General features: G+C 71.1%; 58 protein-coding genes and 1 tRNA gene (2 of these 59 running past the window's edge). 34 read left to right on the forward strand and 25 right to left on the reverse strand.

Annotated features, from left to right (window positions below; genetic code table 11):
* Positions 1 to 154, reverse strand: the beginning of a protein-coding gene (locus tag ACM26Y_RS06165; protein WP_289379360.1) for a DUF4126 domain-containing protein. Its footprint begins 419 nt before the window's first position; the window shows 154 of its 573 coding nt (coding positions 1-154); it begins with the start codon at positions 152 to 154; its stop codon lies off the left edge, out of view.
* Positions 155 to 297: 143 nt separating this feature from the next.
* Between ACM26Y_RS06165 and ACM26Y_RS06170 the strand changes: the two genes are divergently transcribed.
* Together ACM26Y_RS06170 and ACM26Y_RS06175 are read left to right on the forward strand one after the other, a co-directional pair.
* Positions 298 to 1,683: a sigma 54-interacting transcriptional regulator gene (locus ACM26Y_RS06170; protein WP_371382828.1), complete on the forward strand. Its 1,386-nt coding sequence runs from the start codon at positions 298 to 300 to the stop codon at positions 1,681 to 1,683.
* Complete coding sequence (locus tag ACM26Y_RS06175) at positions 1,683 to 3,620, forward strand: vWA domain-containing protein (RefSeq protein WP_416062926.1); 1,938 nt, start codon at positions 1,683 to 1,685, stop codon at positions 3,618 to 3,620. Before ACM26Y_RS06170 ends, ACM26Y_RS06175 begins: the two co-directional genes overlap by 1 nt.
* Before the next feature lie 55 nt (positions 3,621 to 3,675).
* Here the strand turns inward: ACM26Y_RS06175 and ACM26Y_RS06180 are convergent, their stop codons facing one another.
* The 3 genes from ACM26Y_RS06180 to ACM26Y_RS06190 are packed head-to-tail and all read right to left on the reverse strand — an operon-like array spanning position 3,676 to position 6,188.
* On the reverse strand, positions 3,676 to 4,842 hold the full coding sequence (locus tag ACM26Y_RS06180; RefSeq protein ID WP_003937768.1) for an MFS transporter: 1,167 nt from the start codon (positions 4,840 to 4,842) through the stop codon (positions 3,676 to 3,678).
* 3 nt (positions 4,843 to 4,845) lie between these two features.
* On the reverse strand, positions 4,846 to 5,238 hold the full coding sequence (locus ACM26Y_RS06185) for a hypothetical protein (protein WP_003937769.1): 393 nt from the start codon (positions 5,236 to 5,238) through the stop codon (positions 4,846 to 4,848).
* Positions 5,239 to 5,261: 23 nt separating this feature from the next.
* Complete coding sequence (locus ACM26Y_RS06190; protein WP_416062927.1) at positions 5,262 to 6,188, reverse strand: AEC family transporter; 927 nt, start codon at positions 6,186 to 6,188, stop codon at positions 5,262 to 5,264.
* Positions 6,189 to 6,369: 181 nt separating this feature from the next.
* On the opposite strand from ACM26Y_RS06190, the gene ACM26Y_RS06195 reads away from it, so the two are divergent.
* A complete protein-coding gene (locus tag ACM26Y_RS06195; RefSeq protein WP_289379364.1) occupies positions 6,370 to 6,528 on the forward strand; it encodes a hypothetical protein in 159 nt (52 codons plus the stop codon).
* A 21-nt stretch (positions 6,529 to 6,549) separates the two neighbouring features.
* Here the strand turns inward: ACM26Y_RS06195 and ACM26Y_RS06200 are convergent, their stop codons facing one another.
* Positions 6,550 to 7,266: a GntR family transcriptional regulator gene (locus ACM26Y_RS06200; protein WP_003937771.1), complete on the reverse strand. Its 717-nt coding sequence runs from the start codon at positions 7,264 to 7,266 to the stop codon at positions 6,550 to 6,552.
* Positions 7,267 to 7,362: 96 nt separating this feature from the next.
* Here ACM26Y_RS06200 and ACM26Y_RS06205 point away from each other — a divergent pair, with 96 nt between their 5' ends.
* Genes ACM26Y_RS06205 through ACM26Y_RS06230 form a run of 6 tightly spaced genes read left to right on the forward strand, consistent with a single transcriptional unit; the run spans position 7,363 to position 13,585 of the window.
* Positions 7,363 to 8,493 (forward strand): TIGR03364 family FAD-dependent oxidoreductase, encoded by a 1,131-nt coding sequence (locus tag ACM26Y_RS06205; RefSeq protein WP_371382822.1) that lies wholly within the window; start codon positions 7,363 to 7,365, stop codon positions 8,491 to 8,493.
* 32 nt (positions 8,494 to 8,525) lie between these two features.
* Entirely contained in the window at positions 8,526 to 9,203 is a 678-nt protein-coding gene (locus tag ACM26Y_RS06210) for a phosphonatase-like hydrolase (RefSeq protein ID WP_289379366.1), read from the forward strand.
* Positions 9,204 to 9,224: 21 nt separating this feature from the next.
* Positions 9,225 to 10,193 carry a phosphate/phosphite/phosphonate ABC transporter substrate-binding protein gene (locus ACM26Y_RS06215; protein ID WP_371382821.1) on the forward strand — a complete coding sequence of 323 codons (969 nt, stop codon included), beginning with the start codon at positions 9,225 to 9,227 and terminating at the stop codon, positions 10,191 to 10,193.
* A 1-nt stretch (position 10,194) separates the two neighbouring features.
* On the forward strand, positions 10,195 to 11,004 hold the full coding sequence (gene phnC, locus ACM26Y_RS06220) for a phosphonate ABC transporter ATP-binding protein (RefSeq protein ID WP_003937775.1): 810 nt from the start codon (positions 10,195 to 10,197) through the stop codon (positions 11,002 to 11,004).
* Entirely contained in the window at positions 11,001 to 12,596 is a 1,596-nt protein-coding gene (phnE, locus tag ACM26Y_RS06225) for a phosphonate ABC transporter, permease protein PhnE (RefSeq protein WP_416062928.1), read from the forward strand. Before phnC ends, phnE begins: the two co-directional genes overlap by 4 nt.
* Positions 12,572 to 13,585 (forward strand): zinc-binding dehydrogenase, encoded by a 1,014-nt coding sequence (locus ACM26Y_RS06230; protein WP_416062929.1) that lies wholly within the window; start codon positions 12,572 to 12,574, stop codon positions 13,583 to 13,585. The genes phnE and ACM26Y_RS06230 overlap by 25 nt, the downstream gene beginning before the upstream one ends.
* A gap of 58 nt (positions 13,586 to 13,643) precedes the next feature.
* On the opposite strand, the gene ACM26Y_RS06235 is transcribed toward ACM26Y_RS06230, so the two are convergent.
* From ACM26Y_RS06235 to rpmB, 5 genes are all read right to left on the reverse strand, one after another.
* Positions 13,644 to 14,510: a DUF559 domain-containing protein gene (locus tag ACM26Y_RS06235; protein ID WP_416062930.1), complete on the reverse strand. Its 867-nt coding sequence runs from the start codon at positions 14,508 to 14,510 to the stop codon at positions 13,644 to 13,646.
* Positions 14,511 to 14,704: 194 nt separating this feature from the next.
* The gene (gene rpsR, locus ACM26Y_RS06240; protein ID WP_003937779.1) at positions 14,705 to 14,965 is read right to left on the reverse strand and encodes a 30S ribosomal protein S18; all 261 of its coding nucleotides are present in this window, start codon (positions 14,963 to 14,965) and stop codon (positions 14,705 to 14,707) included.
* Positions 14,966 to 14,975: 10 nt separating this feature from the next.
* Entirely contained in the window at positions 14,976 to 15,281 is a 306-nt protein-coding gene (gene rpsN / locus ACM26Y_RS06245) for a 30S ribosomal protein S14 (protein WP_003937780.1), read from the reverse strand.
* Between the two features lie 3 nt (positions 15,282 to 15,284).
* Positions 15,285 to 15,449, reverse strand: a complete 165-nt coding sequence (gene rpmG, locus ACM26Y_RS06250; RefSeq protein ID WP_003937781.1) for a 50S ribosomal protein L33 — start codon at positions 15,447 to 15,449, stop codon at positions 15,285 to 15,287.
* Complete coding sequence (rpmB, locus tag ACM26Y_RS06255; protein WP_003937782.1) at positions 15,449 to 15,685, reverse strand: 50S ribosomal protein L28; 237 nt, start codon at positions 15,683 to 15,685, stop codon at positions 15,449 to 15,451. Before rpmB ends, rpmG begins: the two co-directional genes overlap by 1 nt.
* 117 nt (positions 15,686 to 15,802) lie before the next feature.
* On the opposite strand from rpmB, the gene mrf reads away from it, so the two are divergent.
* The 9 genes from mrf (at position 15,803) to ACM26Y_RS06300 (ending at position 23,928) form a co-directional block, all read left to right on the forward strand.
* Positions 15,803 to 17,017: a ribosome hibernation factor-recruiting GTPase MRF gene (gene mrf / locus ACM26Y_RS06260; RefSeq protein ID WP_416062931.1), complete on the forward strand. Its 1,215-nt coding sequence runs from the start codon at positions 15,803 to 15,805 to the stop codon at positions 17,015 to 17,017.
* A complete protein-coding gene (locus ACM26Y_RS06265; RefSeq protein WP_003937784.1) occupies positions 17,014 to 17,268 on the forward strand; it encodes a type B 50S ribosomal protein L31 in 255 nt (84 codons plus the stop codon). The genes mrf and ACM26Y_RS06265 overlap by 4 nt, the downstream gene beginning before the upstream one ends.
* A gap of 23 nt (positions 17,269 to 17,291) precedes the next feature.
* The gene (rpmF, locus tag ACM26Y_RS06270) at positions 17,292 to 17,465 is read left to right on the forward strand and encodes a 50S ribosomal protein L32 (RefSeq protein WP_416062932.1); all 174 of its coding nucleotides are present in this window, start codon (positions 17,292 to 17,294) and stop codon (positions 17,463 to 17,465) included.
* 97 nt (positions 17,466 to 17,562) lie between these two features.
* Positions 17,563 to 18,249, forward strand: coding sequence for a response regulator transcription factor (locus ACM26Y_RS06275; RefSeq protein ID WP_003937786.1), 687 nt, complete (start codon positions 17,563 to 17,565; stop codon positions 18,247 to 18,249).
* A 38-nt stretch (positions 18,250 to 18,287) separates the two neighbouring features.
* Positions 18,288 to 19,676, forward strand: coding sequence for a sensor histidine kinase (locus ACM26Y_RS06280; RefSeq protein WP_235157445.1), 1,389 nt, complete (start codon positions 18,288 to 18,290; stop codon positions 19,674 to 19,676).
* Positions 19,677 to 19,770: 94 nt separating this feature from the next.
* Complete coding sequence (locus ACM26Y_RS06285; RefSeq protein WP_416062933.1) at positions 19,771 to 21,018, forward strand: trypsin-like peptidase domain-containing protein; 1,248 nt, start codon at positions 19,771 to 19,773, stop codon at positions 21,016 to 21,018.
* A gap of 74 nt (positions 21,019 to 21,092) precedes the next feature.
* The gene (locus ACM26Y_RS06290) at positions 21,093 to 21,590 is read left to right on the forward strand and encodes a molybdenum cofactor biosynthesis protein B (protein ID WP_026137469.1); all 498 of its coding nucleotides are present in this window, start codon (positions 21,093 to 21,095) and stop codon (positions 21,588 to 21,590) included.
* Between the two features lie 786 nt (positions 21,591 to 22,376).
* Entirely contained in the window at positions 22,377 to 23,234 is an 858-nt protein-coding gene (locus ACM26Y_RS06295; protein WP_289379374.1) for an MspA family porin, read from the forward strand.
* Between the two features lie 52 nt (positions 23,235 to 23,286).
* On the forward strand, positions 23,287 to 23,928 hold the full coding sequence (locus ACM26Y_RS06300; protein ID WP_416062934.1) for an MspA family porin: 642 nt from the start codon (positions 23,287 to 23,289) through the stop codon (positions 23,926 to 23,928).
* A 92-nt stretch (positions 23,929 to 24,020) separates the two neighbouring features.
* Here ACM26Y_RS06300 and mscL read toward each other — a convergent pair whose 3' ends face one another.
* From mscL to ACM26Y_RS06320, 4 genes are all read right to left on the reverse strand, one after another.
* The gene (gene mscL / locus ACM26Y_RS06305) at positions 24,021 to 24,452 is read right to left on the reverse strand and encodes a large conductance mechanosensitive channel protein MscL (RefSeq protein WP_003937793.1); all 432 of its coding nucleotides are present in this window, start codon (positions 24,450 to 24,452) and stop codon (positions 24,021 to 24,023) included.
* A 98-nt stretch (positions 24,453 to 24,550) separates the two neighbouring features.
* The gene (locus ACM26Y_RS06310) at positions 24,551 to 25,240 is read right to left on the reverse strand and encodes an RcpC/CpaB family pilus assembly protein (RefSeq protein ID WP_416062935.1); all 690 of its coding nucleotides are present in this window, start codon (positions 25,238 to 25,240) and stop codon (positions 24,551 to 24,553) included.
* 97 nt (positions 25,241 to 25,337) lie between these two features.
* Positions 25,338 to 25,646, reverse strand: a complete 309-nt coding sequence (locus ACM26Y_RS06315) for an FmdB family zinc ribbon protein (RefSeq protein WP_416062936.1) — start codon at positions 25,644 to 25,646, stop codon at positions 25,338 to 25,340.
* 69 nt (positions 25,647 to 25,715) lie between these two features.
* Entirely contained in the window at positions 25,716 to 26,321 is a 606-nt protein-coding gene (locus ACM26Y_RS06320; protein ID WP_416062937.1) for a 5-formyltetrahydrofolate cyclo-ligase, read from the reverse strand.
* Positions 26,322 to 26,382: 61 nt separating this feature from the next.
* Here ACM26Y_RS06320 and ACM26Y_RS06325 point away from each other — a divergent pair, with 61 nt between their 5' ends.
* The 4 genes from ACM26Y_RS06325 (at position 26,383) to glpR (ending at position 30,295) form a co-directional block, all read left to right on the forward strand.
* A complete protein-coding gene (locus ACM26Y_RS06325; RefSeq protein ID WP_003937797.1) occupies positions 26,383 to 27,294 on the forward strand; it encodes a UTP--glucose-1-phosphate uridylyltransferase in 912 nt (303 codons plus the stop codon).
* A gap of 32 nt (positions 27,295 to 27,326) precedes the next feature.
* On the forward strand, positions 27,327 to 28,586 hold the full coding sequence (glp, locus tag ACM26Y_RS06330) for a gephyrin-like molybdotransferase Glp (protein ID WP_003937798.1): 1,260 nt from the start codon (positions 27,327 to 27,329) through the stop codon (positions 28,584 to 28,586).
* Positions 28,586 to 29,221 carry a GNAT family N-acetyltransferase gene (locus ACM26Y_RS06335; RefSeq protein ID WP_003937799.1) on the forward strand — a complete coding sequence of 212 codons (636 nt, stop codon included), beginning with the start codon at positions 28,586 to 28,588 and terminating at the stop codon, positions 29,219 to 29,221. Before glp ends, ACM26Y_RS06335 begins: the two co-directional genes overlap by 1 nt.
* A gap of 225 nt (positions 29,222 to 29,446) precedes the next feature.
* The gene (gene glpR, locus ACM26Y_RS06340) at positions 29,447 to 30,295 is read left to right on the forward strand and encodes a gephyrin-like molybdotransferase receptor GlpR (RefSeq protein WP_003937800.1); all 849 of its coding nucleotides are present in this window, start codon (positions 29,447 to 29,449) and stop codon (positions 30,293 to 30,295) included.
* Positions 30,296 to 30,325: 30 nt separating this feature from the next.
* On the opposite strand, the gene ACM26Y_RS06345 is transcribed toward glpR, so the two are convergent.
* Together ACM26Y_RS06345 and ACM26Y_RS06350 are read right to left on the reverse strand one after the other, a co-directional pair.
* Positions 30,326 to 31,117, reverse strand: coding sequence for a class I SAM-dependent methyltransferase (locus tag ACM26Y_RS06345; RefSeq protein ID WP_416062938.1), 792 nt, complete (start codon positions 31,115 to 31,117; stop codon positions 30,326 to 30,328).
* Positions 31,114 to 32,763 carry a LuxR C-terminal-related transcriptional regulator gene (locus tag ACM26Y_RS06350; RefSeq protein WP_416062939.1) on the reverse strand — a complete coding sequence of 550 codons (1,650 nt, stop codon included), beginning with the start codon at positions 32,761 to 32,763 and terminating at the stop codon, positions 31,114 to 31,116. Before ACM26Y_RS06350 ends, ACM26Y_RS06345 begins: the two co-directional genes overlap by 4 nt.
* Before the next feature lie 99 nt (positions 32,764 to 32,862).
* Between ACM26Y_RS06350 and ACM26Y_RS06355 the strand changes: the two genes are divergently transcribed.
* From ACM26Y_RS06355 to ACM26Y_RS06365, 3 genes are all read left to right on the forward strand, one after another.
* Positions 32,863 to 32,938: transfer RNA gene (locus ACM26Y_RS06355), tRNA-Ala, on the forward strand.
* Positions 32,939 to 33,047: 109 nt separating this feature from the next.
* Positions 33,048 to 33,191 carry a hypothetical protein gene (locus ACM26Y_RS06360; protein ID WP_155621893.1) on the forward strand — a complete coding sequence of 48 codons (144 nt, stop codon included), beginning with the start codon at positions 33,048 to 33,050 and terminating at the stop codon, positions 33,189 to 33,191.
* A 110-nt stretch (positions 33,192 to 33,301) separates the two neighbouring features.
* Complete coding sequence (locus ACM26Y_RS06365; protein WP_416062940.1) at positions 33,302 to 34,162, forward strand: SDR family oxidoreductase; 861 nt, start codon at positions 33,302 to 33,304, stop codon at positions 34,160 to 34,162.
* Between the two features lie 3 nt (positions 34,163 to 34,165).
* Here the strand turns inward: ACM26Y_RS06365 and ACM26Y_RS06370 are convergent, their stop codons facing one another.
* On the reverse strand, positions 34,166 to 34,828 hold the full coding sequence (locus ACM26Y_RS06370; RefSeq protein ID WP_416062941.1) for an ABC transporter ATP-binding protein: 663 nt from the start codon (positions 34,826 to 34,828) through the stop codon (positions 34,166 to 34,168).
* A gap of 72 nt (positions 34,829 to 34,900) precedes the next feature.
* Positions 34,901 to 35,971, reverse strand: a complete 1,071-nt coding sequence (locus ACM26Y_RS06375; protein WP_416062942.1) for an FtsX-like permease family protein — start codon at positions 35,969 to 35,971, stop codon at positions 34,901 to 34,903.
* A gap of 112 nt (positions 35,972 to 36,083) precedes the next feature.
* Between ACM26Y_RS06375 and ACM26Y_RS06380 the strand changes: the two genes are divergently transcribed.
* Both ACM26Y_RS06380 and ACM26Y_RS06385 read left to right on the forward strand, forming a co-directional pair.
* On the forward strand, positions 36,084 to 37,265 hold the full coding sequence (locus tag ACM26Y_RS06380; RefSeq protein WP_416062943.1) for a sensor histidine kinase: 1,182 nt from the start codon (positions 36,084 to 36,086) through the stop codon (positions 37,263 to 37,265).
* Positions 37,262 to 37,879 carry a response regulator gene (locus tag ACM26Y_RS06385; RefSeq protein WP_003937807.1) on the forward strand — a complete coding sequence of 206 codons (618 nt, stop codon included), beginning with the start codon at positions 37,262 to 37,264 and terminating at the stop codon, positions 37,877 to 37,879. The genes ACM26Y_RS06380 and ACM26Y_RS06385 overlap by 4 nt, the downstream gene beginning before the upstream one ends.
* Before the next feature lie 3 nt (positions 37,880 to 37,882).
* Here the strand turns inward: ACM26Y_RS06385 and ACM26Y_RS06390 are convergent, their stop codons facing one another.
* Positions 37,883 to 38,350, reverse strand: a complete 468-nt coding sequence (locus ACM26Y_RS06390; protein ID WP_416062944.1) for an FABP family protein — start codon at positions 38,348 to 38,350, stop codon at positions 37,883 to 37,885.
* A 114-nt stretch (positions 38,351 to 38,464) separates the two neighbouring features.
* Here ACM26Y_RS06390 and arcA point away from each other — a divergent pair, with 114 nt between their 5' ends.
* On the forward strand, positions 38,465 to 39,670 hold the full coding sequence (gene arcA, locus ACM26Y_RS06395; protein WP_416062945.1) for an arginine deiminase: 1,206 nt from the start codon (positions 38,465 to 38,467) through the stop codon (positions 39,668 to 39,670).
* A gap of 23 nt (positions 39,671 to 39,693) precedes the next feature.
* On the opposite strand, the gene arsC is transcribed toward arcA, so the two are convergent.
* A complete protein-coding gene (gene arsC / locus ACM26Y_RS06400) occupies positions 39,694 to 40,041 on the reverse strand; it encodes an arsenate reductase (glutaredoxin) (RefSeq protein WP_003937810.1) in 348 nt (115 codons plus the stop codon).
* Positions 40,042 to 40,156: 115 nt separating this feature from the next.
* On the opposite strand from arsC, the gene ACM26Y_RS06405 reads away from it, so the two are divergent.
* The 3 genes from ACM26Y_RS06405 (at position 40,157) to ACM26Y_RS06415 (ending at position 42,785) form a co-directional block, all read left to right on the forward strand.
* A complete protein-coding gene (locus ACM26Y_RS06405) occupies positions 40,157 to 40,519 on the forward strand; it encodes a GntR family transcriptional regulator (RefSeq protein WP_416062946.1) in 363 nt (120 codons plus the stop codon).
* Positions 40,520 to 40,584: 65 nt separating this feature from the next.
* Positions 40,585 to 42,228, forward strand: a complete 1,644-nt coding sequence (locus ACM26Y_RS06410) for a BCCT family transporter (RefSeq protein WP_416062947.1) — start codon at positions 40,585 to 40,587, stop codon at positions 42,226 to 42,228.
* Positions 42,225 to 42,785, forward strand: a complete 561-nt coding sequence (locus ACM26Y_RS06415) for an SAM-dependent methyltransferase (RefSeq protein WP_416062948.1) — start codon at positions 42,225 to 42,227, stop codon at positions 42,783 to 42,785. The genes ACM26Y_RS06410 and ACM26Y_RS06415 overlap by 4 nt, the downstream gene beginning before the upstream one ends.
* Here ACM26Y_RS06415 and ACM26Y_RS06420 read toward each other — a convergent pair.
* Positions 42,736 to 44,244 (reverse strand): dolichyl-phosphate-mannose--protein mannosyltransferase, encoded by a 1,509-nt coding sequence (locus ACM26Y_RS06420; RefSeq protein ID WP_416063623.1) that lies wholly within the window; start codon positions 44,242 to 44,244, stop codon positions 42,736 to 42,738. The genes ACM26Y_RS06415 and ACM26Y_RS06420 overlap by 50 nt on opposite strands.
* Before the next feature lie 71 nt (positions 44,245 to 44,315).
* Between ACM26Y_RS06420 and rsmI the strand changes: the two genes are divergently transcribed.
* Together rsmI and ACM26Y_RS06430 are read left to right on the forward strand one after the other, a co-directional pair.
* Entirely contained in the window at positions 44,316 to 45,176 is an 861-nt protein-coding gene (gene rsmI / locus ACM26Y_RS06425) for a 16S rRNA (cytidine(1402)-2'-O)-methyltransferase (protein WP_416062949.1), read from the forward strand.
* A gap of 33 nt (positions 45,177 to 45,209) precedes the next feature.
* Positions 45,210 to 46,604, forward strand: coding sequence for an alanine/glycine:cation symporter family protein (locus tag ACM26Y_RS06430; RefSeq protein ID WP_054371896.1), 1,395 nt, complete (start codon positions 45,210 to 45,212; stop codon positions 46,602 to 46,604).
* A gap of 13 nt (positions 46,605 to 46,617) precedes the next feature.
* Here ACM26Y_RS06430 and ACM26Y_RS06435 read toward each other — a convergent pair whose 3' ends face one another.
* Positions 46,618 to 46,761 (reverse strand): hypothetical protein, encoded by a 144-nt coding sequence (locus ACM26Y_RS06435; RefSeq protein WP_416062950.1) that lies wholly within the window; start codon positions 46,759 to 46,761, stop codon positions 46,618 to 46,620.
* 215 nt (positions 46,762 to 46,976) lie between these two features.
* On the opposite strand from ACM26Y_RS06435, the gene ACM26Y_RS06440 reads away from it, so the two are divergent.
* Complete coding sequence (locus ACM26Y_RS06440) at positions 46,977 to 50,960, forward strand: AAA family ATPase (RefSeq protein WP_416062951.1); 3,984 nt, start codon at positions 46,977 to 46,979, stop codon at positions 50,958 to 50,960.
* Here the strand turns inward: ACM26Y_RS06440 and ACM26Y_RS06445 are convergent.
* The 3 genes in view from ACM26Y_RS06445 to ACM26Y_RS06455 are tightly spaced (at most 50 nt apart) and all read right to left on the reverse strand, a layout consistent with a single transcriptional unit that may run on beyond the window.
* A complete protein-coding gene (locus ACM26Y_RS06445; protein ID WP_416062952.1) occupies positions 50,899 to 52,212 on the reverse strand; it encodes an aminodeoxychorismate synthase component I in 1,314 nt (437 codons plus the stop codon). The two genes, ACM26Y_RS06440 and ACM26Y_RS06445, sit on opposite strands and share 62 nt — an antisense overlap.
* Positions 52,213 to 52,262: 50 nt before the next feature.
* Positions 52,263 to 53,183 (reverse strand): RNA polymerase sigma-70 factor, encoded by a 921-nt coding sequence (locus ACM26Y_RS06450; RefSeq protein ID WP_289377353.1) that lies wholly within the window; start codon positions 53,181 to 53,183, stop codon positions 52,263 to 52,265.
* Positions 53,180 to 54,193, reverse strand: the 3' portion of a protein-coding gene (locus ACM26Y_RS06455; RefSeq protein ID WP_416062953.1) for an NAD(P)/FAD-dependent oxidoreductase. Its footprint extends 132 nt past the window's final position; 1,014 of the gene's 1,146 nt are visible here — the last part of the coding sequence; the start codon falls outside the window, past its right edge — the gene reads right to left on this strand; the stop codon is at positions 53,180 to 53,182. Before ACM26Y_RS06455 ends, ACM26Y_RS06450 begins: the two co-directional genes overlap by 4 nt.

The raw sequence follows: 54,193 nt of genomic DNA on the forward strand, positions 1-54,193 counted from the left end.
TCGACCCGACCCACTGCATCGACTCGTTGAGCGCGATGCCGAACAGGCCGAAGTGCACTGCTGTCCCGAGCATCAGCAGCGGGAGAAACGTGCGCAGGCCGGTGGCGGCGGCCAGTCCGAGTCCCAGCAGTGCCGCGAGGAGCCAGGTGTCCATGGCGGGAGTCTAGGGATCGGGGCCGACAGCGCACCCCGGCACGGCCGGATCCGGGAAGATCTGCCGGTCGGGGGCGGTTCCCGGGTGGGGCGCTCCCGCGGCTGCAGGTGCCGAAATCACCGAACGCTCGTACCTTGGGAGGGGTGACGTCACCCACAATCAGGCCGTCCACCGTCGGCGAGCTGCGTGCCTCGGGACACGAGCACCGCTCCGTCAAGGACGAGATCCGGCAGAACCTGCTCGCCGCCCTGCGCGACGGCATCGACCCGTGGCCGGGCATCGTCGGCTTCGACGACACCGTCGTTCCGCAACTCGAACGTGCGCTGCTCGCGGGCCACGACGTGGTGCTGCTCGGTGAACGCGGGCAGGGCAAGACCCGGTTGCTGCGCACCCTGCCCCTGCTGCTCGACGAGTGGACTCCGGTGATCGCCGGTTCCGAACTCGGTGAGCATCCTTACGACCCGATCACCCCGGCTTCGATCCGCCGCGCCGCCGAACTCGGCGACGACCTGCCCGTCGCCTGGCGGCACCGCAGCGAACGTTATGCCGAGAAGCTCGCCACTCCCGACACCTCCGTCGCCGACCTGGTCGGCGACGTCGACCCCGTCAAGGTCGCCGAGGGTCGCAGTCTCGGAGACCCCGAGACCATCCACTTCGGTCTCGTGCCGCGCGCCCACCGCGGCATCGTCGCCGTCAACGAGCTGCCCGACCTCGCCGAGCGCATCCAGGTCTCGCTCCTCAACGTCATGGAGGAGCGCGACATCCAGGTGCGCGGCTACACGCTGCGGCTCCCGCTCGACGTCCTGCTCGTCGCCAGCGCCAATCCGGAGGACTACACCAACCGCGGCCGGATCATCACCCCGCTCAAGGACCGGTTCGGCGCCGAGATCCGGACCCACTACCCCACGCAGCTCGACGACGAGATCGCCGTCATCGAGCAGGAGGCTCGACTGCAGGCCCGGGTCCCGGACTTCCTGCTCGAGATCCTCGCCCGCTTCACCCGCCTGCTGCGTGAATCCACGTCGGTGGACCAGCGTTCCGGTGTGTCGGCGCGCTTCGCCGTCGCCGGCGCGGAGACCGTCGCGGCTGCGGCGATGCGTCGCGGCGCCGTGCTCGGCGAGGCCGACCCCGTCGCACGTCCCGTCGACCTCGGCACCGTCGTGGAGGTGCTGCGGGGCAAGGTCGAGTTCGAATCCGGCGAGGAGGGAAGGGAATTCGAGGTCCTCGATCATCTCCTGAGGCGGGCCACCGCGGACGCCGCCCGCACCCGGCTGGCCGGGGTGAACCTCGGCCCTCTCGTCACCGCCGTCGAGCAGGGACAGCCGGTGGTGACCGGGGAACGGATCACCGCCAAGGCGCTGCTGGACGAACTGCCCGACCTGCCCGTCCTCGACGTCGTCGCCGAGCGGCTCGGCGCGGAGGACATCGGAACGCGGGCTGCCGCGGCCGAACTGGCCCTCGAGGGCCTCTACCTCGCGCGGCGGATCGCCAAGCACGCCGACGACGACGGCGCCGCGGTGTACTCCTGATGAGCCGGGGCGCACGGTACGGGCCCTACGACGGTGGCGACCCGCTCGCTCCGCCGGTGGATCTGCGTGAGGCCCTCGCCGCTATCGGGGAGGACGTGCTGGCCGGCAGTTCGCCGCGACGTGCGCTGCGGGAACTGCTGCGTCGCGGGCACGGAACCATGCGCGGCCTGGACCGGCTTGCGGCACAAGCGAACCGACGTCGCCGGGAACTACTGGACCGGACGAACCTCGACGGCACGCTGCGCGAGGTGCGCGAACTGCTCGACCGGGCCGTGCTCGAGGAACGCAAGGCCCTCGCACGCGCACTCGACGACGACGCCCGGTTCGCGGAGATGCGGATCGAGGAACTGCCCGCCTCCACCGCGCAGGCGGTGCAGGAACTCGCCGACTACGCCTGGCGCAGCCCCCAGGCCAGGGAGGACTACGACAAGATCCGTGACCTGCTCGGCCGGGAGATGCTCGACCAGCGGTTCGCCGGGATGAAGCAGGCCCTCGAAGGCGCAACCGACGAGGACCGCGAGCGGGTGAACCGCATGCTCGAGGATCTGAACGATCTGCTGGACAAGCATTCCCGCGGGGAGGACACCGAGGAGGACTTCGAGCGGTTCATGGCCGCCCACGGCGACTTCTTCCCGGAGAACCCCCGCAACGTGGAGGAACTGCTCGACTCGCTGGCCCAGCGGGCGGCGGCGGCGCAGCGCCTGCGCAACTCGCTCAGCCAGGAACAACGCGACGAACTGGACGCCCTCGCCCAGCAGGCGTTCGGGTCGCCGAGCCTGATGTCGCAGCTCGACCGCCTCGACTCGCACCTGCGAGCCGCCCGCCCCGGGGAGGACTGGACCGGGTCGGAGCGGTTCCGCGGGGAGCAGGGCATGGGCCTGGGCGAAGCGACGGGGGCGCTGCAGGACGTGGCCGAACTCGACGCGCTCGCCGAGCAGCTCTCCCAGCAGTACGCCGGCGCCTCCCTCGACGACATCGACCTCGACGCGCTGGCCCGTCACCTCGGCGACGAGGCCGCAGCCGATGCGCGCACGCTCGCGCAGCTCGAGAAGGAACTGCAGCGGCAGGGGTTCTTCGACCGCGGCGCCGACGGACAGTGGCGCCTGTCGCCGAAGGCGATGCGCGAACTCGGCCGGACCGCGCTGCGTGACGTCATGGACCAGCTGTCCACCCGGGGCGGGCAACGCGAGACCCGCCGGGCGGGGGCCACCGGTGAGCCCACCGGGGCGTCGCGCCCGTGGGAGTTCGGCGACACCGAGCCGTGGGACGTCGTGCGCACCCTCACCAATGCGACCCTGCGCGCCCCAGCGCGCATCCCGGTGCGGATCGATGTCACCGACGTCGAGGTCGTCGAGACGGAGCAGCGCACCCAGGCTGCGGTGGCGCTGCTGGTGGACACGTCGTTCTCGATGGTGATGGACGGCCGGTGGGTGCCGATGAAGCGCACGGCCCTGGCTCTCAACCACCTGGTCTCGACCCGGTTCCGCGGAGACGCGCTGCAGCTGATCGCGTTCGGCCGGCACGCCCGCGTCGTCACCGCCTCCGAACTCGCCGGCCTGGACGGAGTGTACGAGCAGGGCACGAACCTGCACCACGCGTTGATGCTGGCCGGCCGGCACCTGCGCCGGCATTCCAATGCCCAGCCGGTGGTGCTGGTGGTCACCGACGGTGAGCCCACCGCGCATCTCGAGGCGGACGGATACGCGGCGTTCGACTATCCACCCAGCGCCCGCACACTCGGGATGACGGTCCGGGAACTCGATCATCTCGCCCGCGTCGGGGCGCACGTGACGATCTTCCGGCTCGGCGAGGATCCGGGGCTGGCGCGGATCGTCGACCGGATGGCCCGCCGGGTCGGTGGACGGGTCGTCGCGCCGGACGTCCACGGCCTCGGGGCCGCCGTCGTGGGCGACTACGTGCGGCTGCGCCGCCGCTGACCCGTCCCGTGCGCGATTCCGGTAGTGGGAACCACCGAAAGCGCGCACGGGGGGTCTAGGGGCGCAGCGCCCGCCACGTGCTGACGGCGGCGGCCGAGAGCAGTCCCGCGGTCACCAGGAACACCGAGGCGGTGCCGGCGACGCCGGCGATCGCGCCGGCCGCCAACGGCACCGACACCTGGCCGAGACGGTTGCCGGTGAGGCGCACCGCGAGCGCCGACGCCCGGTCCGCCGGTGCCACCAGTTCGACGACCCACGTCATGGTCAGCGGCTGCCCGAAACCCCAGAAGGCGCCGCAGATCGCCAGCAGTGTCCCCATCGCCCACGGGTTCGGCAGGAACGGCAGTGCCGCGACGGGCAGGGCCGTGCATGCCGTCGCCGACAGCAGCAGACGTCGCCGCGGAATCGTCCGCAGCGCCCACGGCAGGACCGCACGCGAGACGATCGACGCGACGGTGCGGGCGGTGAGCAGGGCCGACACCAGCAGCACCCCGAAGCCGAATTCCTCACCGAGCAGCGGCAGGTACGCGACGACGAGGTCGACGGACGCCAGCACGACGAGGCTGGAGAACATCGCGGGCTTCATCCCGCGCGTGCCCAGCATCGACAGCACGGACTGCGGGGGCGCGTCGCCCGGGGTGCGACCGGAGCCGGGCGGTTCGCGCAGGCCGACGACGAACGGCAGGGCCGCCGCGGCGAGGACCGTCATCACCAGCAACGCCGGGGTGGTCTCGACGGTGTCCCCGTTGCTCGCCGCAGCGATCATGCCGGCGAGCGGCACCCCGATCGCCTGGCCCACCGACACTCCCAGGGTGATGCCCGCAAAACCGCGGTCGAGTTCACCCGGCGGCGACAGGATCGACACGAACGCCTGTCCGGACACCGTCACCAGAAGCTGACCCAGACCCAGGACGGTGTTGCCGAGACCGAGGATCCACAGGTCCGGGCTGAGTGCGATGATCAGCGCACCGGCCACCGACACCACGACACCGCCCCGGAGAATCCCGGCCGCGTGCCGGCGGTCGACGGCCCGGCCGAGCTGTACCGCCAGTACCAGCGGGACGAGAGCGAACAGGGCCGTCACTACGCCGATCACGGCCGCGTCGCCGCCGAGGGCGAGCACGCGGTAGGAGACGAGGACGCGCACCGACTGGAACGTCGCGTGCAGCAGTGCCGTCGCCGTGCACAGGAGCAGCAGCCAGTGCCGGGGGGTGCGGGACATCGCTCAGCCCTCCGTCACGATCCGGCCGGCCAGCGGTGCCTGCAGCGTCAGCTCGAGTACACCGGTGACGGCGATCATGATGCACGCCCGGTCCACCGCCTCGGGCAGGGTGCCGCCACGCAGCGCCACCGTGACGGCGGTGTCGGACTCGGTGACGGTGGCGTCGACCCCGAAACACGCGGGTGTGCCGGTCTCGAAGTGGACGGCGATGCGGTCGTCGTCCACGCGGGTCCACGAGCGTACCGGGATCGGGTGCGGCTCGACGAGGTCGTCGCGGGCGGTGAAGACCGTCGCACCCGCCGGCGTCGGTTCCTCCGGTAGCACGGGGACGTCGGCGCCACCCCGACCGCACGCGCCCGCCAGGACGCAGCACCCGGCGAGCACCAGCAATCGCATGGGCCTCGGCCCAGTCGCGCCCGTCATGCGAGAAGTGCGGCGACGACGCCGATCGCGGGGATCGAGGCGAGCGTGGTGACCAGCGCGGCGTCGCGGGCGAGCACCATGCCGCGGCCGTAGCGGCTCGCGTAGACGAAGACGTTCTGTGCGGTCGGCAGCGTCGCGACCACGACGATCGCGAAGAGCTCGTGCCCGTCCAGGCCCATCAGGTACCGGGCCATGACGTAGGCGAGGACGGGCTGCACCACGATCTTGAGCACCGACGCGAGCGCGATGTCGCGGCGCGGGCTGGTGCCCTTCTCGAGCACCCGCACCCCCTGGAGCGACAGGCCGAATGCGAGCAGGGCACCCGGTACCGAGGCGCCGCCGAGGAGGTGGAACGGCTGCATCAGCGCGGCAGGCGGCGTCCAGCCGGCGACGGCGACGGCGAGCCCGGCCGCGCCCGCCAGCACGATCGGGTTCTTGAACGGGGCGGTGATCGTCTCCCGTCGTGACGCGCCGGGGCGCATCGTCGACAGGTCCAGCATGGTCAGGGCGATGGGGGAGAACAGCACGATCTGGAACAGCAGCAGGGGCGCGACGAACGAGGCGTCGCCGAGGACGAACACCGCGATCGGAATACCGAGGTTGGCCGAGTTGACGTAGGAGGCGGCGAGCGCGCCGATCGTCAGTTCCGGCAGCGGCCGGCGTAGCCACAGCTTCGCGAGGACGAGGTAGAGCGCCGCGACGGCGAACGCGGTGGCTGCGGCGACGTACAGGGTGGGGGAGAAGATCACCGACAGGTCGGAGGTGGCCAGCGAGTCGAACAGCAGCGCGGGGGTGGCGACGAAGAACACCATCCGGCTGAGCACGAACTGGGCCTCGGGTCCGAGCGTGCCCGTCCGGCCGAGCGCGAATCCGATCGCGATGATCACGAAGATGACGCTGAATCCCGCGATCACGCCCGACACCGATACAACCCTTCGAAAGCACACGATATGCAGGCGCTGCACGCCAGACCGAGAACCTTACCGGTGGTAACGGCACCGCTGCGCACCGGGCGGGCCGGTCCCGTGGTGCCGCCCGGCGGTGCGACGAGGTGAGCGGGAGTCCGGCAGGGCATTGCAGCCGGAAGTCTGCAATGCTGAAAAAATGCCGACCGACCCGATTGTTCATCTCCCGGCCAATGTCATCGCGCTCGCCCAGCATCCGCGCTATCAGCATGCGGACTGGACGATGTCGGAGCGGCTCGTACGGCGGCAGGAGCTGGTCCTGCAGCATCTCGGCGTCTGGAGCGACGACGGTTCCTGAGGTGTGCCGGCCCCGCTGTGCTCAGGGCGTCACGGTGGCGACGAACGTCATCCGGTCCCCGCGGTAGAGCGAGCGTCGCTGCTCGATCGGGGTGTCGTGCTGGTCGTAGGAGACCCGGTTGAGCAGCAGCATGGGTGTGCGGATGTCGGCGTCGAGGAGTGCCGCCTCGCGGGCGTCGGGCAGGGTGGTCTCGATGTACTCGACCGCGCGCGCGAAGGTGATGCCGCGCGCACGGATCGCCGCATACAGCGACGACGTGGAGTCGAAGCTGTCGGCGAGTCCCGGGAAGCGCGCGGCGGGCAGGCGGGTCCGCTCCAGTCCGACGCGGACGCCGTCGGTGAGCAGGACGCGTTCGAGTTCGAGCACGGGATCGCCGACGGCGATCGCGAGTACCGCGGCGAGGTCGGGGTCGGCCGCGAGGTCGGTCCAGCCGACGAGTAGGCGCCCCGCGCTGCGGCCCTCCGCGAGCGCGGCCTCGGTGTAGGAGCCGATGATCAGCGGTTGCAGGATCTTCGGTTTCGCGACGACCGTGCCCCGGCCCCGGCGTTCGATGCGCCCGTCGACGAGAAGCTCGCGCAGTGCCTGACGGACGGTCTCCCGGGCCACGTCGAACCGGGTGGCGAGTTCGCGCTCGGAGGGCACCGGGTCGCCGACGGAGAGCTCGTCGAGCAGGGCGTCGACTCGGTGCCGCACGATCTGATGCTTGGGGACCCGGGTCTCGCGGGCGGTTGCCGTCACACTCGAAGCGTACCGGATTCTGGTCTATACCAATCGTTCACCGCCCGTTCGCCTGACGTCCCCTCATTGGTCTAGACCATCGGTCAGGCTCGGGGCATGCGAATCCTGATCATCGGCGGCGGCATCCTGGGAACCGCCCACGCCGACGCCGCCGTCCGCCGCGGGCACGACGTCGTTCACCTCGAACGTGAACCGGAAGCCCGCGGCGCCACCGTCCGCAACTTCGGTCTCGTGTGGGTCTCCGGGCGCACCGAGAGCGAACTGACCGCCACCCTGCGCTCCCGCGAACTGTGGGCCGACCTCGGCGCCCGCGTCCCCGGCATCGGTTTCCGGGCGAACGGGTCGATCACCCTCCTTCGCAGCGACGCCGAGGTGGCCGTCGCCCGGGAGGCGGCCGGCCGCGCCGACGCCCGCCAGCGGGGCTTCACCCTGCTCGAGCCCGAGGCGGTCCGCCGGCTCAATCCCGCCCTGCGCGGCAAGTTCGTCGCCGGCCTGCACTGCAGCACCGACGCCGCCGTCGAATCCCGTGTCGCCCTGCCCGCGATCCGGTGGCATCTGACCACTTCCGGGCGCTACAGCTTCCGCCCCGGGACCGAGGCCCGCACCGTGACCCGCACCGCCCACGGGACGGTGCAGGTGCGCGACGACCACGGCACCGTCCACGAGACCGACCTCGTGCTCGTGTGCCCCGGAGCGACCCTGTCCGGTCTCGCCCGCGAACTCGGCGGCGACCTGCCCCTGCGCCGCGTGCGCCTGCAAATGATGCAGACCGCCCCGCTGGGGGAGACGCTCACCACGTCCGTTGCCGACGGCGACAGCCTGCGGTACTATCCGGGCTTCGCCGGGGCCGCCCTGGAGGAGCTGAAGGCGCGCGAACCGCAGGCGCTCACCGCCGAGCAGCACCGCATGCAGCTGCTGTGTGTGCAGCGCCTGGACGGCGGGCTCACGCTCGGCGACACCCACGAGTACGACGAACCGTTCGCCTTCGACGTCGACGAGTCACCGTACGAGCACCTCGTCACCGTCACCGAGGAGCTGCTCGGGCACCGGCTCCCCCCGGTCGTGCGGCGCTGGGCCGGGGTCTACAGCCAGTGCCTGGATCCCACCGAACTCGTCCACCGTGCCCGGGTCGACGACGACGTCTGGATCGTCGCCGGGCCGGGCGGCCGCGGCATGACCCTCGGCCCCTACCTCGGCGAGCAGACCGCCGACCTCCTGAACCTCTGAACGAACCCTCCCGCAACGATTCCGGAGCAACCATGACTGTCATCCGCCTGGCCGTGCTCGACATGGCCGGCACCACTGTCGCCGACGGAGGCCTCGTCCTGCGCGCCTTCGACGCGGCCGCCACCAGCGTCGGACTACCCGCCGACGGACCCGAACGCGACGCCGCCCGGCGCTACGTCCTCGACACCATGGGCCAGTCGAAGATCGTCGTCTTCCGCGCCCTGTTCGGGAGCGAGGAACGGGCCCACGCCGCCAACGAAGCCTTCGAACGTGCCTACGAACGCTTCGTCGGCGCCGGCGACGTCACCGCGATCCCCGGTGCGGAGGAAGCGATCACCCGTCTCCGCGACGGCGGCATCAAGGTCGCGCTCACCACAGGATTCAGCCGCAGCACCCAGGACCGTCTGCTCGCGGCGCTCGGGTGGCAGGACCTTGCGGACCTCGCCCTGGTTCCGGCCGACGCCGGACGCGGCCGGCCCTACCCCGACATGATCCTCGCGGCCCTGCTGCGGACCGGGACCGACGATGTCCGCGACGTCGCCGTCGTCGGCGACACCGCGGGTGATGTCCTCTCCGGTCGCCGCGCCGGGGCGTCCGTCGTCGCCGGAACCCGCACCGGCGCACACGACGAGGCGATCCTGCGCGACGCAGGCGCCACCCACGTCCTCGACTCCGTCGCCGACCTGCCCGATCTCCTCCTTTCCGTCTGACCCGACACCCCGAGGATCCTCATGCACTCCCCCCTGTTCCGCCGCGCCACCGCGGCCACCGCCCTCGCTGCCGGGCTCGCCGTCACGCTGACCGCCTGCGGCGGCTCCGACCCCGACGCCGTCAACGCTCGAGGATTTCCCGAAACGCTCACCCTCGCCGCGATTCCGGCCGAGAACTCGGCCGATCTGCAGGCGAGCTACGATCCGCTCATCGCGCTGCTCGAGCAGGAGACCGGCTCGGAGGTCGAGTTCATCCAGGCCTCCGACTACGCCGGTGTGGTCGAGGGCATTATCGCCGGCAACGTCGACCTCGCATTCTTCGGTCCGTTCGCGTACGTCGTCGCCGGCGTCAACGGCGCCGACGTCACCCCGCTCGGGGCAGTCGTGCAGGAGGCCGGCGGCGAGGCCGGCTACCGGTCCTACGGTCTGACCCGCGCCGACAACGCCGACATCAACCGCATCGAGGATTTCGGGGGCAAGAGCGTCTGCTTCGTCGACCCCGGATCGACCTCCGGATTCCTCTACCCCACAGCGGGTCTCATCGAAGCGGGCGTCATCGCCTCCGGAACCGAGCAGGCCGTCGCCGCAGGGGTGGAGCCGGTGTACGCCGGCGGCCACGACGCATCCGCGCTCGCCGTCGCCGCCGGCGACTGCGACGCCGGTTTCGCGTTCGACACGATGGTCGACGAGACCATGATCGCCAGCGGCGACCTGAAGGAAGGCGAGCTGAAGAAGGTCTGGGAGTCCGAGACGATCGCAGGCTCGCTGTTCGTCGCGAACAACTCCCTCGGCGCAGACACCGTCGATCGGCTCCGCACGGTCTTCGTCGACAAGGCCAACGCCGACTACATGCGCGCCCAGGGCTTCTGTGCGGGCGAGTGCCGGATCACCGACGAGCGTGCATGGGGCGTCGTTCCCGCCACCGACGCGGACTACGACGGCGTCCGCGAGGTCTGCACGCTGACCGAATCCGACAAGTGCAAGGGCTGACATGACCACCGACCATCCCGTCGCCGGTGACGACGTCGTCGTCTCCGCTCGTCGCGTCGTCAAGAAGTTCGGCGACACCGTCGCACTCGGCGGCGTCGACCTCGAGGTCCGCCGCAGCGAACTCGTCGTGCTGCTGGGCCTGTCGGGTTCCGGCAAATCGACGCTACTGCGCTGTCTCAACGGCCTGCACCCGACCACCGACGGCGCGGTCACCGTGAACGGCACCCGCGTCGATCTCGCCTCCCGCGCCGAACTGCGTGCCCTGCGGCGCGACGTCGGCTTCGTCTTCCAGCACTTCAACCTCGTCGGCCGGCTCAGCTGTCTCGAGAACGTCCTGATCGGCGGCGTCGGCCGGCTGCGCCTGCCGCGCTACGGAAAATCGACATACCCGAAGCGGATGCGCACCGAGGCGCTCGCCCACCTCGATCGGGTGGGATTGGCGGAACTCGCCGACCGTCGCGCCGATACGCTCTCCGGCGGTCAGCAGCAGCGAGTCGCGATCGCCCGCACCCTCATGCAGCAGCCCACGGTGCTGCTCGCCGACGAACCCGTCGCCTCCCTGGATCCGGAGAACGCCGGTGTCGTCATGGATCTGCTCTTCCGGGTCTGCATGGAGGACAAGCTCACCGTGCTGTGCACGCTGCACCAGGTGGATCTCGCCCTCGGCTGGGCGCACCGCGTGATCGGCCTGCGCGGCGGCGAGAAGGTGCTCGATCGCCCGGCCGTGGGACTTTCCCGGGAGGACGCCATGGAGATCTATCGGCGAGTCGACCCAGCCGACGCGACGATCGCAACGGCCGCGACATCATGACCGTGCTCGAAGCGCCACCGGCGCCGACCCGGCCCGCCCCGGCGTCGGAGTCGGTGGCGCGTCGCCGGATACTGGTGGGCTGCTCGGCTGCCGCCCTACTCCTGACGCTGGTGTCCGCCTGGTACATCGACTTCGCCCCGGCCACTCTCGTCGACGGTGTCGATGCGGTCGCCGATCTGCTCGAGCGGATGCTGCCGCCCACGGTCGACGACCCCGGCCGCATCTGGACACTCGCGCTCGACACGCTGCTGATGGCGGTGCTGGGTACCGTCCTCGCGGCGGTGGCGTCGGTGCCCCTGGCCTTCCTTGCGGCGCGCAACACCAGCCCGCATCCCGTGGTGTACACGATCTCCCGCGGCGTCATCACGTTCTGCCGGGCCGTGCCCGACCTGCTGTTCGCGGTGCTGCTGGTGCGTGCTCTCGGCATCGGCGTGCTCCCGGGGGTGCTCGCCCTGGCGCTGCACTCGATCGGCATGCTCGGCAAGCTGTTCGCCGACGCGATCGAGCAGACCGACCCCGGACCTCGAGAGGCGGTGCGCGCCACCGGCGTCGGATACGTCCGGGAGATGATCAACGCTGTCGTACCGCAGGTGGTGCCCGCGTGGACCGGCACGTTCGTCTACCGCATCGACATCAACCTGCGTACCTCCGTCGTCCTCGGTTTCGTCGGCGCCGGCGGCATCGGCTTCGCGCTGCAGGACGCTCTGCGCGGCCTGGTGTACCCCCGGGCACTGGGCATCGTCTGTGTGATTCTGGTGATCATCGCCGCGATGGAGGTCGTCGCGATCGTCGTCCGGCGTGCCCTGCTCGCCCCGGCACGTCCCGATCCCCGGCGCGAGCGCGCATCCCGGCTCCTCTTCTCCGGAATCGTGCTCGGGGCGAGCCTCGGCGCCCTGATCGTCCTGCGCATCGATCCACGCACACTGTTCACGTGGCCCGCAGCGGCGTTCGACGTGTTCGGTCGGTTGCTGCCACCGGACTTCGGTGCGGTGGGGGACGCGCTCGTCGATGCGGTGCTGCAGACCCTCGCGATCGGTGTCGTCGCCACGGCCGTCGGTGCAGTACTGTCGCTACCGTTCGGAATCCTGGCCGCGCGCAACGTCTCTCCGACTCCGGCACTCTACTGGTTCGCCCGCACGGTGATTCTCGTCGTCCGCGCCGTACCCGAACTCGTCCTCGCGGTGATCTTCGTGGCGGCCATCGGGCTCGGTCCGGTAGCAGGGGCGTGCGCACTCGCACTCGGCTCGATCGGATTCCTCGGCAAACTCGTGGCGGACGCGGTCGAGGAGATCGATCCCGGACCGATCGAAGCCGTGCGTGCGACCGGGGGCGGATGGTGGAAATCGTTGCTGTCCGCGGTGATTCCGCAAGCGCTTCCGTCGATCATCGGCTCGGGCCTGTACCTGCTCGACGTCAACATCCGCACCTCGACGATCCTCGGCATCGTCGGTGCCGGCGGCGTCGGCTTCCTGCTGTTCGAGGCGATCCGCACGCTGAACTTCGAATTCGCCGGTGCGATCGTGCTCATCGTGTTCGCCGTCGTCTTCGTGATCGAAAGGGTGTCGGGATGGATCCGGTCGCTGGTGGTCTGACCCGCGCAGCCGTGTGGACGGGCGCCGGCGTCGACATGCGCGACGTCGCCGTCCCGCGTCTCGGTGCCCGCGAACTGCTGGTACGGGTCCGGCTCGCGACCGTGTGCGGCAGCGACCTGCACACCGTCACCGGACGGCGACCCGGGCCGCGGCCGTCGGTGCTGGGCCACGAAGCCGTCGGCGACGTCGTCGCCGCCGGCCCCGGTGCGGGGACCGTCGTCGGCGCGCGGATCGTATGGACCGTCACGGCCTCGTGCGGTGCGTGCGACAGGTGTGAGTCCGGACGGAGCGCCAAGTGCCGGTCCCTCCGCAAGGTGGGGCACGAACCTTTCGACGGCGCATGGGCGTTGTCCGGCGCCTACGCCCGCTACATCGTGCTGCCGGCCGGGGTGGGCGTGGTCCGGGTGCCGGACCGGGTGCCGGACGTCGTCGCGGCCCCGGCGGCATGTGCGACGGCGACGGCGGTCGCCGCCGTCGAGGCGGCCGGTGACGTCGCCGGCCGGCGGGTCCTGGTGTGCGGCGCGGGCATGCTCGGGGTCACGGCGATCGCGTTGTGCGCGGAGGCCGGTGCCGACGTGCGCGTCGCCGACCCGGATGCGGAGCGGATCGCGGTGGCCGAGCGGTTCGGGGGCGTCGGCGACGAGGGCGGCCCGGTCGACGTCGCGCTCGACTTCTCGGGATCCGCCGCCGCGGTAGGGGAGTGCCTGCACCGGCTCGACGTCGGGGGTCGTCTCGTCCTGGCCGGCTCCGTGATGCCGGGCCCTTCGGTGTCCCTCGACCCCGAAGCCGTCGTGCGGGGCTGGCTCACCGTCACCGGAGTCCACAACTACGAGCCCGCCCACCTGCACCGGGCGGTCGAGTTCCTGGCCCGCACGGCCGGCACCTACCCGTGGGACGAACTCGTCGCCGAACCGGTCCGCCTGGACGATCTCGCGAAGGCCCTGCGCCGGCCCGACGCTCCCGCCCTGCGCACGTCCGTCGCTCCGTGAGTGCGCACTTCTCGTGACGACACGCCGGGCGCCGGCGCGAGAAGTGCGCACTCGACGGTCAGACCGGAGCGCCTGCCGATCGAAGCTGCGTCCGCACGCGTTCCACGATCGACGCGGAGCGCAGGCGAAGCTGCTCGGAGTTGACGCGGACGACGGACCAGCCCAGCGCCGCGAAGGCCTCGTACCGTTCGATGTCCTTGGTGCGCTGGCGCTCGTCCGTCCAGTGATGGATGCCGTCGTACTCGACGACGGTGCGCCATTGCTTCCAGCCCAGGTCGGCCCGGCCCAGAATGCATCCGTCCATCCCTACGACCGGGACCTGGGTGCTGGGGCGGGGGAGGCCGCCGCGCACGAGAAGCAGCCGCACTCGCCTCTCCGGGAGCGACTCGGCTCCGGGGTCCACCAGCTCCAGTGCCTTCCGCAACCGCCGCGCGCCGCGCTCGCCGCTGTGCCGATCGGCCAGTTCCGCGATTCGCGCAGGATCCGAGCGGGTGGCACGGCACAGGGCGTCGAGCTGTTCGACAGCGGTATCCAGGACGAGGCGACGGCCGAGGTCGAACGCGGTGCGGGCCGGTGACGTCACGCGCATGTCTGCCAACTCGCACACTTCGTCGTCCGGGATCGTCCCGGCGTGCACGACGATCCCCGCGGTGCCCCGGCGGCTACCGCTCCGGATCAGTTCGGCGGGCGCGGTCGCATCGATCCACCGGCTGCCGAAAAGGGCCGCCGCCGAGTAGCCGGCCAGCACTCCGTCGCCCCCCGCCCAGAGCCATGCTGCCTGCGCACGGCCGCACGGTGTGACGGGCGCGTTCCTGTGGATGTACACATTCCGATGGATGCGCCGGAATCGCCGGAGCTGATGCGATGTCAGAAGGCCCGCCTGTACGGCCTGCGTCCCCAGGAACGGCTCGTCGAATTCCCCCATGATCGCCGAGGGTGCCCGGCGGCCGTACGGGAAGGAACCGAGGGCACGGCGACCTGTGGACAACTCGCGTGAGTGTGCACATCTCGGGACGACACGCCGAGCAGTGGCACGAGAACTGCGCACTCGGTGGTCCACGAAATGCGGCGAGGGCCGCGCGGGCACGTGCCCGCGCGGCCCTCGCCGCGAGTGGAGCTCTACTTGCTGGTGGTGGTGAAGGGCAGCAGGGCCATCTCGCGGGCGTTCTTCACCGCGGTGGCCACCTGCCGCTGCTGCTGGGGGGTCAGGCCGGTCACGCGACGGCTGCGGATCTTGCCGCGATCGGAGATGAACGTGCGGAGCAGGTTCACGTCCTTGTAGTCGACGTACTCGATCTTCGCCGCGAACAGCGGGTTCTTCTTGGGCTTGCGACCCTCCACGGCACGCGACTTCTTCGACGGGCCCCTCTTGACTGCCATGACTCGCTCCTCACCAGCTCGACTTGTGGACGCCGGGCAGCTCGCCGCGGTGCGCGAGTTCCCTCACGCGCACGCGTGAGAGCCCGAACTTCCGCAGGTGGCCGCGCGGACGTCCATCCGCAGCGTCTCGATTGCGCAATCGTACCGGACTGGCGTCGCGCGGCAGACGCTGCAGGGCCGTCTGTGCGGCGAGGCGCTGCGCGGCGGTGCTCGACGGGCGCCGCACGATCTCCTTCAGTTCCGCGCGACGTTCCGCGTAGCGGGCGACGACGAGCGCCCGCTGTTCGTTGCGCGCGATCTTCGACTTCTTGGCCATGGCCTACTTCTCCTCGCGGAAGTCGATGTGGCGGCGCAGCACGGGATCGTACTTGCGCAGGACGAGCCGGTCGGGATCGTTGCGCCGGTTCTTGCGGGTGACGTACGTGTACCCGGTGCCGCCGGTGGAGCGGAGCTTGACGATGGGGCGGATCTCGTTGCGGGCCACTAGAGCTTCTCTCCTCGGGCGCGGAGCCGGGCGACGACGGCTTCGATGCCGTCGCGGTCGACGGTCTTGATGCCCTTCGCGGAGAGCGTCAGGGTGACGCGGCGTCCCTCGGAGGGCAGGTAGTAGGTCTTGCGCTGGATGTTCGGGTCCCAGCGCCGGTTGGTGCGGACGTGGGAGTGGGAGACGGATTTCCCGAAGCCGGGCTTGCGTCCGGTCACCTGGCAGTGCGCCGACACGGCGGGCTCCCTTCTGTCGGCGCCCTCAGGGCGTAACGACAATCGTTTTCGACAAATGGCCCGTGCGACTGTACGCTCTCTTCGAGCTAATGACAATCGTTACCGAAAGGGGTTCCGGTGGACACCAGAACGCCGCTGATCGTCGTCGCCGGCCGGCGCGGACCCACCGAGCGGACCGCGCGGGCCCTGCTGCGTCCGGGGACCGTCGTGGTGCACCACGACCTCGACCACGTCGGTGAGGGCGTCGTGCGCCGCACCCTCACCACCGAGCACGATCACCGCCTCGACGTGCTCGAACTCGCCCACGGCTGCGTCTCCTGCACCCTCCGCGAGGATCTGCTCCCGCTGCTGCGGCGCCTGCATGCCCGCAGCAACGTCGATCGCATCGTCCTGCTGCTCGACCCCCGGCTCGAGCCCGAGGCCCTGTGCTGGGCCGTCGAGCACGTCGTCGTCTCCGGCGTCGTCGGGCAGCTCGACGGACCCGCCGCCCACGATGTGCGGATCGAGGCCACCGTCACCTGCATCGACGCTGCCACCTGGCTCGCCGACGCCACCGGCGACGAGGAACTCGACGACGACCGCACCGTCGCCCAGCTCGTCGTGGGCCAGGTCGAATTCGCCGACGCTCTTGTCGTCCGGCCCGGCGCCGACGGCTGGCACCAGGCGAAGCTGCATGCGGTGCTCGCGCGGCTCGCGCCCGATGCCCCCGTCGCGTGGGGCGAGGACGTCGACGTCGAACACCTGCTCCGGCAGATACCCTCCGGGGCGCGGCGCGGGGTGGTCTCCGACGCCCACTCGCCGCTGCTGCGCGGCGAGCCACCGCTCGGCGAGGACTGCGGCGTCCGGCTGCTCGAGTTCGGTGCCCGCCGACCCTTCCATCCGCAGCGCCTGCACGAGGCGATCGACGTCCTCCTCGACGGCGTGGTCCGGGCTCGCGGCCGGGCCTGGGTCGCGACGCAGCCCGACACCGCGCTGCTGATCGAGTCCGCCGGGGAGGGGCTGCGCGTCGCCCACGCCGGACCGTGGCTCGCCGCGATGACTCCCGAGCAGCAGCAACGAGTCTCCGGCGAACGGCGCGCCATGGCGGCGCTGCGCTGGGACGACACCTACGGAGACCGCGACACCTCGATGGTGATCCTCACCCACGACGCCGACCCCGACGAGATTCGTCGCGCCCTGGAGTGGGCGCTGCTCACCGACGAGGAGTTCGCCGACCCGGCGGCCTGGCCGACGTGGGACGACCCGTTCGGCGACTACCACGAAGACCCGTGCGACGACCTCCCGGCGCCCACCGCCGACGCCGCACCGACAGAAGGAGAAGGACGAGCATGAAGCCCGGCATCCACCCCGACTACCACCCCGTGGTGTTCCAGGACGCGAACACCGGATCGGCGTTCCTCACCCGCTCCACCGTCACCGCCGACCGCACGGTCGAATGGTCCGACGGCAACACCTACCCGCTGATCGTCGTCGACGTCACCAGCGAGTCCCATCCCTTCTGGACGGGAACCGCCCGCGTGCTCGACGCGGCCGGCCGCGTCGAGAAGTTCGAACGCAAGTACGGCACGCGCCGTCGCCCCTGACCGACCCCCGGAGGAGAACCACCATGGCAGTACCCAAGCGCCGGATGTCCCGGTCCAACACCCGCAGCCGCCGCTCGCAGTGGAACGCGCAGGTCCCGGCCCTGGTGCCGGTCACCGTCGCCGGTGTCACCCATCGCGTTCCGCGACGCCTCGTCAAGTCCGTGCAGCTCGGGGTGATCGACCCGAACGACGTGTGACGCCCGGCGAGGGAACCGCAGCGCCCTGCGGTTCCCTCGCCGGACACGCCGTCGTCCTCTCAGACACCTCTCAGCGGTCGGGTCCACACTGGAAGCCATGCGCATTCTGGTGGTCGACGACGACCGGGCGGTGCGGGAGTCCCTGCGCCGATCACTGAGCTTCAACGGATACAGCGTCGAGCTCGCGACGGACGGGCAGGACGCCCTCGAACAGGTCGCGGCCGAACGGCCCGACGCGATGGTCCTCGACGTGATGATGCCGCGGGTCGACGGCCTCGAGGTGTGCCGACGATTGCGCAGCACCGGCGACGACCTCCCGATCCTCGTACTCACCGCCCGGGATTCCGTCTCCGAACGCGTAGCCGGCCTGGACGCCGGCGCCGACGACTACCTGCCCAAGCCGTTCGCGCTCGAGGAGCTGCTCGCCCGGCTGCGCGCGCTGCTCCGCCGCGCCTCACCCGACCCGACCGAGTCGGAGGAGACGCTGCGCTTCGCGGACCTGACCCTGAACCCCTCCACCCGTGAGGTCACTCGCGGTGCCCGGTCGATCAGTCTCACCCGCACCGAGTTCGCTCTCATGGAAATGCTCATGGCGAACCCCCGCCGCGTCCTGAGCCGCAGCCGGATCCTCGAGGAGGTGTGGGGCTACGACTTTCCCACCTCGGGCAATGCCCTCGAGGTCTACGTCGGGTACCTGCGCCGCAAGACCGAGGCCGAGGGTGAGCCGCGCCTGATCCACACGGTCCGCGGCGTCGGCTACGTCCTGCGGGAAACCCCGCCGTGACCCGGCGCGAAGGCGCCGACCCGGATGCCGGGCGCCCGATGCGGCCCCCGCTGCTGCTGACCCGGTCGGTGCCGCTGCGCCGTCGTGTCACGCTGCTGGCGGCCGGCGCGGTGGCGATCGCCGTCGCAGTGACCTCCATCGCGGCGTACGCGGTGGTCGCGCGCGCTCTCTACTCCGACGTCGACAAGCAGTTGCGGGCGCGCGCCGCCGCACTCGTCGAGAGCAGCACCCTGATCACCTACGACCCCCGCTACATCGGTGGCGCCCAGCTCTACAGTTCCGATATCAGCGTGGCGCTCGTCTATCCCGACCTGGGTCAGTACGTGCCGCCCGGATCCTCCGTCCCGATCGGCAACGCCGAACTCGCCGTCGCCAAGGGTGAACGGGAGTCGTCGCTGCGCACCGTCGGGCATCAGCGGGTGCTCGCGCAGCGCATCCCGGACGGCAGCACCATCGTCATCGCGCAGCGACTGCAGCCCACCGCGGACATCCTGAAACGGCTCGCGAGCGTGCTGTTCGTCGTCGGCGGATGCGGAGTGGTGCTCGCCGCGGCCGCCGGTGCGACGGTCGGGCGCACCGGCCTGCGCCCCGTCGCGCGTCTCACCGCGGCGGCCGAGCGGGTCGCCCGCACCGACGACCTGCGGCCGATCCGCGTGACCGGGCACGACGAGCTGGCCCGCCTCACCGAGAGCTTCAACACGATGCTGCGCGCGCTCGCCGAGTCGCGCGAGCGGCAGAGCCGGCTCGTCGCCGACGCCGGCCACGAGCTGCGCACCCCGCTGACGTCGCTGCGCACGAACATGGAGCTGCTCATCGCGGCGAGCCGGCCCGACGCGCCGAACCTGCCCGAGGAGGACATGGCGGAACTGCGCGCCGACGTGGTGGCGCAGATCGAGGAGCTGTCCACCCTCGTAGGGGACCTGGTCGACCTCGCCCGCGAGGACGCACCCGAGACGGTGTTCGAGCCCGTCGACATCTCCGAGGTCGTCGAGCGCAGCCTCGAACGTGCCCGGCGCCGCCGCTCCGACATCGACTTCACGGCTCACACGGAACCGTGGTTCGTCTACGGCGACCAGGCCGCGCTCTCGCGGGCGGTGCTCAACGTCCTCGACAACGCCGCCAAGTGGAGTCCCGCCGACGCCGAGGTGCTGGTGTCGATGCACCAGCTCGGGCCCGGCCTGATGGAACTGACCGTCGACGACGCCGGGCCCGGCATCCCCGAGGAGGACCGCGAGCTGGTGTTCGAGCGGTTCTACCGTTCGACCGCGTCGCGGTCGATGCCCGGATCCGGCCTGGGCCTCGCGATCGTGCGGCAGGTGGTGATGAAGCACGGCGGCACCATCGCGGTCGACGCCTCGTCGCGCGGGGGTGCCCTCGTCCGGATCGTGCTGCCCGGCGCGCCGCACCTCGAACACCCGGCGGATTGACAGGAAAATCGGCGCCGGGTCTAAGCGGACTCTCAGCCGCCGCGGGCATGCTGGAAGCCGACGAGCCACCGACCGTGTACACGAAAGCGATGAGATGAGCGAGGACCCCACCCAGGGTGGCGGCCACCGAGAGCCCCACCAGCCGACACCACCCCAGCCGAACCCCTACCAGGCTCCCGCCGGTCCCGGATACGGGTACACCGCGCCATTCGGCGCCCCGAGCCAGCCCGCGCCGAGCCCCCAGGGCTCACCCCGGTCCGCGCGTGGCCTGCTCGCCCTCGGTGCCGTCGCGTTGGCACTGGTCAGCGGCGGCATCGGCGGCGCGGTCGGCGCGTGGACCACGCAACAGTCGACGGGCGGCACGTCCGTCACCAATGCTCTCGACGCGCCGAGGCAGTCCACGACGACGGTCGCCGCCGCGCCCGCGGGCTCGGTGCAGGCCGTCGCGCAGAAGGTCGTGCCCAGCGTCGTGCGCATCGAGGTGGTCGGCCGCACGGCACAGGGCGAGGGCTCGGGGGTGATCCTGTCCTCCGACGGCCTGATCCTCACCAACAACCACGTCGTCGCCGGCGGCGGCGCCGGCGCGCAGCTCACCGCATACTTCTCCGACGGAAGTTCCGCCCCGGCCACCGTCGTGGGGACCGATCCGATCTCCGACATCGCCGTGATCCGGGCCGAGGGCCGCACCGACCTCACGCCGATCGAGCTCGGCGATTCCGCCGCCGTGCAAGTCGGTCAGCAGGTCGTCGCGGTCGGCTCACCGCTCGGGCTCGAGAGCACGGTGACGACCGGGATCGTCTCGGCCCTCGACCGGCCGGTGTCGACCAGCGGGGAGACCGGGAATCAGAACACCGTCATCGACGCGCTGCAGACCGACGCCGCGATCAACCCCGGCAACTCCGGTGGCGCGCTCGTGGACATGGACGGCCGGCTGATCGGCATCAACACGGCCATCGCCACCGCCGGTGGACAGTCCGGATCCATCGGTCTCGGCTTCGCCATCCCGGTCGATCAGGCCCGTCGCATCGCCGACCAGCTCGTCGACACCGGGAAGGCCACCCACGCCATCATCGGCGTGCAGGTGCCGTCGCAGAGCGATGTGCGTGGCGCACGGGTCATGGAGGTCACCGCGGGCGGCCCGGCGGAACGGGCCGGAATTCCGAGCGGCGTGATCATCACCAAGGTCGACGACCGGCTCGTCACGGACGGGGACTCCCTGATCGCGGCCGTGCGCTCGTACGCGCCCGGCGATACCGTGCGCATCACCTACACCGACGCCCAGGGTGGCGGCGAGAAGACCGTCGAGGTGCAGCTCGCGGAGGCGGAGGCGGGTGGCCGATGAGAGCAGAATCGACCGCCGGGTTCATTCTCGGACATACAGCTCGTTCGACGGACAGGGGAACTACGGTGGGCATCATGGAATTCGAAACCCCCAGGACCGGACGAGCCCTCGTGGTGATCGTGGACGACCGGGTAGCGCACGGCGACAACCCGGACTCCGCCGGACCGTTGGTGACCGAACTGCTCGCGGAGGCGGGGTTCGCCGTCGACGGTGTCGTCACCGTGTCGGCCGACGAGGTGGAGATCCGCAATGCCCTCAACACCGCCGTCATCGGCGGCGTGGACCTGGTGATCTCCGTCGGTGGGACCGGGGTGTCGCCGCGCGACGTGACGCCGGACGCCACGTCCGACGTGCTCGACCGAGAGCTCCAGGGGATCGGCGAGGCGTTGCGCTCGTCCGGTTTCTCCGCCGGCGCGATGGATGCCGGGCTGTCCCGCGGTCTGGTCGGCCTGTCCGGGTCCACGTTGGTCGCCAATCTGGCTTCGTCGCGCGCCGCCATCCGTGACGGCATGGCCACGCTGCTACCGCTCGCCTCGCACGTGATCGAGGAACTGTCGCGAGTGGAGGGGTAGTCATCACCGGGACGAACGAGAACGCGGCCGGTGCGTCTCCGGACGACGCACCGCAGCGCGACGACGTGAGCCGGACCCGGATCGACCGGGCCCGGCTCCGCCGCGTCTTCGGTGACGTGCTTCCCGAGACGACTCGCGACGAGCGTTCGCCGGGCGACGAGTCGTCGGACTCGGACGAATGGCTGCGTCGGCAGGTCCCGCCTCACCATGGTGGCGGCGTGTGATCTACCCCACTTCCAGTTGTTTCCTGAGGGGAGGTCGTTCATTGTTCGGCCGACCGTTCGAAATCTCTTCGTAACCCTTCCGCTCGGCGTTTCGCCTTGATCATCTCCGCCTTTTCGGGTGAGGTCGATCACCGTCGCACCCGCCGGATGCACTGCCTCACACCCGGTTTGCGGGTGTCACCTGTGGGTATGCACGAATGTAGATAAGCCGAACCTAAGATTTGACATCGCGCGGGCTCTGTGTGCCGCTGCAAGTGCCTGTCACCGGTTGTTTCACTGAGCCGAAACATTTCCGTCGGAGGGCGACTCCGCGCGCCGACGTAGCCGTTGCTGGGGTTCGAGATCACGGTCTAGTCTCTGTCGTGGTTCGCTGAGGTCAAGATCAACGGCACATGTCGAGGTCTTCATCACGAATCGGAAACGCAACCGTGCGGATGACGCACACGTCGCACCGGCGGGCGGGTGCCCGCCGGTGTTCGTGGTGTGGCATGCCTCGCGGGCGACAGGGCAGTTGTCGGACGCGTGTGCGTGACCCGGCACGCAGAGAATGGATGAGGCATTCATGAAGATGCAGACGCGACGCGGTGTGAAGGCCGCCCGCAACGTCACGGTGGCCGCCGCCGCCGTGTTCGGCCTGGTTCTGGGATCGACCGGGACCGCCGGCGCTGTGGTCGACGACCAGAACCGGATCGTGTCGGACGGTCACGAGGTCATCGTGACCCAGGAGGACACCTTCATCCAGGGTGTTCCCCCGATCGGCGGGAGCCCGCTCAGCCGTGAGTGGTTCCACAACGGCCGTGGCATCGCCAATATCGTCGGCCCCGACGCCGCAGACTTCGAGGGCTCGACCTTCCAGTTCGGCTACCAGTTCGCGTGGTCGGGCAGCCTGGACGGCTCGATCGGGGTCGCGTGGGCAAGCCCGCAGCTCGAACTCGAGGCCACCCGCGGCGTAGAGAACGTCGACCAGTTCGATCCGCTCTGGAACACCAGCACCCGTGATGCTCCTTACGAGGACGGCAACGGTCGGACGGTTCAACCGGGTGACTACGTCGACTATGAGGGGAACCTCCTAGAGGAGGAGGACCGGGTCCCCGCGACGGACAGCGGTGCCGCAAATGGCAATCCGCTCTACATTCCGAACGGTGAAACCAGCCCCGCCCCCTACGCGGAAGACGTGCTGACGACCTCGGGTCTGCTGCCCCAGGTCACTGCAGCCATCGAGCTGACCCCGGCCCCGGGCATCGAGGAGCTCGTCGTCGCCGAGGGCGAGTTCGACGGCGATTACAAGCACGTGCAGTTCGCCAACGTCCACGGCGCCGCCACCGGCGTCCTCGGTGCGGTCTCGGTCCGCCCCTTCGTCCGCGTGATCACCGCGAACGGCGACAACGTCACCACCTACGGCAAGGTCTGGACGATCTAGTCCTGCTCCGCCCCACCCCGCAGTAATCCCCACCAAGAAATACGGAGAAATCATGGGAATCAAGTCGCGTGGCTTCAAGGCCGCACGTAACGCCGCGGTGTCCGGTGCCGCTGTCCTGGGCCTGGTCCTCGGTGCGACCGGCTCCGCGCAGGCTGCGGTCGACGATCAGAACCGGATCGTCTCGACGGACGGCTACGAGGTCGTCGTGACCCAGGAGGACACCCACATCCATGGCGTGCCGGCCCTGGGTGGCAGCCCCTTCAACCGTGAGTGGTTCCACAACGGCCGCGGCACCGCGAACCTCGTCGGTGCGGACGCCGCCGACGCCGAGGGCACCACCTTCCAGTTCGGCTACCAGTTCGCGTGGGCCGGCAGCATCGACGGCGCCATCGGCGTCACCTACTCGACCCCCGGCCTCGAGCTCGAGCTCTCGGCGAAGGACGGTCCCACCGCCACCGTGACCGACATCCTCCCGCAGGCCTACGCCGAGCTCGAGCTGACCCCGGCTCCGGGCATCGAGGAGCTCGTCGTCGCCGAGGGCGAGTTCGACGGTGATTTCAAGTCCGTCCAGTTCTCCAACGTCCACGGCACCGCCTCCGGCGTCATCGGCGCCGTCCAGGTCCGTCCGTTCGTCCGCGCGATCACCGCGAACGGCGACAACGTGACCACCTACGGCAAGCCCTGGACCGTCTGACACGACGTCCCGGCCGCAGGCTGAACACGGGTTGGGTCCGCTCGGAATTCCGAGTGGGCCCAACCCTTTTCGTTGTCCGGTGCAGTTCGTGCCTATCGCTCTTGCTCTTCGAGGCTCGGCTTGGCGTGTGCACCGCTCTGACCGGTCTGCGCCTCGAGGATGTCGCGGATCTGGATGAGCAGATCTTCGGCACTCGCCTTGGTGTCGTCCTTCTCGGTGGCAAACCGCTTCTTGGCGGCGTTCGCCGGGACGATCAGCACGAAGTAGACGACGGCGGCGATGATGAGGAAGTTGATGATCGCCGACACCACGGCGCCGAAGTTGAGGAAGGTCTCGGGGTTGTCGGGCAGGATCTGGACGCCCCAGCCCATCTCGTTGTCCCCACCGATCGCCGCGATGAGCGGTTCGATGATGTAGCTGGTGAAGGCGGTGACGATGGCCGTGAACGCGGTGCCGACGACGACCGCGACGGCGAGGTCGAGCACGTTTCCGCGGAGCAGGAAGTCCTTGAAGCCCTTCAGCATGGTGCGTCTCCTAGACAGGTGTTGTCGTCATGCCTCGCAGTCGCACCATAAACCAGCGGGTGTGGCGTTCAACCCGAAATGCGGGGACGTCGTTCGGCTCAGTGCAAGGTCACCGTCAGTGCGCTGACGAGTGAGGCCGCGGCCACGGCTGTCGCAGGCTCGGGCGGCAGCGCGAGCAGCACCACCTTCTCTCCGCGAGTGTTCGTCTCGTCCGTTCCCTGAGCCAGCACGACCGTCGCCCCCGTTGCCAGCACCCGCACCTCCGGTGCCGAGGGGGCAGAGGCGCCGGCGACGGTCAGGACGTCGACGAGGTCGCCCTCGCGGAGCAGATCCCCGACGCCGGGGTCGGCCAGGCGGACGGGCACCACGCGGGCTGCGCTGTCGCCGGTCGTGGCCGCCGCGAGCCGCGGTCCGAGCATCCGTACCCCGACGAGGACCTCGCCGGCGGGCACCGGGCCGGCCAGGGTGTGGCCGAGGGCCTCGGCGGGCTCGGTAAGGGCCCCGGACGGGAGTTGGGAGGCGTCACGTTCGGTGACGGTGACGTCGTCGGCGGTGAGGGTCTGTCCGGGCCGCAGGTCGCGGGCGGCGACGACCGTGCGGGTCCGGTCGTCCGGCGCTCCGCCGGTGACGGCGGAGACCGCCGCGACACCGACGAGGCCGGCCGCGATCGCGCGGCGCACGGCGACGGAGCGCGCCCAGCCGGGCCGCGTCAGCGCCGTGAGCCGGTCGGCCAGGGTGGGGTCGAGCGGATTGCGCAGGGGCGGGAACGAGAACGGGCCGGCGGGCATGGCCCGAACCCTAGGGGTCGGGTCGTACCCGCCGGCCCGTCGAAGCGCCAATCAGGGGCGGAGTGTGGATGAATCGTCCGCTTGTGGATGAACGGTGTCAGCTCGCGGCTGCGGCCGGTGCCGAGGTGCTCGACGACGCGCTGCTCGACGACGTGCTCGAGGACGACGTGCTCGACGATGCGGCCGGCGACGAGTCGGACTTGGCCGGCTCGCTGGCGGTGCTGCCTCCGCTGCGGGAATCGGTGCGGTAGAAACCACTGCCCTTGAAGACGATGCCGACCGAATTGAACAGCTTGCGCAGCTTGCCCGAGCACTCGTTGCATTCCGTCAGGGCGTCGTCGGTGAACGACTGCACGATGTCGAATCGGTTGTCGCAGGACGTACAGGCATAGGAGTAAGTGGGCACCGGTGGATCCTCCGCGAGTTGGTTGGCGACCGCAGCGTTAGCACTCTACAGCCGACAGTGCCAACATCGCTACCGGGGCTCCCTATTCCCCGACCCGGTCGACCCGTTCAGCGGCACCAGGCCGCGGCCGGGCGTCAGGGCCCAACCCATCCGGATGTCGTGGGGATCCTCCGGCAGTTCGGGTACGAGTTCCTCGTCCCGGACCACTGCCACGAGGACGGCGTCGGCGGCCGCGAGATGCAGCGTCCGGTCGTAGAAGCCGGCCCCGCGACCGAGCCGCACGCCGCGTTCGTCCACTGCGAGCGCCGGCACCAGCACGGTATGCGCGCGGCGCACCTCCTCCGGACCCAGGGCCGGTCCGGTGGGTTCGAGCAGGCCGTACCCGGCTGGGGCGAGTGCGCCGGCTCCGATGTACTGCGCCCAGTCCAGGGTGCTGTCCGCACGGGTGAGCGGCAGCAGCACCCGGTTTCCGGCCTCGCAGAGAGCATCGAGCAGGGACAGCGCGCCGGGCTCGGACCCGACCGGGACGTAGGCGCACACCGTCGCCCGGGCAGGGGCCAGGGACCGTGCCGCCGCGGCGAGGGCGGCGTCCTCACCGCGGCGCTCCTCGTCGTTACGGGCCCGTCGCGCGGCAACGATTCGGGCCCGCCATTGTGGCTTGGAGAGTGCGCTCATATCCGTCACCTTAGGATCTGACCTATCTACCGGGTGGTAGCCGAAAGTTAGGGTGGGATCTATGACGAACAATGCGACCGGTGCAGCGGGCCATTTCCGCACGGCAGTGGTTCCCGCGGCGGGCCTCGGTACGCGCTTTCTGCCGGCGACCAAAACCGTGCCGAAGGAACTCCTCCCGGTGGTGGACACGCCGGGAATCGAGCTCGTGGCGGGGGAGGCTGCGGACTCGGGTGCCGAGCGACTGGTGATCGTGACGGCGCCGGGCAAGGACGGCGTCGTCGCCCATTTCGTCGAGGACCTGGTTCTCGAGTCGAAGCTGAAGGAGAGCGGCAAGTACCACCTGCTCGAGAAGGTCCGCAAGGCGCCGGGGCTGCTCGAAGTGGAGTCGGTGGTGCAGGAGCAGCCGCTCGGACTCGGGCACGCCGTCGCGTGCGCCGAGGCCGCCCTCGATCCCGACGAGGACTCCGTCGCCGTGCTCCTGCCGGACGACCTCGTGTTGCCGCGCGGAGTCCTCGAGACCATGCAGCGGGTGCGGGCCAAGCGCGGCGGCACGGTCCTGTGCGCGATCGACGTGCCCAAGGACCAGGTGAGCGCCTACGGTGTCTTCGACGTCGAAGAGGTACCCGACGCCGTGAACCCGGACGTGCTGAAGGTCGTGGGCATGGTCGAGAAGCCGGCGCCCGAGAATGCGCCGTCCACGTTCGCCGCCGCCGGTCGTTATCTGCTCGACCGGGCGATCTTCGACGCGCTGCGCCGGATCACTCCCGGAGCGGGTGGCGAACTGCAGCTCACCGACGCGATCGCCCTGCTCATCGAGGAGGGTCACCCCGTGCACGTGGTGGTGCATCGCGGCACTCGACACGACCTCGGAAATCCCGGCGGCTATCTGCGCGCTGCGGTTGACTCTGCGTTGAACAGCGAGGAGTACGGCCCCTCCCTGCGGGAGTGGCTGGTCGAGCGCCTGAAGCACTGACGGCGCGTCAGGTCGGGAGGACGAGAAGCGGTATGCGGTCGGTCGAGGATCAACAGGCCAGGGTCACGGCGGCAGCGGTGGCGCCCCGGCCGGTCCGGGTCGCCATTTCCGAGGCGCAGGGCCTGCTCTGCGCGGAGGAGGTGGTCACCGAGCGGCCCCTGCCCGGCTTCGACCAGGCCGCGATCGACGGCTACGCGGTGCGCAGCGTCGACGTCCAGGGTGCGGGCACCGACGCGGTCGGCGACGACGGCGAACCGATCGAGTTGACGCTGCCCGTGGTGGGGGAGGTCTCGGCCGGTTCGCGTCAGCCGATCCGGCTGCAGCCGCGGCAGGCCGTGCGGGTGGATACCGGGGCGCCGCTGCCGACCCTCGCCGACGCCGTCCTGCCGCTCGACCGCACCGACGGTGGCCGTGCACGTATCAAGGTCCTGCATCCCGTCCGGTCGGGCGAGTACGTCCGACGGGCGGGCGACGACGTCCAGCCCGGCGATGTCGCGGTCCGGGCCGGCACGATCATCGGAGCCGCCCAGGTGGGGCTGCTCGCGGCGGTCGGCCGCGACAAGGTGCTGGTCCATCCGCGTCCCCGGCTCTCGGTGATCTCCATCGGCGGCGAACTCGTCGACGTGGACCGCACCCCGGGTCCCGGCCAGGTGTACGACGTCAACTCGTACGCACTGGCGGCGGCCGCCCGCGACGCAGGCGCGGACGTCAACCGCGTGGGGATCGCCAGTACCGACCCGAAGCGCCTGCGGGAGGTCGTCGAGGGCCAGCTGATCCGGTCCGAGATCGTCGTGATCGCGGGGGCCGTCGGCGGTGGGGCGCTCGAGGAGGTGCGCGAGGCGCTGGCGGATCTCGGCAAGCTCGAGGTGGAGCGGGTGGCGATGCACCCCGGCTCGGTGCAGGGGTTCGGCCAGCTCGGCCGCGACGAGGTGCCCACCTTCCTGCTCCCGGGGAATCCGGTCAGCGCGCTGGTGGTGTTCGAGGTGATGGTGCGGCCGCTGATCCGGATCGCGCTCGGCCGCCGGCAGCCGATGCGACGCGTCGTCACCGCCCGCACCGTCGCGCCGATCACCTCGATCCCGGACCGCAAGGGATTCCTGCGGGGGCAGCTGATGCGCGACGAGGCGACGGGCGAGTACATGGTCCAGGCGCTCGGTGGTGCGGCGGGCGCGTCGTCGCACCTGCTGGCGACCCTGGCCGAGGCGAACTGCCTGGTGCTGATCGATCCGGAGGTGACCGAGGTGCGCACCGGCGATCCGGTGGACGTCGCCTTCCTCGGACAGCGCGGCTGATGAGCCGTCATCCGGGATGGCCGGCGGAGCTGGGTCCGCTGCGGGTCGCCGGCGGACTGGTCGCGGTGCGGCCGATCCGGTTGCGCGATGCGGCGGCGTGGAGCCGGCTGCGGATCCGGGACCGGGCGCACCTCGAGCCGTGGGAGCCCACCGGGGACGTGCCGTGGGAGATGCGTCATCACATCACCGTGTGGCCGGGGCTGTACCGCAGCCTGCGGGCGGAGGCCCGCCGGGGCCACATGCTGCCGATGGCGATCGAGCTCGACGGCGAGTTCTGTGGCCAGATCACCGTGGGCAACGTCGTGCGCGGTGCGTTGCGGTCGGCGTGGATCGGGTACTGGGTGGCCAAGCACGTCAACGGCCTGGGGGTGGCCACGGCGGCGGTGGCGCTCGGGCTGGACCACTGCTTCGGCCCGGCGGGGCTGCACCGGGTCGAGGCCACGGTGCGGCCGGAGAACGTCGCGAGCCGCGCGGTCCTGCGCAACGTGGGTTTCCGCGAGGAGGGCCTGCTGCGGCGCTACCTCGACGTCGACGGGCGCTTCCGTGACCATCTGCTGGTGGCGATGACGGTCGAGGAGGTTCCCGGCAGCGTGTCCGACGTGCTGATCCGGGGCGGTCGCGCCAGCTGGGCCTGACGCCTGTAACGCAGATTACGTGTACCGGTGCGTAGAAATACCCACACGTGGGTATATGCGTGTGACTAGAGTGAAGAGAGTGTCACATGATTCGCGTGACTCGTGTGACAGTTGTAGTCATCTGAGTCGGCGTTTCTGTCCTGGTGACGGCCTGCGGGCCGCTAACCTGACGGGGTCAGTGGCGTCGACGGACTGGTAGGCGACGACTGGGAGGAGGGCCACCGAATGCCGAACTCGCTCCTGTGGATCGGGTTGGTCGCCGTGTGGTTGTTCGTTCTGGTGCCGATGCTGGTCACGAAGCGCCCCCGTATCCGTCAGACGACCGACGCCGCACTCGCAACCCGGGTTCTGCACCGAGGTGACGACGAGCCACTCGCCCCGCGCGGGCCGGCCGCAGGTCATCGCCGCGATCCCCACTGGCGTCCGAGTCGGGATTCCGCCCGTTCCACTGCCGGCGACGACTCCGGTCGCGTCCGCACGATGGACGACCGCAGACACCGCCACCCAGCGGAGGACCGCATGGACACACAACTCGACACCGACCACGACACCGACTTCGACGACCGTCCCGAACGCGCTCCCGCCCGGGAGTTCGTGCCTCAGCGCCGCGGACGCGGCGGATTCGATCCCCAGGCCGACGCCATGGCCCGGGCCGCGCGCTACGAGTTCCGGCAGCGCACCGTGCTCGGCCTGCTGTTCGCCGCGATCATGACCGCCGCCCTCGCCCTCGTCGTCTCGTCGGCGCTGTGGTGGCTGTGCGCGGTGGCGACGGCCGCCCTCGCCGGCTACCTGATCTACCTTCGTCGCCAGGTGCGCGTCGAACAGGAGATCCGCCGTCGTCGCATGGCCCGCCTGAACCGCTCGCGCCTGGGCGTCGAGTCGCACAGCGACGACGAGTTACGCCTCGTCCCGGCGCGGCTGCGCCGTCCCGGCGCGGTCGTGCTCGAGGCCGACGACGAGGACCCGGTGTTCGAGCACCTGGACCACTACTCGGACGACGAACCCGTCTACGAGACGTACGAACCCCGCTACGACGCCGACGACTACCCGGTGCGCCGGGCATCCGGCGAGTAGTCACCGACCCTTCCGGGAGAGGGGGCGCATTCAGCGCGCGGTGACGATATGTGCCACGAGAGGCGCCGACACCGAGCCTTCCGGGTCGGTGAGCCGGGCCAGCACCGATCGGGCCTCCGATCTGATCGCCTCGTACGTTCCGGCGTCGATCCGCTCGATCAACGGGCTGCCCTCGATCTCCGTCGCCACCATCGCATCCACGGACGGGAACCGCGCGCTTCCGGTGTGCGTGGTGAACCGATCGACGGTGAGTCCGGCGTCGCGGAACCATCCCCTCAGTTCGTCGCGGTCCCCACAACTCCAGTAGGTGCCCAGGAGAGACGCCGCGGGCGGGCCGGCGTGCCGGACCGCGACGTCGACGAAGTCCCGGTATGCCGGCTGCTCGTCCAGCGCGGCCGGCACACACACGGCGACTACCGCCGTCGCCACGCGCCGCATCTCGCGCAGTGCCCGTACACGATCGGGAAAGAACATCAGCGCCATCTGGCACAGCGCCGCGTCGAACGAACCGTCCGCGAACGGCAGCGCTCCGGCGTCACCCCGGTGCCATTCGAGGTCGGGACGCAACCGATGTGCCACCGCCAGCATGGCCTCACTGGCATCGACACCGACCACCCGTCCCGACGGGCCGACCCGGTCGGCGGCTACGCGCGCAACGATCCCGGTTCCGCACGCCACGTCCAGCACCCGCGCGCCCGTCGTGATCGCAGCCTGGTCCAGCAGCCGTGGCGCCCACTGCGCGAAGATCGCGGGTACGAAGCGTGACTCGTACACCTCCGCGGCCGCCGGTGAGATCCCGAAGTTCTCGGTTACGTTCGTCATGCACCCAGGGTGGCGCCGCGCCCGGGTGCGGCGCATCGGGCAAGTGACCCATCTTCCCCGTGGGTGGCGGCATACGCGGCGGCCTCCGAGCGGTTCCGCACGCCGAGCTTGCGGAGGATGTGGCTCACGTGGTGTGCCACCGTCTTGCGGGAGACGAACAGCCGGCCGGCGATTTCCGGATTCGTCAAGCCCACCGCGAGCAGGTCCAGTACTTCGCGTTCGCGAGCGGTGAGGCCGCGGTCGAGGTCCGGGCCGGTGCGAGTGGTGGCGCGGATGCGGGGGCCGCGCACTCCGAGACGCCGCAACAAGGCCGCGGAGCGGTCCGCGGCGGCGACGGCTCCGAGTTCCTGGAAGATCGTCACCGCCGTTCGCCCGCGTGCGGCCGCGAGGACGGGATCGTCGTTGACCGCCGACTCGGCCAGTTCGAGCAGGCATCGGGCCTCCTCGAACGGCGCCGCGCAGTCCGCCCAGCGAGCAGCGGCCGTCTCGAACGCATCGACCGCGGCCGCCACGCGGCCCTGCGCTGCGGCAACCAGTCCCGACACCTCCACCACCTCGGGACCGTCGGGGTCGAGCGCCGCCGCGGTGGTCGTCGCCGCGTTCAGGTCGCCCATGGCCGCCTGGGCCCGGGCACACAGCAGGGACGGGGTGCTGCGACGTTCGAGCAGCCGCCGGGCGGTCGCGGGATCGCCGTCGGTGAGGGCGACCTCGGCGCGGGCAGTGTCCAGCTCTGCGGTCGGGCGGCGGGATCGGTCCAGCATCGCCCGGGCCTCGTCGAACCGCCCCTGCCGGACCCGGAGCGTGGCGAGGGCCGCGACGGCGCGTGCGTGGACGGCGGGGCAGATCTTCTCGTCGAGCGTGAGAACCGCCGTCAGGAGCCGGTCCGCCTCCGCCCAACGGCCCGCGGTGAGCAGCAATGCCCCGTAGAGGGTGCGGCAATCGACGTACTGGAAGGGACACCCCCATCGGGAGGTGAAGTCCTCGGCGACACGGCACCACTCGCCGGCGCGACGGGTGTCGCCGGCGAGCGCACACGCGCCGAGCATGTCGCAGCAGACGAACACGACGGTGTCGAGTCGGCGGTCGGCATCGCTCAGGGCGGCCGCCGCGGCCTCGTCCAGCAACGAGAATCCGGGTTCCCGGTCGCCCCGGGCCACAGCCACGTGACCGGACTGGGCGAGTGCCACCAGTTCGAGGTCGCGGTCGCCGCATCGATGTGCGGCCTCCAGGGCGCGCGACGCCCACGGCCCGGCCGCCGCGGCGTCCGGAAGCAGGCGATGGGCGTGTGTCACCCACACCAGGGCGTGCAACGCGCCCGGTGCGCCCTCGGGCAGCAGGCGCTGCGCCCGGCGGACCCAACCGTGGGCCGCCGACCGATTGCCGAAATCGGACGTGTTGCTGATGCTCAGCCACGCCGCGCTGCGAACCGCACTCTCTCGGTCGCCGCTCCGGAGGGCCGTCGTGTAGGCCCTGCGATAGGCGGCGACGCTGTCGTCGAGGCGCCCGAGCCACCACGACTCCTCGCCGATGCCGAGCCACGCCGCCGGATTGTCGGTCGCGGCCGCCACCGACGTCAGGTCGGCCAGCGCAGCGGCCCACCGACCCTCCCGCAGGGCCTGTTCCCCGCGGAGGCGCACTGCATCCACAGCTCGATTGTCCGCCGCCGTGACCTGTGCCGATACCGCAATTTCGTCTCCGGCTCGCTGGTTTGCTACAGTTTGCGGGCGGTTCCGAACGGAACTCGCGGGGCTGTGGCGCAGTTGGTAGCGCGCTTCGTTCGCATCGAAGAGGTCAGGGGTTCGATTCCCCTCAGCTCCACCACCAAAGGGCGTCTCCCAGGCCGGGAGGCGCCCTTCGTCGTCGATGTCGTGTGGCCGATTGCGGGCCAACCGTCGCCCGGTCGGGGACACTGTGTGACATGGAACACAGGATGAGTGACGACGAGTTGCGGCGCGCTATTCGAGTGCTCCGCGAACGTGCCGACAGCGCCCGCAGCGAAGGCCGCGACGCCGACGCCGACGGCATCGAGGAGACGATCCGCAAGTACCAGGAGGAAATGGCCCAGCGCCTCTGACCCCCCGCGGGCGCGAGGACGAGCGCACCTTGCACCACGGCGCCTGCACGGCGCCGCGGCATTTCGCGCCGCGCTAAGGTGGCCCGCAGACGACGAGAGCGGGGGCGGGCATGGCGATCAAGGACCTGCGGGGCAGGAAGTTCCTCGTGACCGGAGCGGCCAGCGGTATCGGCCGGGCGCTGGCCCTGGCCGCCGCCGCGGAAGGCGCCGAACTGGTGCTCACCGACCTCGCCGCCGACGGTCTCGACGACACGGTCCGCGCCGTGCGCGAACGCGGGGGTTCGGTGCTGCACGCCGCGGCACTCGACGTCTCCGACTACGACGCCGTCTCCGCCTTCGCTGCCGACGTCCACCAGCGCGCCGGTGCCCTCGACGTCGTCGCCAACGTCGCCGGAACGTCGGTGTGGGGCACGGTCGACGCGCTCGAGCACCGGCACTGGAAGCAGATGGTCGACGTCAACCTCATGGGCCCGATCCACGTCATCGAGAACTTCGTGCCGACGATGATCGAGGCCGGTCGCGGGGGACATCTCGTCAACGTCTCCTCCGCGGCGGGACTGCTGGCCCTGCCGTGGCACGCGGCGTACAGCGCGAGCAAGTTCGGTCTGCGCGGCGTGTCCGAGGTGCTGCGGTTCGACCTGCACCGCCATCGCATCGGGGTCTCGCTCGTCGTACCCGGCGCGGTACGCACCCCGCTGGTGAACTCCGTGCAGATCGTCGGTGTCGATCGCGACCATCCGGCCGCCCGCAAGCTCACCGCCCGGTTCGAGCGGCACGCCGCGTCGCCGGAGAAGGTCGCCGGGTGCATCCTCGCCGGCATCCGGAAGAATCGCTTCCTGGTGTACACGTCGTTCGACGTGCGCTTCGGCTACTGGTGGGCCCGCAAGTTCGCCCCGCCGTACAACCTGGTGATGCAACTGGCCAACAACTACTTCTCCCGCACCCTCGAGTCGGTCCGCACCCGCCGGTGACGCTCAGGCGGAGGTCTTGTCGAGTGCGAACTCGCGCATCCGCGATCCCGCTCGCAGCGCTTCCCGATCGTGCGTGACCATCACGACGGCGACGTCGCGCTCACGCGCCGTCCGTTCGAGCAGTTCGACGATCTCGCGGCTGCGGTCGGCATCCAGCGCCGACGTCGGTTCGTCGACCAGCAGGACCGCCGGATCGTTGACGAGACTGCGGGCGATCGCGACCCGCTGCCGCTGCCCGCCGGAGAGCTGGTGGGGGCGGCGGTCGGTCTGCTGCGTCAGCCCCACCGCGGCGAGCAGGTCGCGCGCGCGGGCCCGGTCGATCCGGCGCCCGCTCAGGTGCGCGACCAGCGTGAGCTGCTCCATGGCGGTCAGCGAGGGCAGCAGGTTCGCCTGCTGGAACACGAAGCCGATCCGGTCCCGCCGCAGCCGGGTCCGCGTCGCCGCGTCGAGTCCCGTGGTGTCCACGCCGTCGAGGACGACGCGGCCGGAATCGGGCGCGGTGAGCAGTCCCGCGACGGCGAGCAGGCTCGACTTGCCGGATCCGGACGGGCCGGTGACGGCGACCGTCTCGCCAGGCTCGGCGTGGAAGTCCAGGCCGTCGAGGACGCGCAGCGTGGCGTCGCCGTCGGGATAGGTGAGGACGATGTCGGTGAGCCGAACGCTCATGGTGGGTGCCTTTCTCGAACGGGATCGGTGTCTCGACAGCTCTGTGTCTCGACAGTTCGGTGTCTCTACAGATCAGGGGGCCGCGGCGAGCGCGGTCAGCGGGTCGACGGAGCCGATGCGGGCGACGGCCGCAGCCGCACCGAGGAGACCGAGCCCGACCAGGGCGACGAACGGCAGCACGGTCGTCGCCGCGCTCAACGTGAACGGAACGACGGTGGCAGCGGCCGCCCCCGCGGCCGTAGCGGCGACGGTGCCCAGCCCGGTGCCGAGCACGAGCACCACGGCCGCCTGTCCGAGGGCGTCGCGCAGCAGGTAGGAGGTGGACGCGCCGATCGCGCGCAGCACCGCGATGTCGCGGCTGCGCTGGACCGTCCACACCGTGAAGAACGCCCCCACCACCAGGGCGCCCACGACGAGCAGCATGGCCTGCATCAGCAGCAGCGACCCGCGTTCGGAGGTGTACGAGCCGATGGTGTCCAGGGTCGCGGACGTATCGAGCACACTCGCGCCGGTCGCGGCCGCGACTGCGGCCGCGTCGAACCCGGGCCCGGTCCGCAGCGCGATCACCGTCCCGTCGGCGCCGGCCGTCGCGGGCAGTTCGCGCCAGGTGCCGAGGTCGAGCCACACGACCGGCTGATGGCTGTAGTAGGAGTCCTCGACGAGGGCGGCGACGGTGACCTCTCGCCCGCCGACGGTCAGGATCGTGCCCGACGACCAGCCGTTGTCGTCGGCGAGTTGCGCATCGACGACCGCCGTCGCCGGGCGCAGGCCCGTCGGTGCCGCGAAGGAACCGGGAGCGGCTCCGAACAGAGCCGCCGCCACCTCGCGCCCGCCCGACCCGACGCGTCCGGGAACGACCCCGAGCACGGCGGTGTCGGTGACGCCGGGTTGCGCGGCGAGGGCGGCGCGCTGCGCGTCCGTGACGGTGGACTCGCCGAACGACAGTTCGGACGGCTCGGTGCCGCCGCCGTCGAGCGCGAAGTGCTCGGCGCCGACACCGCGGATCGCGGCGATCGACTGGTTGCCCAGGCCCGCGGTGAGGCCGGAGAGCATGACGACGAGGAACGAGACCAGGACGAGCACCGCCGTCATGACGGCGAAGCGCCCCGTGGCGAAGCGCAGATCGCGCAGTGCGAGGAACATGGGTTCCACCGTGCCCGGTGCGGAGATGCCGCCGCATCGCTCGGCGGATGGGTTCGCGGATCAATCGAAAGTAGGAGGCGGCGGCGTGGTCGGCGGTGTTAGCGTCGGTGCAATGCAGACCGTCCGACCGCACCCTCCCGAGGGGACGGTCCCGGTGCTGCGTGCGATGCAGCTGGGCCAGCACGCGCTGTTCGTGCTGCTACTGCTCGTCGGTGCGCTGCGCGGTGGCGGCTCGGCGGGGGTGCTGGTCCTCGCGGGCGCCGAATTCGCCTGGTACGTCTCGGGACTGTGGTTCGCCCGGCGCGGATCCCGCGGCGGAATCTGGCTGGCGGTGCTGCTGGCCGGCTGGCTGGCGCTGGTGTCGCTCGCGCCGGATTTCGTGTGGCTCGCCTTCGCGCTGTTCTTCCTGTGCTTCCACCTGCTGCCCACCGTCGCCGCGATCGCGGCCACCGCGGCGTTGACGGCCGTCGCGATCGTCGCGAGCGTGGGACACGGCACCGCCAACCCGACGGCCGCCGTGCTCGGACCGCTGTTCGGTGCACTGGTGGCGTCCGGCACGGCCCTGATCTACCGCCAGCTCGTGCGCGACGCGGAGCAACGCGACGCGCTGCTCACCGAACTCACCGAGGCGCACCGCGAACTGCTCGACGCCCAGGACGAGCTGGTGCGGTTGCAGCGGGAGACCGGTGCCACCGCCGAACGGGCGCGCCTCGCCCGCGACATCCACGACACGCTGGCCCAGGGGTTCTCGTCGATCCTGCTGCTCGCCCGCGCCGGGCTGCGCAGCGGCGGCGACACGGCGGCGTTGCTCGGCCGGATCGAGGAGACCGCGGGGCGCAATCTCGTCGAGGCCCGTCGGGTCGTGGACAAGCTGCGTCCCTCCGAACTCGACGACGCGCCGCTGGCAGCAGCCCTCGGCCGCATCCTGGACCGGATGCGCGGCGACACCGACATCGACGCCGAGCTGCGTGTGGACGGTGAACCGTTGCCACTGCCCACGGGATTCGACGTGGCGTTGCTGCGGGTGGCGCAGAGCGCGCTGGCGAACGTCCGGTTGCACGCGCGGGCGCGTCGCGTGCGGGTGACCCTCGCCTACACCCCGGACGAGGTCCGGCTCGACGTGGTCGACGACGGAACCGGGTTCGAGGTCGACGCGGCCGGTGCGGGCGGGGGCTTCGGGCTCACCGCCATGCGGGACCGGCTCGCCGAACTCGGCGGCGCGGTCGTCGTCGAGTCGGCGCCCGGCGACGGAACCGCCGTGGCCGCAACGCTGCCCGTGCGGATGCTGTCGTGATCCGGGTACTGCTCGTCGACGACCATCCCGTCGTGCGGGCGGGCCTGCGTGCGCTGCTCGCGTCGGAGCCCGGCCTCGAGGTGGTGGCGGAGGCTGCGTCCGGGCGGGAGGCCGTCGCGCAGAACGCCGCCCACCGCCCCGACGTGGTGCTGATGGATCTGCGGCTCGGACCCGGGATGGACGGGGCGAACGCGACAGCCGAACTCGCCGCCGCGCCGGATCCGCCGAAGGTGCTCGTGCTGACCACGTACGACACCGACTCCGACATCCTGCGCGCCGTCGAGGCGGGGGCGGCCGGTTATCTACTCAAGGACGCCGACCCGGCCGTGCTCGTCGACGCGGTGACCCGGGCCGCGCGGGGCGAAACCGTGCTGGATCCCGGTGTGGCGCAACGTCTCTACCGCAGCATGCAGACACCTCGGGTGGAGTTGAGCGCCCGCGAGATCGAGGTGCTCGCCGCGGTGGCGCGCGGCCTGTCCAATCGGGCCGTCGCCAAGGAACTGTTCGTGAGCGAAGCCACCGTCAAGTCCCATCTGGTGCATGCGTTCTCGAAGCTGGGGGTGGACTCGCGCACCGCGGCGGTCGCGGCGGCGCGCGAGCGCGGCCTGCTCTGAGGGTCAGCCGGCGCGTCGCAGCGTCGCGTGCAAGTGGTGGGTGAGCGGGGTCTGCGCGTGCGCCATCCACAGGTCGTAGGTCAGCTCGTCGCCGTCGAGGACGAACCGCCGCCGCAGCTCGTGCACCGGCTTGGCGTGCGGTGAGCGCTCGAGGTTGACGAGGGTGAAGTCGAGGACGCCGTGGGTGAGCCGCGAGCGCTGGATCTCGACGAATCCGGTCGGCTGGGAGACCAGCAGCTCCACGTCGTGGTCGGCGAGACGGAGGTAGCCGTTCTCGGTGTGCATCGGCTGACCGGTGCCGGGGTTCTTCGTGCGGCTGACGTACATCAGGAACGGCTTCCCCGGGACGGCGGTGAACTCGATGGTCTCGTCGTAGGTGAAGTCCTCGATGGTGGGGTAGTGGCCGTCGCCACCGCCCACCCAGCGGCCGGCGAAGTCGGCGAGTTCCCCGAGCGGGTCGGTGTCGGTCATGAATGTCTCCTCGGTCGTCGGGCACCGCCGATCCTGCCACCGCAGGTGGGCGCCGGGTGGGGTTCGCGGAGTTTCGGCGCACCGTGAAGCGGGCCGCGGCATTACGGTCTATTCATGAACGCTCAGCTGGGTGTGGATTCCGAGGTGGGGGCACTGAAAGCGGTGCTCATGCACCGGCCGGGCGCGGAACTCGAACGCCTGACTCCCCGCAACAACGACCAGTTGCTGTTCGACGCGCTGCCGTGGGTGGCGCGGGCGCAGGAGGAACACGATGCGTTCGTCGAGCTGCTGCGCGGGCGGGGTGTGGAGGTGCTGCTCCTGTCCGACCTGCTCACCGAGACCCTGGAGGTCAGCGGCGCCGCCCGCGTCCAGGGGGTGGCGTCCGCGGTGGACCCGCGCCGGCTCGGGCACGGGCTGGCGCACGAACTCGCCGCCCACCTGCGCGCGATGTCCGCTGCGGACCTCACCCGCGTCCTGGTCGCGGGCATGACGTTCGACGAACTGCCGGCCGCGGGACTCGGGGCCGCGCCGTCGCTGGTGCGGTTGATGCATCACGGAGCCGACTTCGTGATCGAGCCCCTGCCGAACCTGCTGTTCACCCGCGACTCGTCGTTCTGGATCGGCCCCCGGGTCGCGATCCCCACCCTGGCCCTGCCGGCCCGGCGCCGGGAGGCAGCGCTCACCGACCTGATCTACGCGTTCCACCCGCGGTTCCTGGGGGTGCGGCGGGCCTACGAATCGCACACGGCGCCGGTCGAGGGCGGCGACGTGCTGCTGCTCGCGCCGGGAGTCGTGGCCGTGGGCGTGGGGGAGCGCACGACACCGGCGGGTGCGGAAGCGCTGGCCCGGAGCGTCTTCGAGGACGGTCTCGCGCACACCGTGCTGGCGGTGCCGATCGCGCAGCAGCGGGCCTCGATGCATCTGGACACCGTGTGCACGATGGTGGACGTCGACGCCGTCGTGATGTACCCGGCGGTGCGGGAGACGTTGCAGGCCTTCACTCTCCACCGGGAGAACGGTGACGTCCGGATCGGTGGGCCGCGCGGGTTCCTCGAGGCGGCCGCCGACGCGATGGGGATCGAGAAGCTCCGCGTCATCGACACCGGCCTCGATCCGGTCGTCGCCGAACGGGAACAGTGGGACGACGGCAACAACACCCTGGCCCTCGCGCCCGGCGTGGTGGTGGCCTACGAACGCAACCTCGAGACCAACACGCGCCTCGAGGACGCGGGCATCGAGGTGCTGCGCATCGCCGGGTCCGAGCTGGGCTCCGGACGCGGCGGGCCGCGTTGCATGTCCTGCCCGCTCGCCCGCGGCTGACCGACCGCGGGCGAGCCCGGGATCTAGAGGATCTCGTGCACCTTCTCGACGGGCCGGGCCAGGACGGTCCCCTTGTCGGTGACCACGATCGGCCGCTCGATGAGGATCGGATGGGCCACCATCGCGTCGAGCAACTCGTCCTCCGAGGCGTCCGCCAGGTTCAGCTCGCCGAACAGCGACTCCTTCCGCCGGATCGCCTGGCTCGGGACCAGGCCGGCGTCGTCGAGCAGTTTGCGCAGCCCGTCGCGCGACGGCGGGGTCTCGAGGTACTTGACGACGGTCGGTTCGAGGCCCGCCTCCTGCAACACCTTCAGGGTGTTGCGGGACGTGCTGCACCGGGGGTTGTGGTAGATCGTCGCGGTCGTTGCCATGGCCACATTCTGCCGTGCCGTGGGGTCGGGTGCGGCGGGCACCGCAGCGCATTCGGGCACGGTCGGCCGGCACTGTTAGCCTCGACGCACCATCAGCCCACCTGAGGACGTCCCGATGCTCCACATCGTCATCGACCCCGGCTCGCCGGTCCCGCCGTACGAGCAGTTGCGCCAGCGGATCGTCACGATGGTGCGGCGCGACGAACTGATCGCCGGCACCAAGCTGCCCACCGTCCGCGGGCTGGCCGAACACCTCGGCATCGCCCCGAACACCGTGGCAAAGACCTACCGTGAACTCGAGCAACTCGGCATCATCGAGACCCGGGGCCGAGCAGGGACGTTCGTCGCGGAGGCTGGTGACCCGACCCGCACGCTCGCCCAGCGCGCCGCCACCGGCTACGTCCGCGAACTGCGCACCCTCGGCATGTCCGACGACGAGGTGCTCGAGTTCGTCGTTGCGGCGCTGCGGGGTGCGTGACCCGTCCGATTCCCGCCGGCGCGGTGACGGTTGCGCTCCGCAAGGAAGTGGACGAGGTTTACATCATGGGCCTTTCGGACGAACTGACGGATCCGCACGACGCGCCGCGCGGCCGGCTCGTTTCGGTTCGCCCCGGGGGGCCGCGCCGACGGCCCCCACCGGTGATCGATCAGGCCGTGTTCGTCCCGACAGCCCTGATCGTGGTGTCGATCGTCGTCTGGGGACTGCTCGCACCGGACAATTTCGCCGCCGTGACGGGGGCGGTACTGGACTGGCTGGTTGTCAACCTGGGGTGGCTCTTCGTGCTCACCGCGTCGGGTTTCGTGGTCTTCTCGATCTGGCTGGCCCTGAGCCGGTTCGGGCGGATCCCGCTCGGCAAGGACGACGACGTACCGGAGTTCCGCACCGTCAGCTGGATCGCCATGATGTTCAGCGCCGGTATGGGCATCGGCCTGATGTTCTTCGGTGTCGCCGAACCCCTGGCCCATTTCGTGACACCGCCGCCGGGCACAGCCGGGGGCGTGGGACCGGCGATGGCGACGACGATGTTCCACTGGAGCCTGCACCCCTGGTCGATCTATGCCGTGGTGGGTCTGGCCATTGCCTACGGCACCTACCGCAAGGGGCGCAAGCAGCTGATCAGTTCCGCCTTCCTGCCGCTGCTCGGCCGCCGCGCCGAGGGGCCCGTCGGGAAGGTCATCGACATCCTCGCCCTGTTCGCCACGCTGTTCGGCACTGCCGCCTCGCTCGGCCTCGGGGCACTGCAGATCGGGTCCGGCTTCGCGGCGACCGGTTGGCTCGAGGAGACGGGGGTGCTGCTGCTGGTGGCGATCATCGCGCTGCTCACAGCAGCCTTCGTCGCTTCCGCGGTGTCCGGTGTGGCTCGTGGCATCCAGTGGCTGTCCAACATCAACATGGTGCTCGCGCTCGCGCTCGCCGCGTTCGTCTTCGTGGTCGGCCCCACCGTGCTGATCCTGAATCTCCTACCCACCACCCTCGGCGCCTATGCCGCCGATCTGGCCCGGATGTCCGCTCGTACCGCGGCTTCGAGCCCCGAGGTCGCCGAGTGGCTCTCCGCGTGGACCGTCTTCTACTGGGCATGGTGGATCTCGTGGACGCCGTTCGTCGGGATGTTCCTGGCCCGAATCAGCCGTGGCCGCACGGTCCGCCAGTTCGTCGTAGGGGTCATCCTCGTTCCCAGCACAGTGAGCCTGGTGTGGTTCGCGGTGTTCGGTGGTGCGGCCATCGGCGAGCAACGCGACGGCCTCGGCCTGGCCGACGTCGGCACGACCGAGGCGCAGTTGTTCGGCATGCTCGACAATCTGCCGCTGTTCACGATCTCCGCTGCCGTCGTGATGGTGCTCGTGGCCATCTTCTTCGTCTCGGGGGCCGACGCCGCATCGATCGTGATGGGCACCTTGTCCCAGCGCGGCACGCTCTCCCCGCACCGTCGGGTCGTGGTGTTCTGGGGCGTGCTCACCGGTGGTGTCGCCGCCCTGCTCCTGTGGACCGGCGGTGCCGATGCCCTCACCGCCTTGCAGACCATGACGATCATCGCGGCGGCGCCGTTCGTGCTCGTCATGGTGGGTCTGTGTGTGTCCTTGTACCGGGATCTGTCGCGGGATCCACTGGTGTCCCCGCGCGGTCGGCGGTTGCTGCGGCGCGCCGAGTACCGGTCCCCGGCGCGGAAGAGAACGGACGTCGAATGAGTAGTGCCGTACCGGCGCGGATCGCGTTCGCGGTCGAGGCCATGGATCCGCAACCGGGCAGCGACGTGCTCGAGATCGGCTGCGGCGGGGGCGTCGCGCTCGCACTCGTGTGCGAGCGGCTGCGCCGCCACGGCTGCGTCGTCGGGGTGGACCGCTCGGCGACGCAGATCGACCGGGCCCGTCGTCGCAACCGGGACGGCCTCGAGGCCGGGCTCGCCGAGCTGCGCATCGGCGAGTTTCCCGGCGTCGACCTGCCCGGGTCGTTCGACCTCGTCTTCGCCGTCAACGTCCCCAGCTTCCGCAGCGACGACCCGGCCGCGCCGACGGCTGTCGCGTCGCTGCTGCGGCCCACCGGCGAGCTCTGGGTGTTCGACGAACCGCCTCCGGGACTGGCCGTCGGACCGGTGTCTATGCGGATCAGCGCGCTGCTCTCTCGCTGCGGCTACGCGATCGTCGACATCGTCGAGAGCGGCCGGACCGTCGGCGTGCGGGCCGCGCCCGCGGACGTCACCGCCAGCTCGGCAGCCACAGCTGCTGCTGCCACGTCTCCACGGTGATCGGCGCGGCCGTCAGGATCGGCCACAGCCACACGAAATTCGCCACCACCAGGCCGACGTAGAGGCACACGACCAGCAGACCGGTCGAACGCCGTTCGGCCGAGGCCCGCGGCGAGCCGAGCACGTCGCCGAGCACCAGCGTCAACCCCATGATCAGGAACGGCGCGAGCGGGACCGCATAGAAGTAGTACATCTGCCGGTCGAGCGTGGCGAACCACGGCAGCAACGTCGCCGCGTAGCCGGTGAGCACCGCGGCCCACCGCCAGTCCCGCCGCACCAGCAGCTGCCACCCGCCCCACACGAGCATCGGCAACGCCAGCCACCACATCGCCGGGGTGCCCACCAGCATGACGGCCTTGACGCACTGCTCACCGCCGCACCCGCGGATCTGCTCGCCGTCCGCGAAGTAGTACAGCATCGGACGCAAACCCATCGGCCACGTCCACGGCTTGGACTCCCACGGATGCACGTTGCCGGCCGAGTTCGTCAGACCCGAGTGGAACTCGAGCACGGAGGCGCTGTAGTACCACAGCGACCGCAGTGCGTCCGGCACGAACGAGAACGCCCCGTCCGTGCCGATCTGCCGCCCCACCGCGTGCCGGTATACCCCGGTCTCGCCGGCGAACCACGCCCAGAACGTCGCCAGGTACACGCCCAGCGGCACCACCACGAGCGCGTAGAGGGCCGGGCCGACGTCGCGCAGACCGGTCCCGAGCCACGGCCGTCGCACGCCGTAGGCGCGGCGCGCGGCGACGTCGAACGCCACCGACATCAACCCGAAGAACGCGATCAGATACAGCCCCGACCACTTGGTGCCCACCGCCAGACCCAGCAGCACACCGGCCCCGAACCGCCACCACCGCACGCCCAGCCGGGGACCCCACACCGTGTCGGCGATGCGTCCCTCGGCGTGCACGCGCGCCATCCGGGCCCGCACCTCGTCCCGGTCGACGATCAGGCACCCGAACGCGGCGACCGCGAACAGCGCCAGGAAGATGTCCAGCATCCCGAGGCGCGACGAGACGAAGGTGACGCCGTCGGCGATCAGGAGGATCCCCGCCAGACCGCCGAGCAGAGTCGAGCGGGTCAGCCGCCGCACGATCCGCACCACGAGCAGGACCAGCACCGTCCCGGCGACCGCGGCCGAGAACCGCCACCCCCAACCGTTGTAACCGAACAGCGCCTCGCCGAGCGCGATGAGCTGCTTTCCCACCGGCGGGTGCACGACGAGGCCGTACCCGGGATTGTCCTCGATGCCGCCGCCGGTGAGCACCTGCCAGCCCTGCGGGGCGTAGTGCTTCTCGTCGAACACCGGCGTCTTCGCGTCGGTGGGGTAGTGCAGCATCGTGAACCGGGTGATCGCTGCGATCGCGGTGACGAACAGTGTCACCACCCAGCCCCGGCCACGGTCGACCGGACCGAAGTCGGGTACGGGCACCGTCGGACCCGGGCTGTGCATCCGGCGACGGTCCGATGCCTCGGCAGGGCGCTCGTCCGTCACGGTCACGTCCCGATCGTAGGCTGAGACGCATGCAGCCAGACAATCCGGGACAGGGCCGGCTCGTGCTCGCCGCCACCCCCATGGGCGACATCGGCGACGCCTCGAAACGGCTCTGCGACGCGCTCGGCACCGCCGACGTCGTCGCGGCCGAGGACACCCGTCGCACCCGGTCGCTCGCCGCCGCGCTGGGGGTCACCGTCACCGGACGGGTGGTCAGCTTCTACGACCAGGTGGAGTCCGCCCGGACCCCGGCGCTGGTCGCCGACATCGCGGCGGGGCGGACGGTGCTGCTGGTCACCGACGCCGGAATGCCGTCCGTCAGCGATCCCGGCTACCGGCTGGTGGCGGCGTGCGTCGCGGCCGGGCTCCCCGTCACGTGCCTGCCCGGCCCCTCCGCAGTGACCACCGCTCTCGCGCTGTCCGCACTGCCGGTCGAGAGGTTCTGCTTCGAAGGCTTCCCGCCGCGCAAGGCCGGCGCCCGCCGCGCGTGGCTGCAGACCTTGACCGCCGAGCCGCGCGCGGTGGTGTTCTTCGAGGCCCCGCACCGCCTCGCCGCGTGCCTCGCCGACGCGGTCGACGTGCTCGGCGGGCAGCGGCGCGCCGCGGTGTGCCGGGAACTGACCAAGACCTACGAGGAGGTACGCCGCGGCACGCTGGCGGAGTTGGCGCAGTGGGCCGCCGAGAGTGCCCGCGGCGAGATCACCGTCGTGCTCGAGGGCGCTTCGGCGCAGGTGGCGGAGCCTGCCGACCTGGTCGACGCGGTCGAACAGCTCGTGGCGGACGGAGTGCGGCTGAAGGACGCGTGCGCCCAGGTCGCGACCGCCGGGGTGTCCAAACGCGAACTGTACGACGCGGTACTGGCCGCGCGGCAGGACGAGTCGTCGTCGTAGACTCTGCCCCTTACCGCGCAGCAGGAGGTACGGATGGAGTCGGTGAACGAATTCCTCGTCGAGGTCGCGTCGGTGGTGTGGGGCCCGTACATGCTCATACCGCTGCTGCTGGGCACCGGCGTGATCCTGACGGTGCGGCTGCGGGGGGTGCAGTTCCGCAAGCTGTGGCCGGCCCTGCGGCTGGGGCTGATCATCCGCAAGGACCCGGACGCCACCGAAGGTGACATCTCCCAGTACCAGGCACTGACGACCGCCCTGGCCGCCACCGTGGGCGTCGGCAACATCGCCGGCGTCGCCACCGCCATCTACTTCGGCGGGCCGGGAGCCCTGTTCTGGATGTGGATCACCGGCCTCGTCGGCATGGCCAGCAAGTACTCCGAGGCGTTCCTCGGAGTCAAGTACCGCGTCACCGACGCCAAGGGCGAGCAGTCCGGCGGCCCGCAGTACTACCTGGCCCGTGCCATCCCCAACAAGTTCGGTCTGGTGCTGAGCCTGATGTTCGCGGTGTTCGCGGTGCTCGCCAGCTTCGGCATCGGCAACATGACGCAGGCCAACACCGTCGCCACCCAGATGGACTCCACGTTCGGGGTGCCCACCTGGCTGTCCGGCGTCGTCATGACGGTGCTCGCCGCCGCGGTGCTGCTCGGCGGCATCAAGTCCATCGGCAAGGTCACCGCCGGGTTCGTGCCCGCGATGATCCTGCTGTACGTCGGCGCCGGGATCATCGTCCTCGCGGTCAACATCACCGACATCCCCGAGGCGTTCGCCCTGGTGTTCTCCGACGCGTTCACCGGCACCGCCGCAACGGGTGGCTTCATCGGCTCGGTGTTCATGATCGCCCTGCGCTACGGCGTGGCCCGCGGCATCTTCTCCAACGAGTCCGGCATGGGCAGCGCCGCTATCGCCGCCGCCGCGGCGCAGACCACCCACCCGGTCCGGCAGGGCCTGGTGTCGATGACCCAGACCTTCATCGACACGATCATCGTCGTGACCTTCACGGGCATGGTCATCATCACCACGGGCGCGTGGAAGTCCGGTGAGCAGGGCGCGGCGATGACCTCGCTCGCGTTCTCGGACGGTCTCGGCGGTGACTGGGGCAGCTGGATCGTCACGATCTCCGTGGTCTTCTTCGCCTTCTCGACGATCCTCGGCTGGTCGTACTACGGCGACCGCTGCGTCGAGCGTCTCGTCGGCCGGGGCGGCGTGCTCCCGTACCGGGCGGTCTTCGTGCTGGTCGTCTACATCGGCGCCACCACCGAACTCGAAGTGGTGTGGAACTTCTCCGATGTGATGAACGGTCTGATGGCACTGCCCAACCTGGTCGGGCTGCTCATCCTGTCGGGCCTCATCGCCCGCGAGACGAAGGAGTACCTCGCCCGGGATCCGTACCTGCTCGGCGAGAAGGACAGCCGCACGCCGACGCGGTAGCCGCGTTCGGGCGCTACGGGGCGGCCGTGGAGAGCGCCAGGATCAGCAGTACGGCCACCGCGACGATCAGGGCCGCGACCAGAGTGGGTGGGACCCCGTGGACGATCCGGTCGACGAGCTTGTACACGATCCCTCGGTTCGGGTCGGGGGCTGCCATCCCTCCGCATCGGGCGGAACCACCCCTCGTCGGGTTCCGGCCGGTGCGGAGGTGCAGCGCTTCGCGGGGGTATCCCGCTCGGAGACCACTCTGTCGGGTACTTCCGGGGCGACCAACCGGTTCGCTGCCCGCTCGCGCTATCATCCCAGGTCAGGGCCGGTGAGGAATTTTTCCGCAGCGGACATCAGGTGGCGCGGAACAGGAGGATGCCGGAGATGGAACCGGCCGACGAGCGGACCGCGGCGGAGCCCCGGCAGCTGTTCGCCGACCAGCTCCGGACGCTGTTCGCGGCGGCGGGACGCCCCGCCCTCAAGAAGGTCGCCTCCGAGGCCTCGGGCGTCGCTCGTTCCGTAGGCAGCGAGCGCACAGTCTCCGTGCAGCGGATCAGCGACTGGCGATCCGGTGCCCGGGTACCCGCCACATTCGAGACGGTCCGTCCGGTCCTGGTGGTGCTGATCCGCTCCGCCCGGGCCCTGCACGCGCAGCCGCCCACGCCCGGCCTCTACTCGATCAAGCAGTGGGAGCGGTGGTGGGAACACGCCCGGGGACCTGCCGGGCGGGCCCGGGTGGAGTCCACCGAGCCGCCCGCCGCGGCACTGCCCCCCGGCGTGCGGCCGTACCGGGGCCTCGAGACGTACCGCGATCGGGACGCGCAGCTGTTCTTCGGCCGGACCCGGAGCGTGCGCGAACTCGCCGAGACCGTCGTCGCCGCCCACGGTCACGGCATCGTGGTGGTGACCGGTGCCTCCGGCGTCGGCAAGTCCTCCCTCGTGCAGGCCGGCCTGGTCCCGGAACTGTGCCGTGACCACCGCTGGCGGCCGGTGGTCCTGACCCCGGGACCGCACCCGGTGGCGCAGCTCGTCGAGTGCGTACCCGAACTCGCCGACATCTCGAATGCGGACGAGCCGGCCGCGGTGGCTCGGCTGCGCGCCGCCGCCGCCCGAGAGGGCAGCGCGGGCCTGCTGATCGTCGTCGACCAGATCGAGGAGCTGTTCACCCACTGCGAGGATGCGGCCGAACGCTCGGCATTCCTGGCGCTGCTCGAGCGGGCCGCGACCGTCGGCGACGGCGATACACCGATCTCGGTGGTGGCCACGCTGCGATCGGACTTCTACGAGCGAGCGGTGACCTATCCCGTGCTGGCCCGGGCGCTGGAGCGGCACAGCAAGACGGTCCAGCCCCTGACCCGGGACGACCTGGTCGAGGTGATCACCGCGCCGGCGCGGCTACTCGGCCTGCGGTTCGAGCCGGGCCTGGTCGAACTGATCCTGCACGACCTCGGTGTACTGACCGACGACGACGTCGGCGGGGCCGAACTGCCCCTGCTGTCGCATCTGCTCGACGCCCTGTGGGAACGCCGGCGCGGCGGTCACCTGACCGTAGCCGGGTACCGCGCTACCGGCGGGGTGCGCGGATCGATCGCGGCGGGCGCGGAACGTGCGTGGGGAGAGCTCGACGACCGTGGCCGCCGACTCGCGCGCGCGATGCTCGTCCATCTCGTCTACGTGACCGGCACCGGCACCGACGTGAAGATCCGGCGCCCACTGGATCGGCTGCTCGCCGTCGCCGGAGACGACGCCGAGGCGGGGCGCCGGGTGATCGACCACTTCGTCACCGCCCGCGTCCTCGTCGTCGACGACGGCAGCGTCGAGCTGGTCCACGACACGGTGATCGACGCCTGGCCGCGCCTGAAGTCGTGGATCCGGGCCGACCGTTCGTACGCCGCGCTGCGCCAGCAGATCGAGGCGGACGCGGCGAGCTGGGTCGCGGCCCGCCGGCACGCGGACCTGCTGTACCAGCGGGGCCGGATGGACCTCGTCGCCGAGCACGAGGACCGGGAGCTCGTGGGGCAGACCCCGGCCGGCGGCGTCGAGGCCGCGCTCAGCCCGACCGCGGTGGCTTTCCTCCAGGAGTCGCGGCGGCAGATCCGTCGCCGGACCCGCGTCCGCAACGGGGCCGTCGCCGCCCTCGTGCTCTCCACCGTCGTCGCGGTGGTGATGGGGACGCTGGCCTGGGCGGGCAAGAGCCGCGCCGAGGCCGAGCGCAGCGCCGCCCAGTTCCAGCAGGTCGTCGCGCTCGCCGACTCGATGCGGGAGCGGGACCCGTCCACCGCGGCCCATCTGGCGCTCGCGGCGTGGCGCCTGCGTCCGGACAGCGAGGTCGCGTACTCGCGGCTCGTCGCGACCGAGCAGATGCCGCTGGCCCTGCCACTGGACGGCCACCGCGGTCCCGTCTACGGGCTGGCGATCGCCCCGGACGGTACGACCCTGGCCTCGGCGAGCGACGACGGCAGCGTGCGGCTGTGGGATCTGTCCGACCGGGCCGCTCCGCGGCCGCTCGGTGCGCTGGTGTCCGACGAGCCCGAGTATCTGGCCTCGGTCTCCTTCAGCCCGGACGGCACCCTGCTCGCGGCCGGCGGGGCGTCAGGCGCGGTATGGATCTGGGACGTCACCGACCGGGACCGGCCCGTCGCGCTGCTCACCGCCGAGGTGTTCGTGCCGGAGGTCGTCCACAACGTGCGCTTCGGTCCGGACGGCCGGTCGCTCGCGGTGCCGTACGACAACGGATCGGTCGTGCTCGTCGACACGAGCGAGCCCCGGACGCGGGGATTTCCCCGCACCGTCCTGCCCGCGCACGGCGCGGCGGTGCGGACCGTGGCGTTCCACCCCGGCGGCACCGTGCTGGCCACGTCGAGCGACGATCGGTCGGTGCGGTTGTGGGATGTGACCGACCCGGCCGCCGCCGTGCCCGTCGGCGGCGCGCTGACCGGTTTCCGCGACGTGGCGCACTCCGTCGCGTTCGCCCCCGACGGCCGGACTCTCGCGGTCAGCAGCGACGACGGCGTCCTCACGATGTTCGACACCACGGACCCGGCGGCGGTGCACCCGACCGGACCACCCGTGCAGGCACACACCGGCGGGGTGTGGACCGTCGCGTTCGCACCCGACGGCCGCACCCTCGCGAGCGCATCGTGGGACGGAACCGCGAAGCTGTGGGCGCTCGACCCGAGGACGCGGACGATCGACGAGATGCGACCGGCTCTCGCAGGCAACGGCGGTGGCGTCCCCGCGCTCGCGTTCACCCCCGACGGCACCGCGCTGGTCACCGGCGGCCACGACGGCAACATCCGGATCTGGACGCTGCCGCGCGGGCGCGTCGCGGTCGCGGACTCTGCGCTGACGCTGCCCGCGTTCGACCGTGCCGGCTCGGTCGTCGCCACGGGCGGGTACAACTCCGCCGTGCCGCTGTGGCGGATCGACTCCGACGGGCGCTGGGCGCCGCTCGGTCTCGTGCATCGTCCCCGACCGGTGGGCGGCGCGGTGACCACCGCGTTGTCGCCCTCCGCCGCGACTCTGGTCACCGCGTCGACTACCGACGGCGAGATCCACCTGTGGGATGTCCGCGACCCTGCGGCCCCGCGGCTGTGGGCGGACCCGATCGTGACCGAGACGCGGTTCACGTCCGAACTCGCCTTCGGTCCAGGGGACACCACCCTCGTCACCGGCCACGACGACCACTCCCTCGTGCTGTGGGACGTGTCGGATCCGGCTCGTCCGGTGAGCCGGGGAGCACCACTGCGGGGCCCGACGAATCTCGTGCGGGCGGCCGCGTTCACGCCGGACGGCCGGCACCTGGTCGCGACCAGTGCGGACGGCTCGCTCTACGCGTGGGACGTCACCGATCCGTCCGCCCCCGTCGCGGTGCCGGTGTCGGACGGTCACACCGGCGGCGTCAACGCCCTCGCGTTCAGCGCCGACGGCAACGTCCTCGCCACCGGCAGCGACGACCACACGGTCCGCGTGTGGGACCGAGGATCCGACGGATCGTTCACCGTCCGGCCCGACGCGCTGCGCGGGCACACCGGCACCGTCTACTCGGTGTCCGTCACCCCGAACGGCAGCGAGGTGGTCAGCGGCGGTGACGACGGCACGGTGCGGCTGTGGCACGTCGCCGATCCGGAGCGCATGCACCCGGTGGGCGGTCCGATCACCGAGATGGGTGTCGGGCGGTGGCAGGTCGGCTTCCTGCCGGGCAGCAACGCCGTGATCGCGGGAGGCGGCGACGGAATGGTGCGCACCTGGAGCCTGGACGTCGGGTCGATCGTCGCGCGGATCTGCGCCTCGACGACGGGCCGGATCACCGAGATGTTGCCACAGTCCGATCTGCCGGTGGCGGGCCGGACGGTGTGCGAGGGCTGAGCGCCAGGATGCTGGCGGCCTTGTCGAGGCACTCCTGCCATTCGGCATCCGGATCGGAATCGATGGTGATGCCGCCGCCGACGCCGAGCCCGCACGAGCCCGGCGTGTCCGCGTCCCCGCGGCCGAACTCGACGGTGCGGATCGCCACGTTCAGTTCCACCCCGGCGACGGGACTGGCCATGCCCACCGTGCCGCAGTACATGCCCCGCGGGTACGGCTCCCAGACCTGCAGGAACTCCCGCGCCCGGAGCTTGGGGCAGCCGGTCACCGACGCCGGCGGGAATGCTGCCTCGAGCAACCGCACGGTGTCCACCCCGGCCCGCAACGAGGCCGCGACGGTGGACACCAGGTGCCAGACCCCGGGGGCCGGGTGCACCCCGAGCAGTTCCGGCACGGTGACGCTCCCGGTCTCGGCTACCCGCCCGAGGTCGTTGCGCACGAGGTCCACGATCATCACGTTCTCCGCGACGTCCTTGACGGACGCGCGCAACAGGGCCGGATCGGCGCCGATCGGGAGCGTGCCCTTGATCGGGCTCGATGTGACCCGGTCGTCGTGGCGCGCGAGGAACAACTCCGGTGACAGGGACGCGACCGCACCCCAGTCGCCCGCGACGTACGCGGCCCGGGCCGGTGCGGTGCGCTCGATCCCGTCGGCGAAGAAGTGCAGCGGACTGCCCGACCAGGCACCGGTGAAGCGAGTGCACACGCACGCCTGGTAGACCTCGCCGGCCCGGATCGCCTCGAGGCACTGCTGCACGCCGCGACGGTGGGTGTCGCGATCGGGCGCGGTCCAGTCGATGCGCCACGGTGCCCGCGCGGCGGTTTCGGGCGACTCGCGGACGACGGCGGCGAGCCCGGCCGGGCACGCCGCGTCGGTGAGGCTCTCGTACCACCAGCAGCCGTCGTGGTCGAGCCGCAGCACGGTGTCCGTCCATCCTCCGGCCGCACGCGGCAGCGCCGGGTGGGTGGGCGCGCGGTCCGGATACGCGAGACAGCCGATCCACCCTCCACCGACGACCGGTTCGTCGCGGCCCGGTTCGTCGCGGCCCCGGGCCGAGCGGCTCCGCAGGACGAAGGCATCGGCCGGCGGGGTGGCGACGGCACGGACGTGGGGCGCGAGGACCGCCGCCGCGCCGAACCACGTTCCGGTCAGTGCGGCCGGTGGAGGGGTGCCTGCCGCCTCGGCCCGGGCGCCCAGCAGTCGCAGCACCTGCGCCGGACTGCCCCCGGGACCGAGCCGTTCCATCCGCATGGGCACAGCTTCCCACGCGGCCCCGGGACGGACCGAATCCCGCCGGGCGGTCAGCGGACGAGCGGCATCACCCGCTCCGCCGCACCGAGCTTGTCCGGGTTCCGCACCACATACAGGCCGGTGACCAGGCCCGCGTCCATCTCGACCAGCATGACCAGATCGAGTCGCTCGCCCGAGTACACGGCCAGCGCGGGCAGGCCGTTGAACGCGGCGAACTCCACTCGCATGTCGGGCAGCGGCCTGCGGCTCAGGCCGCTAAGCACGCGTGCGACCTTCCGCGCTCCGGACACCGGAACCCGCGCGGCCGTCACCTTGCCGCCACCGTCGGCGACGTAGACGACATCCGGCGCGAGTACCGCCATGAGTGCCTCCACATCGCCGCCGGCAGCGGCGGACAGCAACTCCGCCACTACCCGGCGCGCCTGCTCGTCGGACGCGACGTACCGCCGGCGTCGCGCCTGTACGTGGCTGCGGGCGCGGTGCGCGATCTGCCGCACCGTCGCCTCCTGCCTGCCGACGGCCGCGGCGATCTGGGCGTGGTCGAAGCCGAACACCTCGCGCAGCACGAACACTGCCCGTTCGAGCGGGCCGAGGGTCTCGAGCACCAGCATCATCGCCATCGACACCGATTCGGCGAGCAGCACGTCCTCGGCGGCATCGGGGGCGGTCCGCACCGGTTCGGGCAGCCACGGCCCGACGTAGTCCTCCCGGCGCCGCTGCGCCGTGCGCAGCGAGTTCAGCGCCTGCCGGGTGACCACGCGGCTCAGATAGGCCCGCGGGTTCGCCACCTCGTCGAGCTCCACCTCGGCCCAGCGCAGGTAGCTGTCCTGCAGGATGTCCTCGCTGTCGGCGACGCTGCCGGTGATCTCGTACGCGATGCCGAACAGCAGGCCCCGATGCCGGGTGAACAGTTCGTCGTGCGTCGTCTCGCCGGGTGTCATGTCGCCGGGTGTCATGTCGCCGTGCGTCATCGACGGACCACGAGCGGCTCGGGCGTGGGCGCCGGTCCCTTCGGGAACGGGTAGCTGTGTCCTCGCGCCTGTCGTCGCAACATCCACACCGTCCCGCGCACCACCGTCTCCTTGCCGAACGCCCCCAACGTACCGCGCAACGCGAAGCTGCGGGCCGTGTCGTCCGGGCGGGTGCGCTGCACGACGCCGGAGGCGCGACCCAGCGAGATGCACTGCGCCGCGAACCCCAGCGACAGCGGCTGCGGATCCGTGCCCGTCAGCAGCGCCCAGGTGGTGTCGGCGCCGTGGGCGCCGAGCGGCAGCGCCGCCTGGCAGCTCATCCGGATGTGATCCTGACCGTCGACGGTCACGGCGTCGCCCACGCCCACGACGTTCGCTCCGTCCGCGCTCCGCAGGGTCGCGTCGACCCGCAGCCGGCCGGCGTCGTCGACCGGCAGGCCACTGCGCCGGGCCAGGTCGGGCACCGTGAAGCCGCCTGCCCAGATCGTGAGTTCGGCCGGTATCGCGTCGCCGTCGGCGAGCAGCACCGCGTCGTCCTCGACGGCGACGACCCGGCCCGGCCGGATCCGGACGCCGAGCCGTCGCAGCCGCGCGGCGACGAACCGCCGGGTGGCCCCGGGCAGATGTGCGACGGGATCCCCGACGAGGGTGCAGGTCAGGCGGGGATGTGCCTCGGCGATCTCGGCGGCCGTTTCGACGCCGGTGAGTCCGCCCCCGACGATCACCACGTCCGCCCCGTCCTGGAGTTCCCCGAGCGCGGCGGCCGTGTCCAAAGCGCGTTCGAACTCGGTCGTCGAGTGCAGCCGGTCGGCGCCCGGGATCGCAGGCGCGGCGGCGCCACTGCCGACGGCGTAGACGGCGATGCGGAACGGCAGCGCCGTCCCGTCCGCGAGCAGCACCCGATCCCTACCGATGTGCACCGCGGTGCCGAGGTGCACGGCTGCCGCCGAATGCAGCACGTCGGCGAGGTCGTGCGTGGCCCCGCCGGAGCCGGCCGCGAGCTGATGCAG

This window comes from Rhodococcus indonesiensis (assembly GCF_047782815.1).
GTDB classification, from domain to species: domain Bacteria; phylum Actinomycetota; class Actinomycetes; order Mycobacteriales; family Mycobacteriaceae; genus Rhodococcus; species Rhodococcus indonesiensis.

Bases quoted from the DNA above. Each gene is read 5' to 3' on its own strand.
- ACM26Y_RS06175 (WP_416062926.1), top strand. From the start codon at position 1,683: ATGAGCCGGGGCGCACGGTACGGGCCCTACGACGGTGGCGACCCGCTC.
- ACM26Y_RS06180 (WP_003937768.1), bottom strand. From the start codon at position 4,842: ATGTCCCGCACCCCCCGGCACTGGCTGCTGCTCCTGTGCACGGCGACG.
- ACM26Y_RS06185 (WP_003937769.1), bottom strand. From the start codon at position 5,238: ATGCGATTGCTGGTGCTCGCCGGGTGCTGCGTCCTGGCGGGCGCGTGC.
- ACM26Y_RS06195 (WP_289379364.1), top strand. From the start codon at position 6,370: ATGCCGACCGACCCGATTGTTCATCTCCCGGCCAATGTCATCGCGCTC.
- ACM26Y_RS06205 (WP_371382822.1), top strand. From the start codon at position 7,363: ATGCGAATCCTGATCATCGGCGGCGGCATCCTGGGAACCGCCCACGCC.
- ACM26Y_RS06210 (WP_289379366.1), top strand. From the start codon at position 8,526: ATGACTGTCATCCGCCTGGCCGTGCTCGACATGGCCGGCACCACTGTC.
- ACM26Y_RS06215 (WP_371382821.1), top strand. From the start codon at position 9,225: ATGCACTCCCCCCTGTTCCGCCGCGCCACCGCGGCCACCGCCCTCGCT.
- phnC (WP_003937775.1), top strand. From the start codon at position 10,195: ATGACCACCGACCATCCCGTCGCCGGTGACGACGTCGTCGTCTCCGCT.
- phnE (WP_416062928.1), top strand. From the start codon at position 11,001: ATGACCGTGCTCGAAGCGCCACCGGCGCCGACCCGGCCCGCCCCGGCG.
- ACM26Y_RS06230 (WP_416062929.1), top strand. From the start codon at position 12,572: ATGGATCCGGTCGCTGGTGGTCTGACCCGCGCAGCCGTGTGGACGGGC.
- ACM26Y_RS06235 (WP_416062930.1), bottom strand. From the start codon at position 14,510: ATGGGGGAATTCGACGAGCCGTTCCTGGGGACGCAGGCCGTACAGGCG.
- rpsR (WP_003937779.1), bottom strand. From the start codon at position 14,965: ATGGCAGTCAAGAGGGGCCCGTCGAAGAAGTCGCGTGCCGTGGAGGGT.
- rpsN (WP_003937780.1), bottom strand. From the start codon at position 15,281: ATGGCCAAGAAGTCGAAGATCGCGCGCAACGAACAGCGGGCGCTCGTC.
- ACM26Y_RS06265 (WP_003937784.1), top strand. From the start codon at position 17,014: ATGAAGCCCGGCATCCACCCCGACTACCACCCCGTGGTGTTCCAGGAC.
- rpmF (WP_416062932.1), top strand. From the start codon at position 17,292: ATGGCAGTACCCAAGCGCCGGATGTCCCGGTCCAACACCCGCAGCCGC.
- ACM26Y_RS06275 (WP_003937786.1), top strand. From the start codon at position 17,563: ATGCGCATTCTGGTGGTCGACGACGACCGGGCGGTGCGGGAGTCCCTG.
- ACM26Y_RS06280 (WP_235157445.1), top strand. From the start codon at position 18,288: ATGCGGCCCCCGCTGCTGCTGACCCGGTCGGTGCCGCTGCGCCGTCGT.
- ACM26Y_RS06285 (WP_416062933.1), top strand. From the start codon at position 19,771: ATGAGCGAGGACCCCACCCAGGGTGGCGGCCACCGAGAGCCCCACCAG.
- ACM26Y_RS06290 (WP_026137469.1), top strand. From the start codon at position 21,093: ATGGAATTCGAAACCCCCAGGACCGGACGAGCCCTCGTGGTGATCGTG.
- ACM26Y_RS06295 (WP_289379374.1), top strand. From the start codon at position 22,377: ATGAAGATGCAGACGCGACGCGGTGTGAAGGCCGCCCGCAACGTCACG.
- ACM26Y_RS06300 (WP_416062934.1), top strand. From the start codon at position 23,287: ATGGGAATCAAGTCGCGTGGCTTCAAGGCCGCACGTAACGCCGCGGTG.
- mscL (WP_003937793.1), bottom strand. From the start codon at position 24,452: ATGCTGAAGGGCTTCAAGGACTTCCTGCTCCGCGGAAACGTGCTCGAC.
- ACM26Y_RS06310 (WP_416062935.1), bottom strand. From the start codon at position 25,240: ATGCCCGCCGGCCCGTTCTCGTTCCCGCCCCTGCGCAATCCGCTCGAC.
- ACM26Y_RS06320 (WP_416062937.1), bottom strand. From the start codon at position 26,321: ATGAGCGCACTCTCCAAGCCACAATGGCGGGCCCGAATCGTTGCCGCG.
- ACM26Y_RS06325 (WP_003937797.1), top strand. From the start codon at position 26,383: ATGACGAACAATGCGACCGGTGCAGCGGGCCATTTCCGCACGGCAGTG.
- glp (WP_003937798.1), top strand. From the start codon at position 27,327: ATGCGGTCGGTCGAGGATCAACAGGCCAGGGTCACGGCGGCAGCGGTG.
- ACM26Y_RS06335 (WP_003937799.1), top strand. From the start codon at position 28,586: ATGAGCCGTCATCCGGGATGGCCGGCGGAGCTGGGTCCGCTGCGGGTC.
- glpR (WP_003937800.1), top strand. From the start codon at position 29,447: ATGCCGAACTCGCTCCTGTGGATCGGGTTGGTCGCCGTGTGGTTGTTC.
- ACM26Y_RS06345 (WP_416062938.1), bottom strand. From the start codon at position 31,117: ATGACGAACGTAACCGAGAACTTCGGGATCTCACCGGCGGCCGCGGAG.
- ACM26Y_RS06360 (WP_155621893.1), top strand. From the start codon at position 33,048: ATGAGTGACGACGAGTTGCGGCGCGCTATTCGAGTGCTCCGCGAACGT.
- ACM26Y_RS06365 (WP_416062940.1), top strand. From the start codon at position 33,302: ATGGCGATCAAGGACCTGCGGGGCAGGAAGTTCCTCGTGACCGGAGCG.
- ACM26Y_RS06370 (WP_416062941.1), bottom strand. From the start codon at position 34,828: ATGAGCGTTCGGCTCACCGACATCGTCCTCACCTATCCCGACGGCGAC.
- ACM26Y_RS06375 (WP_416062942.1), bottom strand. From the start codon at position 35,971: ATGTTCCTCGCACTGCGCGATCTGCGCTTCGCCACGGGGCGCTTCGCC.
- ACM26Y_RS06380 (WP_416062943.1), top strand. From the start codon at position 36,084: ATGCAGACCGTCCGACCGCACCCTCCCGAGGGGACGGTCCCGGTGCTG.
- ACM26Y_RS06390 (WP_416062944.1), bottom strand. From the start codon at position 38,350: ATGACCGACACCGACCCGCTCGGGGAACTCGCCGACTTCGCCGGCCGC.
- arcA (WP_416062945.1), top strand. From the start codon at position 38,465: ATGAACGCTCAGCTGGGTGTGGATTCCGAGGTGGGGGCACTGAAAGCG.
- arsC (WP_003937810.1), bottom strand. From the start codon at position 40,041: ATGGCAACGACCGCGACGATCTACCACAACCCCCGGTGCAGCACGTCC.
- ACM26Y_RS06405 (WP_416062946.1), top strand. From the start codon at position 40,157: ATGCTCCACATCGTCATCGACCCCGGCTCGCCGGTCCCGCCGTACGAG.
- ACM26Y_RS06410 (WP_416062947.1), top strand. From the start codon at position 40,585: ATGGGCCTTTCGGACGAACTGACGGATCCGCACGACGCGCCGCGCGGC.
- ACM26Y_RS06415 (WP_416062948.1), top strand. From the start codon at position 42,225: ATGAGTAGTGCCGTACCGGCGCGGATCGCGTTCGCGGTCGAGGCCATG.
- ACM26Y_RS06420 (WP_416063623.1), bottom strand. From the start codon at position 44,244: ATGCACAGCCCGGGTCCGACGGTGCCCGTACCCGACTTCGGTCCGGTC.
- rsmI (WP_416062949.1), top strand. From the start codon at position 44,316: ATGCAGCCAGACAATCCGGGACAGGGCCGGCTCGTGCTCGCCGCCACC.
- ACM26Y_RS06430 (WP_054371896.1), top strand. From the start codon at position 45,210: ATGGAGTCGGTGAACGAATTCCTCGTCGAGGTCGCGTCGGTGGTGTGG.
- ACM26Y_RS06435 (WP_416062950.1), bottom strand. From the start codon at position 46,761: ATGGCAGCCCCCGACCCGAACCGAGGGATCGTGTACAAGCTCGTCGAC.
- ACM26Y_RS06440 (WP_416062951.1), top strand. From the start codon at position 46,977: ATGGAACCGGCCGACGAGCGGACCGCGGCGGAGCCCCGGCAGCTGTTC.
- ACM26Y_RS06445 (WP_416062952.1), bottom strand. From the start codon at position 52,212: ATGCGGATGGAACGGCTCGGTCCCGGGGGCAGTCCGGCGCAGGTGCTG.
- ACM26Y_RS06450 (WP_289377353.1), bottom strand. From the start codon at position 53,183: ATGACGCACGGCGACATGACACCCGGCGACATGACACCCGGCGAGACG.